The 56,130-nt window shown below is 59.1% G+C and carries 53 protein-coding genes, 1 tRNA gene and 4 pseudogenes (1 of these 58 only partly in view); 20 read left to right on the top strand and 38 right to left on the bottom strand.

What is annotated here, in order from left to right:
• From JFU11_RS24770 to JFU11_RS24740, 7 genes are all read left to right on the top strand, one after another.
• Positions 1-163: the final stretch of a carbon-nitrogen hydrolase family protein gene (locus tag JFU11_RS24770; RefSeq protein ID WP_201062402.1), read on the top strand. The gene continues 596 nt to the left of window position 1, outside the view; only the last 163 of its 759 coding nucleotides appear in the window; the start codon falls outside the window, past its left edge; the stop codon is at positions 161-163.
• Positions 164-607, top strand: coding sequence for a GNAT family N-acetyltransferase (locus JFU11_RS24765; protein ID WP_201062401.1), 444 nt, complete (start codon positions 164-166; stop codon positions 605-607).
• 127 nt (positions 608-734) lie between these two features.
• A complete protein-coding gene (gene uvrY, locus JFU11_RS24760) occupies positions 735-1,376 on the top strand; it encodes a UvrY/SirA/GacA family response regulator transcription factor (protein ID WP_008015884.1) in 642 nt (213 codons plus the stop codon).
• 2 nt (positions 1,377-1,378) lie between these two features.
• Complete coding sequence (gene uvrC, locus JFU11_RS24755; RefSeq protein WP_201062400.1) at positions 1,379-3,202, top strand: excinuclease ABC subunit UvrC; 1,824 nt, start codon at positions 1,379-1,381, stop codon at positions 3,200-3,202.
• Between the two features lie 33 nt (positions 3,203-3,235).
• Positions 3,236-3,796, top strand: a complete 561-nt coding sequence (pgsA, locus tag JFU11_RS24750) for a CDP-diacylglycerol--glycerol-3-phosphate 3-phosphatidyltransferase (RefSeq protein WP_052964322.1) — start codon at positions 3,236-3,238, stop codon at positions 3,794-3,796.
• A 62-nt stretch (positions 3,797-3,858) separates the two neighbouring features.
• Positions 3,859-3,934, top strand: a tRNA-Gly gene (locus JFU11_RS24745).
• A gap of 225 nt (positions 3,935-4,159) precedes the next feature.
• The gene (locus JFU11_RS24740) at positions 4,160-4,459 is read left to right on the top strand and encodes an Arm DNA-binding domain-containing protein (protein ID WP_092221613.1); all 300 of its coding nucleotides are present in this window, start codon (positions 4,160-4,162) and stop codon (positions 4,457-4,459) included.
• 209 nt (positions 4,460-4,668) lie between these two features.
• On the opposite strand, the gene JFU11_RS24735 is transcribed toward JFU11_RS24740, so the two are convergent.
• The 3 genes and pseudogenes from JFU11_RS24735 to JFU11_RS28230 form a co-directional block, all read right to left on the bottom strand.
• A complete protein-coding gene (locus JFU11_RS24735; protein WP_092412263.1) occupies positions 4,669-5,025 on the bottom strand; it encodes a type II toxin-antitoxin system RelE/ParE family toxin in 357 nt (118 codons plus the stop codon).
• Positions 5,026-5,027: 2 nt separating this feature from the next.
• Entirely contained in the window at positions 5,028-5,318 is a 291-nt protein-coding gene (locus JFU11_RS24730; protein ID WP_201062399.1) for a type II toxin-antitoxin system ParD family antitoxin, read from the bottom strand.
• A gap of 203 nt (positions 5,319-5,521) precedes the next feature.
• A pseudogene (locus JFU11_RS28230) lies at positions 5,522-5,709 on the bottom strand (hypothetical protein).
• A 93-nt stretch (positions 5,710-5,802) separates the two neighbouring features.
• On the opposite strand from JFU11_RS28230, the pseudogene JFU11_RS24725 reads away from it, so the two are divergent.
• Positions 5,803-6,033: pseudogene (locus tag JFU11_RS24725) on the top strand (LysR substrate-binding domain-containing protein); the annotation flags it as partial.
• Between the two features lie 89 nt (positions 6,034-6,122).
• Here JFU11_RS24725 and JFU11_RS24720 read toward each other — a convergent pair.
• From JFU11_RS24720 to JFU11_RS24690, 7 genes are all read right to left on the bottom strand, one after another.
• Positions 6,123-6,707: a sarcosine oxidase gene (locus JFU11_RS24720; protein ID WP_201062397.1), complete on the bottom strand. Its 585-nt coding sequence runs from the start codon at positions 6,705-6,707 to the stop codon at positions 6,123-6,125.
• A gap of 3 nt (positions 6,708-6,710) precedes the next feature.
• Entirely contained in the window at positions 6,711-9,608 is a 2,898-nt protein-coding gene (locus JFU11_RS24715; protein ID WP_201062396.1) for a 2Fe-2S iron-sulfur cluster-binding protein, read from the bottom strand.
• On the bottom strand, positions 9,605-9,904 hold the full coding sequence (locus JFU11_RS24710) for a sarcosine oxidase subunit delta (protein ID WP_201062395.1): 300 nt from the start codon (positions 9,902-9,904) through the stop codon (positions 9,605-9,607). Before JFU11_RS24710 ends, JFU11_RS24715 begins: the two co-directional genes overlap by 4 nt.
• 13 nt (positions 9,905-9,917) lie before the next feature.
• On the bottom strand, positions 9,918-11,159 hold the full coding sequence (locus JFU11_RS24705) for an FAD-dependent oxidoreductase (RefSeq protein WP_201062394.1): 1,242 nt from the start codon (positions 11,157-11,159) through the stop codon (positions 9,918-9,920).
• Complete coding sequence (folD, locus tag JFU11_RS24700) at positions 11,141-12,046, bottom strand: bifunctional methylenetetrahydrofolate dehydrogenase/methenyltetrahydrofolate cyclohydrolase FolD (protein ID WP_201062393.1); 906 nt, start codon at positions 12,044-12,046, stop codon at positions 11,141-11,143. The genes JFU11_RS24705 and folD (JFU11_RS24700) overlap by 19 nt, the downstream gene beginning before the upstream one ends.
• Positions 12,043-12,909, bottom strand: a complete 867-nt coding sequence (gene purU, locus JFU11_RS24695) for a formyltetrahydrofolate deformylase (RefSeq protein ID WP_123366043.1) — start codon at positions 12,907-12,909, stop codon at positions 12,043-12,045. The genes folD (JFU11_RS24700) and purU (JFU11_RS24695) overlap by 4 nt, the downstream gene beginning before the upstream one ends.
• A 240-nt stretch (positions 12,910-13,149) precedes the next feature.
• The gene (locus JFU11_RS24690) at positions 13,150-13,749 is read right to left on the bottom strand and encodes a helix-turn-helix domain-containing protein (RefSeq protein WP_003200568.1); all 600 of its coding nucleotides are present in this window, start codon (positions 13,747-13,749) and stop codon (positions 13,150-13,152) included.
• A gap of 283 nt (positions 13,750-14,032) precedes the next feature.
• On the opposite strand from JFU11_RS24690, the gene glnT reads away from it, so the two are divergent.
• The 5 genes from glnT to JFU11_RS24665 all read left to right on the top strand — a co-directional run bounded on the left by glnT (position 14,033) and on the right by JFU11_RS24665 (position 19,938).
• Complete coding sequence (gene glnT / locus JFU11_RS24685) at positions 14,033-15,367, top strand: type III glutamate--ammonia ligase (protein WP_201062392.1); 1,335 nt, start codon at positions 14,033-14,035, stop codon at positions 15,365-15,367.
• 72 nt (positions 15,368-15,439) lie between these two features.
• Positions 15,440-16,345 carry a glutamine amidotransferase family protein gene (locus tag JFU11_RS24680; protein WP_201062391.1) on the top strand — a complete coding sequence of 302 codons (906 nt, stop codon included), beginning with the start codon at positions 15,440-15,442 and terminating at the stop codon, positions 16,343-16,345.
• 11 nt (positions 16,346-16,356) lie between these two features.
• Positions 16,357-17,040 (top strand): protein glxC, encoded by a 684-nt coding sequence (locus tag JFU11_RS24675; protein ID WP_201062390.1) that lies wholly within the window; start codon positions 16,357-16,359, stop codon positions 17,038-17,040.
• 15 nt (positions 17,041-17,055) lie between these two features.
• Entirely contained in the window at positions 17,056-18,384 is a 1,329-nt protein-coding gene (locus JFU11_RS24670; protein ID WP_201062389.1) for an FMN-binding glutamate synthase family protein, read from the top strand.
• A gap of 228 nt (positions 18,385-18,612) precedes the next feature.
• Entirely contained in the window at positions 18,613-19,938 is a 1,326-nt protein-coding gene (locus JFU11_RS24665) for an ammonium transporter (RefSeq protein WP_201062388.1), read from the top strand.
• Positions 19,939-19,991: 53 nt separating this feature from the next.
• On the opposite strand, the gene folD (JFU11_RS24660) is transcribed toward JFU11_RS24665, so the two are convergent.
• The 9 genes from folD (JFU11_RS24660) to JFU11_RS24620 form a co-directional block, all read right to left on the bottom strand.
• Positions 19,992-20,915 carry a bifunctional methylenetetrahydrofolate dehydrogenase/methenyltetrahydrofolate cyclohydrolase FolD gene (gene folD, locus JFU11_RS24660; protein WP_201121393.1) on the bottom strand — a complete coding sequence of 308 codons (924 nt, stop codon included), beginning with the start codon at positions 20,913-20,915 and terminating at the stop codon, positions 19,992-19,994.
• Positions 20,916-21,009: 94 nt separating this feature from the next.
• A complete protein-coding gene (locus JFU11_RS24655; RefSeq protein WP_201062387.1) occupies positions 21,010-22,689 on the bottom strand; it encodes an APC family permease in 1,680 nt (559 codons plus the stop codon).
• A gap of 75 nt (positions 22,690-22,764) precedes the next feature.
• Positions 22,765-25,107: an aminomethyltransferase family protein gene (locus JFU11_RS24650; RefSeq protein WP_201062386.1), complete on the bottom strand. Its 2,343-nt coding sequence runs from the start codon at positions 25,105-25,107 to the stop codon at positions 22,765-22,767.
• 15 nt (positions 25,108-25,122) lie between these two features.
• Positions 25,123-26,490, bottom strand: coding sequence for an NAD(P)/FAD-dependent oxidoreductase (locus JFU11_RS24645; protein ID WP_201062385.1), 1,368 nt, complete (start codon positions 26,488-26,490; stop codon positions 25,123-25,125).
• A gap of 39 nt (positions 26,491-26,529) precedes the next feature.
• Positions 26,530-27,396, bottom strand: a complete 867-nt coding sequence (purU, locus tag JFU11_RS24640; RefSeq protein ID WP_201062384.1) for a formyltetrahydrofolate deformylase — start codon at positions 27,394-27,396, stop codon at positions 26,530-26,532.
• 31 nt (positions 27,397-27,427) lie between these two features.
• On the bottom strand, positions 27,428-28,558 hold the full coding sequence (locus tag JFU11_RS24635; RefSeq protein ID WP_201062383.1) for an aminomethyltransferase family protein: 1,131 nt from the start codon (positions 28,556-28,558) through the stop codon (positions 27,428-27,430).
• 34 nt (positions 28,559-28,592) lie between these two features.
• Positions 28,593-29,609, bottom strand: coding sequence for a DUF3445 domain-containing protein (locus JFU11_RS24630; protein WP_201062382.1), 1,017 nt, complete (start codon positions 29,607-29,609; stop codon positions 28,593-28,595).
• A 9-nt stretch (positions 29,610-29,618) separates the two neighbouring features.
• Positions 29,619-30,548 carry a PDR/VanB family oxidoreductase gene (locus tag JFU11_RS24625; protein ID WP_201062381.1) on the bottom strand — a complete coding sequence of 310 codons (930 nt, stop codon included), beginning with the start codon at positions 30,546-30,548 and terminating at the stop codon, positions 29,619-29,621.
• Entirely contained in the window at positions 30,545-31,057 is a 513-nt protein-coding gene (locus JFU11_RS24620; protein ID WP_201062380.1) for a dimethylamine monooxygenase subunit DmmA family protein, read from the bottom strand. The genes JFU11_RS24625 and JFU11_RS24620 overlap by 4 nt, the downstream gene beginning before the upstream one ends.
• A gap of 289 nt (positions 31,058-31,346) precedes the next feature.
• Here JFU11_RS24620 and JFU11_RS24615 point away from each other — a divergent pair, with 289 nt between their 5' ends.
• The 3 genes from JFU11_RS24615 to JFU11_RS24605 are packed head-to-tail and all read left to right on the top strand — an operon-like array spanning position 31,347 to position 33,819.
• Positions 31,347-32,426: an ATP-binding protein gene (locus tag JFU11_RS24615; RefSeq protein WP_201121398.1), complete on the top strand. Its 1,080-nt coding sequence runs from the start codon at positions 31,347-31,349 to the stop codon at positions 32,424-32,426.
• The gene (locus JFU11_RS24610) at positions 32,395-33,066 is read left to right on the top strand and encodes a response regulator (protein ID WP_201062378.1); all 672 of its coding nucleotides are present in this window, start codon (positions 32,395-32,397) and stop codon (positions 33,064-33,066) included. The genes JFU11_RS24615 and JFU11_RS24610 overlap by 32 nt, the downstream gene beginning before the upstream one ends.
• On the top strand, positions 33,067-33,819 hold the full coding sequence (locus JFU11_RS24605) for a PAS domain-containing protein (RefSeq protein WP_201062376.1): 753 nt from the start codon (positions 33,067-33,069) through the stop codon (positions 33,817-33,819).
• Between the two features lie 137 nt (positions 33,820-33,956).
• On the opposite strand, the gene JFU11_RS24600 is transcribed toward JFU11_RS24605, so the two are convergent.
• The gene (locus JFU11_RS24600) at positions 33,957-35,000 is read right to left on the bottom strand and encodes an LLM class flavin-dependent oxidoreductase (protein WP_076030855.1); all 1,044 of its coding nucleotides are present in this window, start codon (positions 34,998-35,000) and stop codon (positions 33,957-33,959) included.
• 36 nt (positions 35,001-35,036) lie between these two features.
• Entirely contained in the window at positions 35,037-35,522 is a 486-nt protein-coding gene (locus tag JFU11_RS24595; RefSeq protein ID WP_201062375.1) for a flavin reductase family protein, read from the bottom strand.
• A gap of 326 nt (positions 35,523-35,848) precedes the next feature.
• Here JFU11_RS24595 and JFU11_RS28225 point away from each other — a divergent pair.
• Positions 35,849-35,987 (top strand): annotated as a pseudogene (locus tag JFU11_RS28225) (cytosine permease); the annotation flags it as partial.
• Positions 35,988-36,126: 139 nt separating this feature from the next.
• Here the strand turns inward: JFU11_RS28225 and JFU11_RS24590 are convergent.
• The 5 genes from JFU11_RS24590 to ribBA form a co-directional block, all read right to left on the bottom strand.
• A complete protein-coding gene (locus JFU11_RS24590) occupies positions 36,127-37,281 on the bottom strand; it encodes an ABC transporter ATP-binding protein (RefSeq protein WP_201062373.1) in 1,155 nt (384 codons plus the stop codon).
• 17 nt (positions 37,282-37,298) lie between these two features.
• On the bottom strand, positions 37,299-38,108 hold the full coding sequence (locus JFU11_RS24585) for an ABC transporter permease (protein WP_201062372.1): 810 nt from the start codon (positions 38,106-38,108) through the stop codon (positions 37,299-37,301).
• A 6-nt stretch (positions 38,109-38,114) separates the two neighbouring features.
• Positions 38,115-39,059, bottom strand: coding sequence for an ABC transporter permease (locus JFU11_RS24580; protein ID WP_201121397.1), 945 nt, complete (start codon positions 39,057-39,059; stop codon positions 38,115-38,117).
• Positions 39,056-40,081: an ABC transporter substrate-binding protein gene (locus tag JFU11_RS24575; protein WP_123722589.1), complete on the bottom strand. Its 1,026-nt coding sequence runs from the start codon at positions 40,079-40,081 to the stop codon at positions 39,056-39,058. Before JFU11_RS24575 ends, JFU11_RS24580 begins: the two co-directional genes overlap by 4 nt.
• A gap of 282 nt (positions 40,082-40,363) precedes the next feature.
• Complete coding sequence (ribBA, locus tag JFU11_RS24570; RefSeq protein WP_201062369.1) at positions 40,364-41,473, bottom strand: bifunctional 3,4-dihydroxy-2-butanone-4-phosphate synthase/GTP cyclohydrolase II; 1,110 nt, start codon at positions 41,471-41,473, stop codon at positions 40,364-40,366.
• A 71-nt stretch (positions 41,474-41,544) separates the two neighbouring features.
• On the opposite strand from ribBA, the gene JFU11_RS24565 reads away from it, so the two are divergent.
• The gene (locus JFU11_RS24565) at positions 41,545-41,838 is read left to right on the top strand and encodes a DUF1330 domain-containing protein (RefSeq protein WP_201062367.1); all 294 of its coding nucleotides are present in this window, start codon (positions 41,545-41,547) and stop codon (positions 41,836-41,838) included.
• Between the two features lie 6 nt (positions 41,839-41,844).
• Here JFU11_RS24565 and JFU11_RS24560 read toward each other — a convergent pair whose 3' ends face one another.
• The 8 genes from JFU11_RS24560 to JFU11_RS24525 form a co-directional block, all read right to left on the bottom strand.
• Positions 41,845-42,408, bottom strand: coding sequence for an NUDIX hydrolase (locus JFU11_RS24560; RefSeq protein WP_095129269.1), 564 nt, complete (start codon positions 42,406-42,408; stop codon positions 41,845-41,847).
• Positions 42,409-42,410: 2 nt separating this feature from the next.
• Positions 42,411-43,163 (bottom strand): GntR family transcriptional regulator, encoded by a 753-nt coding sequence (locus tag JFU11_RS24555; protein ID WP_095129270.1) that lies wholly within the window; start codon positions 43,161-43,163, stop codon positions 42,411-42,413.
• Positions 43,164-43,249: 86 nt separating this feature from the next.
• Positions 43,250-43,639 (bottom strand): carboxymuconolactone decarboxylase family protein, encoded by a 390-nt coding sequence (locus JFU11_RS24550; protein ID WP_008059553.1) that lies wholly within the window; start codon positions 43,637-43,639, stop codon positions 43,250-43,252.
• A complete protein-coding gene (locus JFU11_RS24545; RefSeq protein WP_201062364.1) occupies positions 43,636-45,111 on the bottom strand; it encodes an NAD-dependent succinate-semialdehyde dehydrogenase in 1,476 nt (491 codons plus the stop codon). The genes JFU11_RS24550 and JFU11_RS24545 overlap by 4 nt, the downstream gene beginning before the upstream one ends.
• Before the next feature lie 70 nt (positions 45,112-45,181).
• Complete coding sequence (locus tag JFU11_RS24540; RefSeq protein WP_074877285.1) at positions 45,182-45,667, bottom strand: flavin reductase family protein; 486 nt, start codon at positions 45,665-45,667, stop codon at positions 45,182-45,184.
• Between the two features lie 12 nt (positions 45,668-45,679).
• A complete protein-coding gene (locus JFU11_RS24535; protein WP_095129274.1) occupies positions 45,680-47,161 on the bottom strand; it encodes an aldehyde dehydrogenase in 1,482 nt (493 codons plus the stop codon).
• Positions 47,158-47,991 carry an alpha/beta fold hydrolase gene (locus JFU11_RS24530; protein WP_018927717.1) on the bottom strand — a complete coding sequence of 278 codons (834 nt, stop codon included), beginning with the start codon at positions 47,989-47,991 and terminating at the stop codon, positions 47,158-47,160. The genes JFU11_RS24535 and JFU11_RS24530 overlap by 4 nt, the downstream gene beginning before the upstream one ends.
• 43 nt (positions 47,992-48,034) lie before the next feature.
• Entirely contained in the window at positions 48,035-48,625 is a 591-nt protein-coding gene (locus tag JFU11_RS24525) for an amino acid synthesis family protein (RefSeq protein WP_018927718.1), read from the bottom strand.
• Between the two features lie 773 nt (positions 48,626-49,398).
• Between JFU11_RS24525 and JFU11_RS24520 the strand changes: the two genes are divergently transcribed.
• Positions 49,399-49,698, top strand: coding sequence for an Arm DNA-binding domain-containing protein (locus JFU11_RS24520; RefSeq protein ID WP_201062362.1), 300 nt, complete (start codon positions 49,399-49,401; stop codon positions 49,696-49,698).
• 333 nt (positions 49,699-50,031) lie between these two features.
• Here the strand turns inward: JFU11_RS24520 and JFU11_RS24515 are convergent.
• A pseudogene (locus JFU11_RS24515) lies at positions 50,032-50,148 on the bottom strand (type II toxin-antitoxin system RelE/ParE family toxin); the annotation flags it as partial.
• An 883-nt stretch (positions 50,149-51,031) separates the two neighbouring features.
• Here JFU11_RS24515 and JFU11_RS24510 point away from each other — a divergent pair.
• Positions 51,032-51,532: a signal peptidase II gene (locus tag JFU11_RS24510; RefSeq protein WP_201062360.1), complete on the top strand. Its 501-nt coding sequence runs from the start codon at positions 51,032-51,034 to the stop codon at positions 51,530-51,532.
• 167 nt (positions 51,533-51,699) lie between these two features.
• Here JFU11_RS24510 and JFU11_RS24505 read toward each other — a convergent pair whose 3' ends face one another.
• The 3 genes from JFU11_RS24505 to JFU11_RS24495 all read right to left on the bottom strand — a co-directional run.
• Positions 51,700-52,512, bottom strand: a complete 813-nt coding sequence (locus tag JFU11_RS24505; RefSeq protein WP_201062359.1) for a thioesterase — start codon at positions 52,510-52,512, stop codon at positions 51,700-51,702.
• A gap of 101 nt (positions 52,513-52,613) precedes the next feature.
• Positions 52,614-53,918 carry an MFS transporter gene (locus JFU11_RS24500; RefSeq protein ID WP_201062358.1) on the bottom strand — a complete coding sequence of 435 codons (1,305 nt, stop codon included), beginning with the start codon at positions 53,916-53,918 and terminating at the stop codon, positions 52,614-52,616.
• A 145-nt stretch (positions 53,919-54,063) separates the two neighbouring features.
• The coding region (locus JFU11_RS24495) for a beta-ketoacyl reductase (RefSeq protein ID WP_201062357.1) at positions 54,064-56,130 on the bottom strand (2,067 nt) is incomplete at its 5' end.

Genomic DNA, 56,130 nt, shown 5'->3' with positions numbered 1-56,130 from the left:
TGGTGGCGCAACGGGTGGCTGGGAGTCGGCAGGGCGCAGTGCAATCTGGGCGGCGGACGGGACGTTGATTGTGGCGGCGCCGGGTACGGGGAATCTTATGGTCGTTGCTCGTCGCAATGCTGATGGCTGGAAAGGGCAAATCGTCGCTGTGGCGGAGGCTTGAATGGGTTTCGAATTGCGTCCGGCAACGTCTCGGGATCTGGACTTTGCTCGTAACCTGACTTGTCGAAATATGCTTCGCTACTACATTCAACATGAGCTGTTGTGGCTGGACGAGGCCTTTGATGTCGCCTGGGAGGGACGCGAAAACTGGCTGATTGTGCGTGATGACACGTTGATGGGGTATGTCAGTCTGAGCCGCGACGCTAGTGCCTTGTATATCCGCGAATTGCATTTATTAACAGCGTACCAGGGGCAGGGCGCCGGCTCCTGGACGATCGATCAGGTATTCGCGATGGCGTGCAAGGAACGACGTCCGGCATTGCGTCTGACCGTCTTTGAAAATAATCCGGCAAAAATGCTTTACGAGAGAAAGGGTCTCAAGGTGGTCGGTCAAGACCAGTGTTTCCTGAGAATGCAGCGTGATATCAATGAACTGCATCGCTGAAACACACTGGCGGCAAGCCTCGCAAGAAGAATTGACACTTTTTATATGCGGCTTGCCGCTAGGTCTGCCAGTTGCTTTTTGCTAAGGTGTCCGACAACCCAATAAGACCAAATCGCGAGGTGTCTGCTTGATTAGGGTGCTAGTAGTCGATGACCATGATCTCGTTCGTACAGGCATTACACGAATGCTGGCTGACATCGATGGCCTGCAAGTAGTCGGCCAGGCTGAGTCAGGGGAGGAATCCCTGCTGAAAGCGCGTGAGTTGAAACCCGATGTGGTGCTGATGGACGTCAAGATGCCCGGGATCGGCGGTCTTGAAGCCACGCGCAAATTATTGCGCAGTCATCCAGACATCAAAGTCGTCGCGGTCACCGTGTGCGAAGAAGATCCGTTTCCTACCCGGCTGTTACAGGCAGGTGCCGCGGGTTACCTGACCAAGGGCGCCGGATTGCCGGAAATGGTCCAGGCCATTCGCCTGGTGTTTGCCGGGCAACGCTACATCAGCCCGCAAATTGCCCAGCAACTGGCGATCAAGTCGTTCCAGCCAACCAATGATTCGCCCTTCGACGCCTTGTCGGAGCGGGAAATCCAGATTGCGTTGATGATTGTCGGCTGTCAAAAGGTGCAGATCATTTCCGACAAACTGTGCCTGTCGCCAAAAACAGTGAATACCTACCGTTACCGTATTTTCGAGAAGCTTTCGATCAGCAGCGATGTCGAGTTGACGCTGTTGGCGGTTCGTCACGGCATGGTTGATGCCAGCCTCTGAAAATGACTGAAATCTTCGATCCAAGTGCTTTTCTGTCGACGGTCAGTGGGCGGCCGGGCGTCTATCGCATGTTCGACAGCGATGCGCGGCTGCTTTATGTCGGCAAAGCCAAAAATCTCAAGAAGCGCTTGGCGAGTTACTTCCGCAAAGCCGGTCTTGCCCCCAAGACCGCCGCGCTGGTGGGCCGTATCGCCCAGGTCGAAACCACCATCACGGCCAACGAAACCGAAGCCTTGCTGCTTGAGCAGACGCTGATCAAGGAATGGCGTCCGCCGTACAACATCCTGCTGCGCGACGACAAATCCTACCCTTACGTCTTTCTCTCGGATGGCCAGTTCCCACGCTTGAGCATTCATCGGGGCGCGAAAAAGGCCAAGGGCAAATATTTCGGCCCTTATCCCAGCGCAGGGGCGATTCGTGAAAGCCTGAGTCTGCTGCAAAAGGCTTTTTTTGTTCGTCAGTGTGAAGACAGCTTCTACAAGAACCGCGCTCGACCTTGTCTGCAATACCAGATCAAGCGCTGCAAGGCGCCGTGTGTGGGGCTGGTGGAGCCCGAGGTGTATGCCGAAGATGTACGCCACTCGGTAATGTTTCTTGAAGGTCGCAGCAATGCCCTGGCGGACGAGTTGTCTGCGGCCATGGAGGAGGCGGCGGTTAACCTCGAGTTCGAGCGCGCCGCCGAACTGCGTGACCAGATCTCATTGCTGCGTCGGGTCCAGGACCAACAGAGCATGGAAGGCGGGACGGGCGATATCGATGTGATTGCGGCGTTCGTCAATCCAGGTGGCGCCTGCGTGCACTTGATCAGCGTGCGCGGTGGCCGGGTGTTGGGGAGCAAGAACTTCTTTCCGCAGGTGGGTATCGAGGAAGACGTTTCCGAAGTCATGGCCGCGTTTCTCGGCCAATACTTCATCAGCAGTCCCGAGCGCGACTTGCCGAGCGAGCTGATCGTCAATGTGGTTCACGAAGACTTTCCGACCCTGATCGCAGCCATCGAAGAGCTGCGCGGTCGCGAACTGACCATCAGCCATCGAGTGCGCGGTACCCGAGCACGCTGGCAGCAATTGGCGGTCACCAATGCCGAGCAAGCGCTGGGCGCACGTCTGGCTAACCGACAACACGTTGCGGCACGTTTCGATGCCTTGGCCGAGGTGCTGAAACTGGACGAGCCGCCGCAACGTCTTGAGTGCTACGACATCAGCCATTCCAGCGGCGAGGCCACCGTGGCCTCCTGTGTGGTGTTCGGCCCGGAAGGCCCGATCAAGTCCGACTACCGCCGCTACAACATTGAAGGCGTTACCCCGGGCGATGACTATGCCGCGATGCACCAGGCCCTGACCCGACGCTTCAGCAAATTGAAGGACGGCGAGGGCAAGTTGCCGGACATCCTGCTGGTCGACGGCGGTAAAGGTCAGCTGTCCATGGCCCGTGACGTGCTTAACGAACTGGCTGTGCCAGACCTGATTCTTTTGGGTGTGGCCAAGGGCGCGACGCGCAAGGCCGGTTTCGAAACCCTGTACCTCAACGATGCGGCCCATGAATTCACCTTGCGCGGAGATTCTCCCGCGCTGCATTTGATCCAGCAGATCCGCGATGAAGCCCACCGTTTCGCGATTACCGGGCACCGCGCACGTCGTGGAAAAACTCGCCGCACGTCTACACTTGAGGGCGTTGCCGGCGTGGGACCTACACGTCGACGCGATTTGTTGAAACATTTTGGTGGATTGCAGGAGCTGTCTCGTGCCAGCATCGAAGAGATCGCCAAAGCACCCGGAATCAGCAAAAAGCTCGCAGAGTTGATTTATGCAAATCTGCACAGCGAGTAGAATGCCCAACTCACCTCGTAGCCAGTTGTGCCGATGAATATCCCTAATCTGATTACCGTTCTACGCGTCCTGCTCATCCCGATCTTTATTTTGCTGTTTTATTTGCCTTACCACTGGAGCTATTTGGCGTCCGCCTCGGTCTTCGCATTTGCCGCCGCGACCGACTGGCTCGACGGGTATCTGGCCCGTCGTCTGGAACAAAGCACACCGTTCGGGGCCTTCCTCGATCCTGTTGCAGACAAGCTGATGGTCGCCGTTGCCCTGGTACTGCTGGTGCAAGAGCATGGCAACCTGTGGCTCACGCTACCGGCCGCCGTTATCATCGGTCGCGAAATTGTCGTCTCGGCACTGCGCGAGTGGATGGCCGAACTCGGTGCCCGTGCCCATGTAGCGGTGTCGAACCTGGGCAAATGGAAAACCGCCGCGCAAATGCTGGCGCTGGTGATCCTGCTGGCCAACCCTTCGGACTTCACCTTCTGGGTCCTGATGGGTTACGCCTTGCTGCTGGTGTCTGCTGGCCTGACGTTGTGGTCCATGGTCCAATACTTGCGGGCTGCCTGGCCACATCTGAAGACGGACGTGGAAAAGAAATAAACTTTTTTGAATCAAGGGGTTGACGGGGGATGTGGATTCTATAGAATGCGCATCACCAAGACGCGGGAATAGCTCAGTTGGTAGAGCACGACCTTGCCAAGGTCGGGGTCGCGAGTTCGAGTCTCGTTTCCCGCTCCAATTATTGTTCTACAGGCTTCTATTGAAGTCTGCAGAAACTGAAAAAAGAGGCTTCGGCCTCTTTCTTCGTTCCAGTAAATTCCACTCGAAAACACTAGCAGCCACGTTTTCTTAGTACATTTTTTAGTACATTAATCCGGCGCTTGGTAGATCACTTTTTCGTGGGACTCGCCTCTCTGGAAACCGTACAAATTTCCTCTATTCAAACGAGACGGAGATTGTACGATGGCTCTCACCAATACGGCAGTCCGGCACGCCAAACCCCGTGCCAAGGACTACACCCTCCCTGACTACAACGGCCTCGCCCTTTTCGTGAATACAAAAGGCGCCAAGTGCTGGCACTTCCGCTTTTCCTGGGCGGATAAGCAACCCCGTATTTCTCTCGGTACCTATCCTGAAATTAGCCTACGAGATGCTCGCGCTCTACGTGATGTAGCGAGGGCACTGGTCGCCAGGGGCATCGATCCGCGTGTCCATCGGCAGCTGGAGCGTAATGCCAGGCGCCTGGCCGCGGAAAACGCCTAAGAAGCGGTTGTTCAGCGTTGAAAGTGGTACGCAAAGTTGAGCATCGTGTTTCTGGTCGTGGGTCTCGATTAGTCCGGTCGGACCCAGAACCTCGCGCTTCCATTGGCCGCCGAGTCGGCTGGCAGCGAGGGTGCTCAGGTTGCGAGGTAGAGGGGGGCGCCTTACCTTCGCTGTTCATGGCCAGTTAAGCCTTTGGGTCAGGTCGGTGATCAGTCATTAGGCAAGTGCAACTGCACTTCCATGGCGTCATGAAGGAGCCGGACGACCTCGATCACGTCGTCGTTTGCCACACGATAGAACACGATATGACGCGGGCTTTTCACCGTTCCATGGGGTTGTTTTGCCTGCTGGCGTGAATAGATGAGGTGATAGCTGCGAAGGCCCGGTGCAAGCTCATCACGGTCGTGGCTGCCAATGCGATAAGGCGTGTCGGCAATCGCTTGCAGCGCCGCGAGGATCAGCGCCTGGTAGCGCTGGCGTGCTTGATCGCCGAATTGCGTCTGGGAGAGCCTGAGGATGTCGACAATGTCGGCGCGCGCCGCGTTGGAAATCCGATACTGCGGCATGCTCAGTGTTTTTCCCTCGCGGGGAGGGTGGCCTCCAGGCTCAACCCCTCGAGGTAGTGCTCCAGATCCCCTTCGTTCAACTGCGTGAAGCGCCCGTGCTCAAGGTCCATGATGCCGATCGAGGTCGCCTGACGCAGGGCCTCAATTTTGGCGGTGTCTTCGGCGACGCGTTGCTCCAATAGCCGCAAACCTTCTCGCATCACTTCGCTGGCATTCTGATAACGGCCGGACTGAACCAGGTCATGGATAACCTGTTCCTGGTGAGGGGTGAGCACAACGTTTCGCGTCGCCATAATTAACTCCAGCTCTGGGCAAGCAGGTTCTTTCGATCATTGGCATATTATGCCATTTTGCCCGCGAACACATCGTTCGAGAGCTGTATCTGACGACTGGGTTGTACGGGCTTATCCGCCGCGCTGAACAGCACGTGCTGGCTCTGGAGTGCATTTGCAAATGCCCAAAAGGGTGTTGCAGTCGGGTATCGGAGTCGCGTTGATCAGTGGGGGACTTGGGCCCTCAGCTTGGCCAGGTCCTGTTTGATGTGCCGGTGTTCTCATCGATCGTGTGAAGCGCGCCGCGGATATTGTCGCCAGTATCCGTCGCGCCTTGGCTCTCAACTCTTAAAGTCAGCTCCATCACGGCCGCCTCTAAGGCGAGCTGGTTTTGGTACCGAATTGCGATCAATGGATTCCTTTCCTTCGATGGTCGAGAACTCTACAGAATCTCAAAGTCCGAGAAGCGGCTTAATCTGCGAGTTTAATTTCAGCGCAGTCGTGGCGCTTCATACTCAACAGTGTCGGCTTGATTCGGCGTTTGGCAACCCTTGACCAGGGCATTGTCCTGATACCAAAGGAAATCGTTGCAGATGAGCTGGCCAGTGGCCGACTTTGTCCCATCATGCCCCAATGGCATGGGGTACCGATGAGCGCCTATGCCATCACTGAAACACGTCTGCTGCCCGCGAAGACACAACGCTTCATTGAGTTCTTGCAGAAGCGGTTGCGGTAAAGGCGACTCGGTCAGCGGGGTGGTATGTGGCGCGGGCTCCCCTATCACGGTGTGGGAGCCCGGCCCCAAGGTACAAGCCGATGTTGCGTTCAGTCTGGTTGAGCCTCCCCGAATTCCTCCAGGGCATCGAGCATGGCGCAATGGAAGTAGGCCCGTGATGCTCGGTCGCAGAGAATGTGGAATGCAGGGGTGTCAACGATTCCAGAGTAGATGATGATCACGTTGATCCGCGCCGCCGACGTTTGCGCCACCGCACCCGGGCTGAAGGCTTGCCGGCTCAGGTCGACGCCGCACAGCTTGGCCATGACCTGAGCAACGGAGCTACCGCTCAGCAAGAAGCAGGCATGGCTGTCCTGACGTGGCAGCAGGTAGTTGGCTCGGTGGTCGAGTTCCCAGCGTGCTTCTTCATCGGCGATCCGTTCGCCTTGATCGTCGGGGCTCCCCAGCAGCAGGTATTCGGTTTGCGACAGACGTGCCACCTGACTACCGTCAGTCTGGACGGTGGCCCGATTGGGGGCGTCCGGCAGTACGAAGCCGCGTGCCTTCAGGTAATCGGCGGTTTGTGTTCCGCGAAAACCGACCCGGGGCAGGTCGGTCAGATCCACCAGCGTGCAGGTTTGCGTGTGGGCAACCGGGCGTGGTCTGATCATCTCTTGTGGATTCAGACTGGACATGACTTAAAGCTCCTGCCGTTGGTTTTCAGGATCGAAGAAGGGTAATTGCACGACTGTGGCCTGAACCACGATCCCGCCCTCGACGCGGATCGGAATCTGTTGGCCCGGCGCACTCTGGTCGATGCCGGCGTAGGCCAGGCCGATGATCTTGCCCAGGGAGGCGGAATACTCGCAGGAGGTGACGTTGCCGCTGATGTCCGGGCCGTTAAGCACCAGATGGCCTTCCAGCGGTTGCAGGCTGCCTTTGGGCAGGCTGAAACCCACCAGTTTGCGTTTCAGTGGCTGGGCTTCGAGGATGTCCACCGAGCGGCGGCCGACGAAGAACGGCTTGGTGCGACTGACCGCCCAACCCATGTCGATTTCTGCCGGGTGGGTCATGCCGTCGGTGTCCTGGCTGATGATCACGTGGCCTTTTTCCAGGCGCAGCAGGCGCTGGGTTTCGACGCCAAAGGGACGGATGTCGTGTACTTTGCCAGCCTCAATCAGCGCATCCCAAAGCTTGAGTCCATGACGTGCCGAGACGTGGATTTCATAACCCAGCTCGCCGACAAAACCGACTCGCAACAGCCGTGCCTTGATGCCGGCCACGGTGCCTTGACGGACGCCCAGATAAGGGAAGGCTTCGGCGCTCAGATCGAGATCACTGCAGACTTTCTCAAGCACTTTGCGCGAGTCTGGCCCGGCGACGTTGACCGCGCAGATGGCTGCGGTGACGTTGGCGACGTCCACGTCCAGGCGCCATTGTGCATTCCACTTGAGCATCTGCTGATAGATCCGGTCGACGCCGCTGGTGGTGGCGGTGACGTAGAAATGGTTCTCGGCAAACCTCGCACAGACACCGTCGTCGATCACCACACCATGCTCATTGGTCATCAGCGCATAGCGAGAACGGCCGATCGGCTGTTTGAGGAAGGCAAAGGTGTACATCCGGTTAAGCAGCTCGGCGGCGTCCGGGCCGCGCAGGTCCAGGCCGCCGAGGGTCGAGACGTCGATGAGGCCGACCTTGTTGCGCACGTGCAAGGCTTCGGCTTGCATGCAGCGTTCGCGATCCTTGGCGTTGCCGTAGTAGGCCGGGCGTTGCCAGATTCCGGCGGGCATCATCTTCGCCCCGGCTTGCAGGTGTCGGGCATGCATCGGCGTTTGCCGGTACGGGTCGAACGCGCGCCCGGCAACATGCGCCAGCTTCTCCGCAACAAACGGCGGTCGCGCGGTGGTCACGCCGGTTTCACTGATATTGCGTTGTGTGGCCCAGGCCACCAACCGCGCGGTCGGCAGCGCCGAGTGACGACCCTGAGACGGGCCCATGCCGACGGTGGAGTAGCGCTTGACCAGTTGCACGTCGCGATAACCGATGCGGGTGGCGTTGACGATGTCGGCTACTTGCAAATCCTCGTCGAAGTCGACGAAGTCCTTGCCTTTGGGGTGCGGGAAGATTGGCCAATTAAAGTTGACCCGAGCCTCACCGCTGAATGGCGCGCGTTGCGTGCCGACTGTCAGACCCAGCGCGAGGGCGGCTTCGGCACCGGCATTCACACCATCGGCAATCACGTTATCCAGCTGGTGACGACCGTTGACCGAGCCGGCGACATTTAGATTCTTTGGCAGGCCGCTGAGAGTGAACTCGGCACGCTGATCGTCGTAGGCCAGTTTGCCGCCGGCCTGGCACAGCAGTTGATAGACGGGCATGTAACCGGCGGACATGCACAGTAAATCGCACTCCAGGTGTTGCCCGCTCTTGGCGACCTGGCCTTGTGCGGTGATCTTGCGCACGTCGACGCCGTTGATATGGCGCATGCCTTTCTCGTGCAGGGCTTCATAGACGGTGCTGTTGCTCTGATGGTAGATCTTGCGTTGCGCCAGTGCGCGCAGCAAGGATTCGTCCGAAGGACCATGGCGCAGGTCCACCACAGCGACGACCTCCACGCCCTGGTCATGCAGATCCAGCGCGGCGAGGTAACCGTCATCGTTGCCTGTCAGCACCACGGCGCGTTTACCGGGTTTGACCGCATACAGTTTCATCAGTCGTTGCGCGGCGCTGGTCAGCATCACGCCCGGCAGGTCGTTGTTGCGAAAGATCACCGGTTGATCGAAGGCCCCGCTGCACACCAGGCACTGGCGGGCGCGGACCTTGTACATTCGTTTGCCCTGAATCACCGGCAGGTAGTTGTCGGTGAACCAGGCGTTGCAAGTGGCTTCGGTCAGGATCTGGATATTGGCGTGTTGCTCTACCGCCGCGAGCAGTTCGCGGCGTAGGTTTTCAGCCCTGTTGCCTTCGATATCGAAGCGGGCATAGGTTAGCGAACCGCCGAGAACCGGTTGTTGCTCGATGAGCAACACCTTCGCCCCCGCGTTGCCTGCCGTCAGCGCCGCATGGAGCCCGGCGGGACCCGCGCCGATGACTGCCAGGTCGGTGAAAAGGTAGGCCTTGTCGTAGTACTCAGGCTGGAACTTCAGGTCGAGCACACCGAGGCCGGCCTTCTTGCGAATGATCGGTTCCCAGACTTTCCACATGCCTTTGGGCTTGTAGAAAGAACGGTAGTAGAAACCCACCGGCATGAATTTGGAGAACTTGCCCAGGTAGGCGTCACGATCATTGTCCAATGAGCCGTTGACGTTCTGCGCCGTCACCTGCAACCCGGCGGACAAGGTGTGGGCATCGGCCAGTACGTTCGGTTCTTCGGGCAGTTGCACCAGGCTGTTGGCGTCCTGGCCGGCCATGGTCAGCGGGCCACGCGGGCGATGGTATTTGAACGAACGGGAGATCAGGTAACGCCCGTTGGCCAGCAGGGCGCTGGCGATACTGTCGCCTTGCAAGCCTTGGTAGCGCTGGCCGTCGAAGCTGAAATCCAGTGGTTGATCACGGTTGATCAGCAAGCCCATGGGGGCGGGTAGGCGATTCATCCTGCGATCTCCTTGGCGGCGCTAAAGTCGACACGGACGGTGAACAGCTCTTTGGGATCGAAGGTCCGCAGGATTTCGTCGGTTACGGTGTGCCGCTCCGCCAGAAACCAGTAGCTGGATGGAGTGTGCATCCACCACTCGCGCACCACGCCGGCGAGGTTGTCGGTGTTGAACACGTAGTCGGCCCATTCGGCATCGCTGCAACTGACCGGGTCAGGCATTGGCTTGAATTCGCCGCCATAAGTGAACTCGCTGATATTGCGCGGCCCGTTGAGCGGGCAATTCATGATTTTCATAGTCCGCTCTCCGTCAGTGACTGGCCGCCGTGGCGCCCATTTCGTTGACTTGTTGGAAGGTCGAGAAACGTTCGAGGCCGAAAGGTTTGATCAGATCCGGCACCTTGCCGCCGCTGGCGACCAACTCGGCCATGGTCTTGCCGCAGATCGGCGTGGCCTTGAAACCCCAAGTGCCCCAGCCGGCGTCGAGGTAGTAATTCTTCACCGGCGACAGGCCCATGATCGGGCTGTAGTCCGGGGTCATGTCGGTGATGCCGGCCCATTGGCGCATCAGCTTGGCGTTGGCCAGGAACGGGAACATCTCGATGGCGTGGGCCAGCAAGCTTTCCTTCAAATCGAGCGTGGAACGAGTATTGAACAATGGGTAAGGATCGGAGCCGCCGCCAAACACCACCTCGCCACGACTGGTTTGCTGCACGTAACAGTGCAGGGCGGAGGAACTCACCAGCGGATCGAGAAACGGTTTGAACGGCTGGGTGACCATCGCTTGCAACGGGAAGGTCTGGATCGGCGAACGAATTCCGGCCTTGGCCATCAGCAACGAACTGTGCCCGGCAATCGCCTGCACCGCGCAACCGCACTTGATGGTGCCGCGGTTGGTCTTGACCGCGGTGATGGCGCCGTTCTCGACGATCAAGTCCTGGACTTCGGTGAGCTGATGGATTTCCACACCACGCTTGGCCGCCTGTTTGGCGTAGCCCCAGGCCACGGCGTCGTGGCGCGCGGTGGCGCCGTCGATGTGCCAGAGCCCGGCGATCACCGGCAAGTGGCCGGGATCGAGGTTGAGGCTGGGCACCAGTTCGCGGATCTGCTGGCGGTCGATCATCTCGGTACGACCACCAAAGTGTTTGTTGACCTCGGCTCGCTGCCGGAACGAACGCACCGTGGCGTCGGTGTGGGCCAGGGTCAACTGGCCACGCTCGGAGTACATGATGTTGAAATCGAATTCGTTGGACAGCGACTGGAACATCTGCACCGACTCGGCATAAAAACGTACGCCTTCACTGGTCAGGTAGTTGGAACGGATCACCGCGGTGTTGCGCGCGGTATTGCCGCCACCCAGGTAAGACTTTTCCAGCACCGCGATGTTGGTGATGCCGTGGTACTTGGCCAGGTAGTAAGCGGTGGCCAGGCCATGGCCGCCGGCACCGATGATCACTACGTCATAGCTCGATTTGAGTTCCTTCGGTGGCGGCAAATCCACTTCCACCGGGTACTCCGAACTCAGCCCGTATTTCAATAGATTGAATGGCATAGGGCCTCCGATTGGCTGCGTTGAGCCTGGTGTTGCGCAAGGGCTGCGGTCACGGTGTTCTTCATCAGAAAGGCGATGGTCATCGGCCCGACACCACCCGGTACCGGGGTGATCGCCGCGACGTGGGGCAGGGCGCTGTCGAAGTTGACGTCGCCCACCAGCCGGCTGCGGCCATCGTCTTCGATGCGGTTGATGCCGACGTCTATCACCACTGCGCCAGGCTTGAGCCAACTGGCGTCGATCAGTCTTGGGCGACCCACGGCGGCGATGACGATGTCTGCCTGCCGGCACAGGGCCTGCGGATCCGGGCTGCGCGAATGCAGGACGGTCACCGAGCAGTCGGCCTGCAGCAACAACGCTGCCATGGGTTTGCCGACGATATTCGAGCGGCCGATCACCACCGCATGCTTGCCGCGCAGATCGCCGCAGGTTTGTTCCAGCAAATACAAACAACCACTGGGGGTGCAGGGCGCGAGTACCGTGCGACCCTGGCTGAGGCCGCCGACGTTCTGACTGTGGAACCCATCTACGTCCTTGTCCGGTGCGATAGCCTCCAGTGCCCGTAATTCATCGATATGCGAAGGCAGCGGCAGCTGCAGAAGAATGCCGTGGATCGAGCGATCGGCATTCAGTCGGGCGATCAAGATGAGTAACTGTTCAGTGCTGGTGTCCGTGGACAGCCGATGTTCCAGCGAGCGGATACCCACCTCTTCGGCGCGCAGGATCTTGTTGCGCACGTAGACCTGGCTGGCCGGGTCGCTCCCCACCAGGATCACCGCCAGTGCCGGTTGAATGTCTTGCTCGCGCAGGTGCTCCACGTCCTCTCGGACCTGCACCAGGACGCGGGCGGCGGTGGCTTTGCCGTCGATCAGTTTGTGCGCGTTCACCGGAAGATCACCGTTCTGTCCTGGTTGAGGAAAACCCGGTGCTCCAGGTGGTATTTGACCGCCTTGGACAGGGCCACGGTTTCGGTGTCACGGCCGGTGGCGACCAGGTCGTCGGGCAGATAGACGTGATCGACACGCTGCACTTCCTGCTCAATGATCGGTCCCTCGTCGAGGTCGCTGGTGACGTAATGGGCGGTGGCGCCGATCAGTTTCACGCCACGCTGGTAGGCCTGGTGATAAGGCTTGGCGCCTTTGAAGCCGGGCAAGAACGAATGGTGAATGTTGATCGCCCGCCCCGAGAGTTGCTTGCACAGGTCATCGGAGAGGATTTGCATGTAGCGCGCCAACACCACCAGTTCGGTGCCGGTGTCGTCGACGATCTTCATCAGCTCGGCTTCCTGCCGGGCCTTCGTTTCCTTAGTCACCGGCAAGTAGATGAAGCGAATGCCCTCGCGTTCGGCCATGGGCCGCAGGTCGAGGTGGTTGGAGACGATGGCGGTGATGGTCATGTCCATCTCGCCCTTGTGGTAGCGGTAGAGCAGGTCGGTCAGGCAGTGGTCGAACTTGCTGACCATCAGCAGCACACGCATCGGCTCGCGGGTGTCGTGCAATTCCCAGGTCATCTCGAACGCCTTGGCGACGTCGGCGAAGCCGTCCTTGATCTGTTGAATGTCGCCCTGATGGCCGTCGTTGAAGCGGAACACCGCACGCATGAAAAAACGGCCGCTGAAGTCGTCGTCGAATTGCGCCATCTCCCCGATGTAGCAACTGTTGTCCGCCAGGTAGGTGGTGACGGCAGCGACGATGCCGGACACTGCGGGACAGGTGATCTTGATGATGAAATGGTTTTTTTCGTGTTGCATGACACGTCCTCGGGATGATGGCGGCAGCTCATCGCATAGCGAAAAAAGTGTCAGCGGACAGCAGGCTCATCCATGAGCGCGTTTTCTTGTGGGGAATAAATTATTCCTGTTGCTGGCTTTATAGGGGAATGGTCGCGCCGCGTCCAGATTTTTTGTGAAAGTTTTTTAACTGGCAGGAAACATCTAAGGCCGACGTCGGTCGGCCTCAGGCTAAGGGCATAAGGGGGAGTGGAGAGGGCGTTACTCTTTGTCGTTACCGTAATTCATTATCGACAGCAGGCGGATCGGCACTTGCACCAGTTGCTCGGGGCCGTGGGGAATTTCGCCTTCGAACGTCAGGCTGTCACCCGCTTCCATGCGGTACAGCTGATTGCCGTGACGATAAATCAGCTCGCCTTCCAGCAGGTGCAGGAATTCGGTGCCAGGGTGGGAGAAGGTCGGAAACTCCTCACTCGCGTCATCCATGCTGACCATGTAGGCCTCGAAGCTCTTCTTCGGCCCGCGGGTGTGGTTGAGCAGATGGTACGTATGACCTTTCTCGGTGCCGCGGCGCACCACTTCCATGCCCTGATCGGCCTTGACCAGCAGCGCGCTGCCATCTTGCTGGTCGTATTCGCTGAACAACTTCGACAGTGGCAGGCCGAGCACGTCGCACAGACGGCTCAGGGTATCTAGGCTGGTGGACACCTGGGCGTTTTCGATCTTGCTCAACATGCCTTGACTGATATCGGCAATCTTGGCCACGTCAGACAATTTCAGATCCTGAGCCTGGCGCTGGCGCTTGATCTGCAATCCCAGATATTGCTCAAGCTTGAGGCGCGGGGCGGTTTCGGTCGACATAGTCATCAGATCCTGCACAATTTCCGTTCAGTAATATTAGTTTCGCACTAGGAAAGTGCAAGTTTGCAGCGCTCGGTGCGCGTCCACCGGGCAGTATTCCCACAGGGAAAAGAATTTTCCCATATATACAGCACAAAAGCGCTTTTCTCGGCGCATCACTGTTGCACTCGCGAATCTGGCAAGGCACTTGCATTCCTATAGGGAAACTAACTTTCTTTTTAGGAATAAAAAGATGGTCAAGGCCAATCCAGAATGTTTTGCCTTTCGCGAGGAGTGACGAGCAATGTTGCCAGCAGAAACCCAGCGCATCATCGACAAGCACGGGATCAAGTACGTGCTTGCGCAGTTTGTGGATATTCACGGTGCGGCCAAGACCAAGTCGGTGCCGATCTGTGGGCTCAAGACCGTCGCTGAAGAAGGAGCGGGTTTTGCCGGGTTCGCGATCAGCGGCATGGGCATGGAGCCCCACGGACCGGACTTCATGGCTCGCGGCGACTTGTCCACCCTGACCCCGGTGCCCTGGCAGCCGGGTTACGGACGGGTGGTGTGCGTCGGCCACGTCGACGGCAAGCCGCATCCGTATGACAGCCGTTATGTGCTGCAGCAACAAGTGCAACGCCTGGAAGAAAAGGGCTGGACCCTCAACACCGGCTTGGAACCCGAGTTCAACCTGATGCGGCGCGACGAGCAGGGCAAGCTGCAATTGGTCGACCCCAGCGACAACCTCGATAAGCCTTGCTACGACTATAAAGGCTTGTCGCGCTCCCGCGTTTTCCTTGAGCGGCTGACCGAAGCCCTGCAGGCAGTGGATTTCGAGGTCTATCAAATCGACCACGAGGACGCCAACGGCCAGTTCGAGATCAACTACACCTACAGCGACGTCATGACCTCGGCGGATCGCTTCACCTTCTTCCGCATGGCTGCCGGCGAGATCGCGAACGACCTGGGCATGATCTGTTCGTTCATGCCCAAGCCTGACCCGAAACGCGCCGGCAACGGCATGCACTTTCACCTGTCGATCAGCAGCGCCGAGAACAAAAACCTGTTCCATGACGCTAGCGACCCAAGCGGCATGGGCCTGTCGAAACTGGCCTATCACTTCGCCGCGGGCCTGCTTGCCCATGGCCCGGCGCTGTGTGCCTTCGCCGCGCCGACGGTCAATTCCTACAAGCGTCTGGTGGTGGGCAATTCGTTGTCCGGTGCGACCTGGGCGCCAGCCTTCATTGCGTTCGGCGCCAACAACCGTTCGGCCATGGTGCGGGTGCCTTACGGGCGCCTCGAATTCCGTCTGCCGGACGCCGGTTGCAACCCCTATCTGGTCAGCGCCGCGATCATCGCTGCCGGCCTGGATGGCATCGATCGCCAGCTGGAAATCGACCACGTCTGTAATGAAAACCTCTACAGCCTGAGCCTCGAACAGATCGCCGCGCGGGGCATCAAGACCCTGCCGCAATCGCTCAAGGAAGCCTGTGACGCCCTGGAAGCCGACCCGCTGTTCGCCGAGGTGCTGGGCCCGCAGATCGTAGGCGAGTTCATCAAGCTCAAGCGTATGGAATGGGTGGAATACAGCCGCCACGTCTCCGACTGGGAGATCCAGCGCTACACCGAATTTTTCTGACTGTGTGCTTTGACAACCATTCGGGCACCCGGCACGGCGTCGGGTGTTCACTGCCTCCGAAGGAGACTTGATATGTGTGGAATCGTAGGTCTTTACCTGAAAAACCCGCAGCTGGAATCCCAGCTCGGCAAGCTCTTTGAACCGATGTTGCAGGCCATGACCGATCGTGGCCCGGACAGTGCCGGTTTCGCCATTTACGGCGATGAAGTGGCGGACGGCTGGGTCAAGCTGACCTTGCAGGCGACCACCGAAGGCTTCGACTGGAAAACCCTGATGGGCGAACTGGAAGGGCGCCTCGGCTGCTCGCTGGACTGGTTCCAGAACGCCAGCGCCGCCGTGCTCAAGATCCATGCCGCAGAGGCGCCGGTGCGTCTGGCCCTCGCGGAACTGGCACCGAGCCTGCGCATTATGAGCGCCGGGCAAAGCATCGAAATCCTCAAGGGCATGGGCTTGCCCCAGGAGATTTCCCAACGCTTCGGCCTGGCCGGCATGAAGGGCAGCCACATCATTGGTCACACCCGCATGGCCACTGAAAGCGCGGTGACCATGGAAGGCAGCCACCCGTTCTCCACTGGTGCCGACCTGTGCCTGGTGCACAACGGCTCGCTGTCCAACCACTTCCGCCTGCGCCAGGAACTCAAACGTGAAGGCATCCACTTCGAAACCGACAACGACACCGAAGTGGCCGCCGGCTACCTGACCTGGCGCCTGCAGCAAGGCGACTCGCTGAAAGAAGCGCTGGATCATTCGCTGGAGGATCTCGACGGTTTCTTCACCTTCGCCATCGGCACCCGCAACGGCTTTGCGGTGATCCGTGATCCGATCGCCTGCAAGCCGGCGATCCTCGCCGAGACCGACGACTACGTCGCCATGGCTTCCGAATATCAGGCGCTGTCGAGCCTGCCGGGGATCGAACACGCGAGGGTCTGGGAGCCGGCACCGGCGACGATGTACATCTGGGAACGCGAGTCAGCTTAAGGAGCGCACACATGAAAACCATCGATCTTTCCATTGCCACCGTGCGTGACCTCAATCAGGCGCTGCACGACCAGGTCAACAACGTTGAGGACCGCGAGTGGGTAGTCACTCACTCCAACGGCAAGCACAACCTCGCCGTTGGCGTGAATGAAGCCGTGTCCATCGATATCCAGGGTCACGCCGGTTACTACTGCGCGGGGATGAATCAAAAGGCCTCGATCACCGTCCACGGCAACGTCGGTGTCGGTTGCGCCGAGAACATGATGTCCGGCTACGTCCGGGTCAAAGGCAGCGCCTCTCAGGCGGCCGGTGCTACGGCCCATGGCGGGTTGCTGGTGATTGAAGGCGACGCTGGGGCGCGTTGCGGGATTTCCATGAAGGGCATCGACATCGTTGTCGGTGGCAGCATCGGCCACATGAGCTGCTTCATGGGGCAGGCCGGTCGCCTGGTGGTCTGCGGCGACGCCGGCGATGCGCTGGGCGATTCGTTGTATGAAACCCACATCTACGTGAAAGGGACCGTTGAGTCCCTGGGCTCGGATTGCATCGAGAAAGAGATGCGCGCCGAGCACCTGGAAGAGCTGCAAGGGCTGCTCGACCGCGCCGGTTTCGAGCACAAGGCGGCTGACTTCAAACGCTACGGTTCGGCCCGTCAGTTGTACAACTTCAAAGTCGATAACGCGTCCGCGTACTGATCCAGGAGCCATAACATGAGTGAGAAAACCCCTCCAGTGCTGCGCGAGTCAGCCACCTTCGACCGCCTGACCATCCAGGAAATCCAGCGTGCCGCGGAAACCGGCATCTACGATATTCGCGGTGGTGGCACCAAACGCAAACTGCCGCATTTCGATGACCTGCTGCTGCTCGGCGCCAGCGTTTCGCGCTACCCGCTGGAAGGTTATCGGGAGAAGTGCGGCACCGATGTAATCCTCGGCAACCGCTTCGCCAAGAAGCCGATTCACCTGAAGATTCCGGTGACCATCGCCGGCATGAGCTTCGGTGCTTTGTCGGCCAATGCCAAGGAAGCCCTGGGCCGTGGCGCGACCATCGCCGGCACCAGCACCACCACCGGTGACGGCGGCATGACCCCGGAAGAACGCGGCCAGTCGCAGCATTTGGTGTATCAGTATTTGCCGTCCCGCTATGGCATGAACCCGGACGATCTGCGCAAGGCCGACGCCATTGAAATCGTCCTGGGGCAGGGCGCCAAACCCGGTGGCGGCGGTATGTTGCTGGGCATGAAAGTCACCGAACGCGTGGCTGGTATGCGCACCTTGCCGATCGGTGTCGACCAGCGCAGCGCCTGCCGTCACCCTGACTGGACTGGCCCGGATGACCTGGCGATCAAGATTGCCGAGTTGCGGGAAATCACCGATTGGGAAAAACCGATCTACGTGAAGATCGGCGCCAGCCGGCCTTACTACGACGTCAAGTTGGCGGTAAAAGCCGGGGCTGACGTGATTGTGCTCGACGGCATGCAAGGCGGCACCGCAGCGACTCAGGAAGTGTTCATCGAACACGTCGGGATCCCGATTTTGTCGGCCATTCCGCAAGCGGTACAAGCTTTGCAGGAGATGGGCATGCATCGCAAGGTTCAGCTGATTGTTTCTGGAGGGATTCGCAACGGTGCCGACGTCGCCAAGGCGATGGCGCTGGGTGCGGATGCGGTGGCCATCGGGACTGCCGCGCTGATTGCCTTGGGCGATAACCATCCACGCCTGGACGAGGAACTGAAGAAAATCGGCTCGGCCGCCGGTTTCTACGATGACTGGCAGAACGGCCGCGACCCGGCCGGGATCACCACGCAGGACCCGGAGCTGTCCAAGCGCCTGGACCCGGTGGAAGGTGGTCGGCGTCTGGCCAACTACTTGCGCGTGTTGGTGCTGGAAGCCCAGACCATGGCCCGGGCTTGCGGCAAGTCGCACCTGCACAACCTCGATCCCGAGGATTTGGTGGCGCTGACGGTGGAGTCGGCTGCCATGGCGCGAGTGCCGCTGGCGGGAACCAGTTGGATTCCCGGTTCCGGTACCGGTTACTGACAAGCCCTGTGGCGAGCGAGCTTGCTCGCGCTGGGCTGCGAAGCGGCCCCAAGAATCTTTGCGAGTGCTACGCACTCGAGCGCGAGCAAGCTCGCTCGCCACAGTTATAAGCGGGTCTGAAAGACCGCGGCATGTACATTCAACGACCAAGAGGTCTCTCAAGAGGCCCGTGCACATTCACTTTGCTCGCTGCCAGACATCTACCATTCCTTTGCAGGAGCTTTGAACATGGTCAATCGTCTTCTCGGCAAATCCCTTCTGGTCTTATTGGCGGCCGGCGCACTCGCGCCGCTCGCCCAGGCGGCCGACGCCCCCACCTTGAACACCGGCAGCACCGCCTGGATGGTCACCGCCGCGGTGCTGGTACTGTTCATGTGTTTGCCGGGCCTCGCCTTGTTCTACGGCGGCCTGGTCCGCGCAAAAAACATGCTTTCGCTGTTCACCCAGTGCTTCGGCATCGCCGGCCTGGTCGGCGTGCTGTGGGTGATCTATGGCTACAGCATGGTGGTCGACAGCACCGGCATGGTCGAGGGGCAGGTGACGTTCAACAGTTTCGTCGGTGGTTTGAGCCGGGCCTTTCTGGCCGGCATGACCCCGGAGAGCCTGGTCGGAGACATCCCGGAAGGCGTGTTCGTGACCTTCCAGATGACCTTCGCGATCATTACCCCGGCGCTGATTGCCGGCGCATTCGCCGAGCGCATGAAGTTCTCGGCGGCGCTGTGGTTCATGGCGCTGTGGTTTACCTTGGTGTACGCCCCGGTGGCGCATATGGTTTGGGGTGGTTCGGGCGCTTTGATGCATAACTGGGGTGTACTCGATTTCGCGGGTGGCACCGCCGTGCACATCAATGCCGGCGTCGCCGCTTTGGCCGCGTGCCTGATTCTCGGCAAGCGCAAGGGCTATCAGAATACGCCTATGCCAGCCCACAACCTGAGCCTGACCATGGCCGGTGCGGCGATGCTCTGGGTTGGCTGGTTCGGCTTCAATATCGGTTCCGGCGGCGGTCTCAATGGCACCTCGGGCATTGTCATGCTCAACACCCAACTGGGGGCTTGCGCGGGGATTCTCGGCTGGATGTTCACCGAGTGGTTCAAGGTCGGCAAGCCGAGTGCTTTGGGCCTGGCCAGCGGTGCTTTGGCCGGTTTGGTTGGCATTACTCCGGCGTGTGCGTATGTGGGCGTCGGCGGCGCGTTGGCTATCGGTCTGCTGTGCGGGGTGTTCTGCTACTTGAGCGTCACGGTGCTGAAACGCCGCTTCGGGTATGACGACAGCCTCGACGTGTTTGGCTTGCACGGCATCGGCGGAATGATCGGCGCGGTGTTGACCGGCGTGTTCTGCGTGCCGTCCCTGGGTGGGTTGGTGGAAGGCGTGAGCATGGGCGCTCAGGTCGTGGCGCAGATCAAGGGCGTGTTGCTGACGACGGTGTACTGCTTCGTCATCAGCTGGATTATTCTCAAGGTGATCAATGCGGTGATCGGCTTGCGTGCCGACGAGTCGGTGGAGGAGATGGGGCTGGATCTGGCTGAACACAACGAGAGTGCCTACAATCACTGACCGTTACTATTGAACGACACGGCCCACCTTCGAGTGGGCCGTTTTCGTGGTGCTCAGCTCAACGCTGCTTCACTGATCGACTTTCGCTCGCGCGCCTCGGCGGCACGCTGCAATTGACTGGCGATCAGGGTGTTCTTCAGCAGATACGCAATGGTCATCGGCCCCACGCCTCCCGGTACCGGCGTGATCGCACGGGCAACGGTGCGCGCACTGGCGTAATCGACATCGCCTACCAGCCGATTGCCGGACTCACTGGCAATGCGATTGATGCCGACATCGATCACCACCGCCCCGGATTTGAGCCAGCTGGCGTCGATCATCTCAGGACGACCCACTGCCGCGACCACGATGTCCGCCAACCGGCACAACGCCGGTGCATCGACGCTGCGCGAGTGCACCACGCTGACCGAGCAGTTGGCCTGCAACAACAAGGTCGCCATGGGTTTGCCGACAATGTTCGAGCGGCCGATGACCACCGCGTGCAAGCCGCTCAAGTCACCGCAGGTTTCGTGCAGCAGACGCATGCAGCCACTGGGTGTGCAGGGTGTCAGGACTTCGCTACCGTGCACCAGACCGCCGACGTTTTCCCGATGAAAGCCGTCCACGTCCTTGATCGGATCAATGGCATGAATCACCGCTCCTTCGTCGATATGGGCCGGCAATGGCAGCTGCACCAGGATGCCGTTCACCGTGGAATCGGCATTCAGCTGCGCAATCAGTTCCAGCACTTGCGCCTGGCTGGCGGTTTCCGGCAGACGGTATTCAAGGGAGCGGATCTCGACTTCCTTGGCCCGCAGCAGCTTGTTGCGCACATAGACCTCGCTGGCCGGGTCTTCACCGACGAGCAGCACGGCCAGGGCGGGGTAAATCTGCTGTCCGGCCAGGACCAGAACCTCTTCTCGAACTTCGTCGAGAACCCGGGCAGAGATGGCTTTGCCGTCGATAACGCGGGCAAGTGCAGGGGTGGTGCTGATCAAAAGAGTCACCGTCGTCTTGATTGATAGGGTGGCGAAGTGATCATCGAGGCGTCGTCGCCCCGATGATCCTTCAGAGACCTGCAGGCAAGGGTATTCAGGCTACCAATTGATGGCAGCCGTACACCACAAGAACACCCGCGATCAGCGTGACGTAAGGCAACCAGCCAGCGCGTTTCTGACCGGCATCGGCCTGAACGTAGAGATCGTTAAGCATTGCTTCAGGGAAGCGCCCCTTGTCCTGCACGTAGTGGCGGTAGCAGAACACCGGAAGAATCAACAACGCCAGCAACAGGCCGGTCACCAGCGTACCGGCGCCCCAGATATCGGCGCCCAGCCCCATGCAGGCCAGGTTGACGAAACTCAGCACGCCACCGGCTGCCAGGAGCACGGTAGGGGCTTTGTACGGGCGTATCCAGCCGGGACGGTCCAGGCGATGGATCCAGCCGGCATTGAGATTGAGGAAGTTGAAGATGATGTAGCTGACGTTGGACGCGGCGAGCACGAAGACATAGTCGGACATCAGCAACAGCAGCAGGTTGAAAGACAGGTCGGTCCACATCGCGGCGGTGGGAGCGCCATGTTCATTGGTGCGGCCCAGGTACTTCGGCAGCCAGCCATCCACCGACGCCTGGTACAAGGTGCGCGACGAGCCGGACATCGAAGTCATGATCGCCAGCAGGGTGGCCAGGACCAGCATGATCAGCACGATGTTGGCGACCAGTTTGCCGCCGCCGATACTGTCCGCCATCACCTGGCCGACGCCCATGCCGCTGTAAATCGCGGGTGACAACAGACCGTTGTAGACCGCCGGTGTGACCAACGCGCCGCTGGCATCGAGCACCGCCGGAGTCACCAGCTGCCCGAGACCGAGGCTGCCCTGGAACGCCAGGGGCACCAGGGTGAACACCAGAATGCATAGCAGGCCGGCGTAGAAGATCGCCTTGAAAGTGTCACGCTTGGGGTCCTTGAATTCCCGGGTGTAGCACACGGCGGTTTCAAAGCCGTAAGTGGACCACGCGGCCATGAACAGGCCGCCGGCCATCAACGACCAGCCGGACATGTCCCAAGGCCCGTCGATCACTTGCCCGGCCGCATCATGGGCCAGCGGGTACAGGGGCAGGAAGTTGGCCTGGGCCGCTTCCCCGGTGAACAACGGCACCACGCCCACCAGCAACAAAGGAATCAGCGAGGTCACGCCGAGCACCAGAGTCAGACGCGCCGAGCGCAGAATGCCGCCATGCTGCACGGCGAACACCGTCAGCAGGATCAACAGACCGATGGCGAATGTCGCATTGATCCGTAGCGAAAGGCCGCTCTTGACCCAGCCCAGGTCAAGCAGGGTCAGTTGCCAGGTATTGATCAGCGCATCAGCGGGGAACAATGCGGTGAGAATGTAACCGGCCGCAAGCCCCGAGCCAATGGACAACACCGGGGACCAGGCCAGCCAGTTGCACCACACCGAAACCGGTGCGATCAGCTTGCTGTAGCGCACCCAGGCGACTGCACCGTAGACCGAGGCGCCACCGGATTTGTGTGGGAACAGCCCGGCGATTTCGGCATAGGTGAAGGCCTGGATGAAGCCGAACAGGATCGACACGATCCAGACGATCCAGGCCGGTTTGCCTACCGTGGCGGCAATCGCGCCGATAGAGAACAGCACCAGGGCGGGCACGCCACTGGCGACCCAGAAAGCCCCGCGCCAATCGATCTTGCGGTGCAGGCTGCCCACTGAGCTGGCGGCCTGTGGTACGGCCTCGAACGTAGTCGCTTCCATCTTCGTATTCCCATGTCTGAGTAGAGTGGTAGTGGGGCAGTCAAAGTCGGGTGGCGCACAGGCTCGTGTGATCGATCAACTGCGTACCCGGCTCTTGTCCGGGTCGTAGAAAATCGCTGCGGTGACCGTGGCGCTGATGCGCTTCTGCAGGCCATCGACTTTGCCGATCTCCAACGCTGTGCCGACGTCGGCGCAGGCCACGTCGACCCGGCACAGCGCGATATTGCTGGCCAGCAGCGGCGAACGGCAGGCACTGGTGATGACCCCGACCTGGGCCCGGCCGCGGTACACCGGGTCACCGTGGTGGGCGCCTTCGTTGCCACTCAGTTGCAGGCCCACCAGCTTGTGAGCGGGGTGGGCGCTGCGCCGCAACAGTGCATCGCGACCGATGAAATCGTCGGTTTTGCTTTTCATCGGCACAGAAAAGCCGATACCCGCCTCGAACGGATCGGTCTGGTCGCTGAACTCGTAACCGGCAAAAATCAGCCCGGCTTCGATGCGCAGCATGTCCAGCGCTTCCAGGCCCAACGGCACCAGGCCCAAGGGTTGGCCCAGCGCCCAGATTCGGTCCCAGACCCGCTCGGCATCCTCAGGCTGGCACCAGACTTCGTAGCCCAGCTCGCCGGTGTAGCCGGTGCGCGAGATCATCAGCGGGCAGCCGTCGTAGCCGTCCAGGCGGCCCACCAGGAACCGGAACCAGCCCAGGGTTTCGAGGTTCGGTTGGGTCGGTGGGGTCCAGACCATCTGTTTGAGCAGTTCACGACTCATTGGACCCTGGACGGCCAGGTTGTGAATCTGCTCGCTGGCGGACTTGACCCAGACCTTCATGCCGAGCTTTTGCGCCTGTTCGCGCAACCAGACTCCGGCGTAGTCTTCGCCGCAGATCCAGCGGAAATTGTCGGGGCCCAGGCGCAGCAAGGTGCCGTCGTCGAGCATGCCGCCGTGCTCGTGGCACATCGCCGAGTACACCACTTGACCGACCGCCAGGCGCCGCACATCCCGGGTCAGGCAGTACTGCAACAAGGCTTCCGCGTCGGGGCCGATGATTTCGAATTTACGCAAGGCGGTCAGGTCCATCACCGCGACGCGCTCGCGGCAACCGAAGTATTCCTCGACTGCGCCATAGCCGTCGTAGCGCAGCGGCAACCACCAATTGCGGTAATCGGTAAAGCTGCCGGTCAAGGCGCTGGTGCGTGAGTGGAACGCGGACTCACGGGTAAGAGTCGGGTCGGCATCGGCCGTGGTTCGAGTGCTCATGGCGATGGAAAAACGCTCCTTTTCGCTGTAGATGCGGACATGGATATCGGTCGGGTTCCAGCCGTTGGCCGGGTCGATGTCGTCCGGGCATGAGGTGCTGCCACACAGCAGATCGGTCATGGCCCGCAGCAGCACGTAATCGCCGGGACGCGACCAGGGCTCGTCCAGCGTCATCTGCTGGTGGGCGTCGATCCCGGTATTGAAAAATAAATTGATCGCCGGCCAGCCATTGCGGGCATTGACCCCATGAGGCACGAGCACTCGGCTGAGGTTGTCGCTGCAGTTGTCGTGCCCGAAGTAGCCATGGCTCTCGTAGTAGCGCGCGGCGCAGGCCAGGGCGAAGGAGTCGTGGCGGCCGACGGTGTCACGCACCACCTCCAGCATCGGTTGCATCTGCCGGTCGAAAAACTTTGAGAACAGTCCCGGTGCCGGGTAGGCGCTGCCGTTCAGGGTGCGGGTCACGGTCTGGTCCAGGTCCAGCTCCAGACCGCGATCCAGTGCCCGTCGATCGAAGGCGACGAAATCCGAGCATTGGCGGCCGGCGACGTCCAGCACCTGCACGTACTGCCCTTTGCCGACGGTGTAACTGTGGGCGGTGCCGGCGCTAATGGTGAATTCGTCAATTAACTCGCCCAACGGTTCGGGCAACACCGGGAGCAGCAGCGGCGAAGGATTGGCCCGTGTCATCCACAACCTCAGTTCGCTGGGCCGATACTGGCGGTCGACGGCCGTTGGCCCGGCGGGTGCAGCGACGATCACCAGCAGTTCATCGCTGGCGACAAAGTGGCGACTGAAGTCGGCAGGGCTGTCCTCGTCCCAGAGTGAAGCCGCGTTGGGCAGGTGGTACGGATCAATGCCGCGTCGGCTCAAAGCCTGGTTGATACGCCGAGCCTGCAAAGTCGGTTCGGCGAGCCGTGCGCCGATAAACCCGCAGGCCGTCGAACCGCTCAGTGCCCAGGCTGCCAGGGCGCTGCGACCGAGCATATCCACGGCCAGCAATTCGCAAGGTTGCCGGCCTTCAAGGTCGATCACTTGCAGGCTGTCGCCGGGCTGCAGCGCGACAAGGGTCAGGCCGCCGGCGGCCACCCGATAGCGCTCCAGGGCCGGGGCCCGGGCAAAGAGACTGGGCTCCCGCGGGCGGGAAACACGAGGTGCGTTCATGGTGAGGCTCCCGGGTCAACCGATCGACTTGACGGACATCGGCGGTTCAGCGAGGTACGCCGCCATGGAGTCGTCAAGGGCATGCAGCCAAGGTGTGTGGTGGGGGGGCGACTGGGTGCCGGTCATCAGCGATCGGTAGGACTTGTCGCGGTACCCCATGATGTTGTGGGCCTTGTCGTGCTTCCAGTGCAGGAAGGTGTCGTTGACCGCGGCGATATCGAAGTTCGGGTAGTCGGTGGCGTCCACCAGTTGCTGGATATAGGCACCCTGGTATTCGAACATCTGCTGGTTGGTTTCAAGTTGCTGTTCACGGGCATGCCATTCCTGACTATCGGCGGCCCTTTGTGCCTGGTCGGGTAGGGCGATGCGTTGCAGGATCACGTCGCGGGCGTACCAGGCCTGGGCGTCGAACATGTTGAACGAGTACCACTGGTCTTGCATGCCGAGGTAGATCAGTTGTGGGTTTGGCTCCCAGAAAATGCCCTTGTACAGGTTCATCGGCCATAGCCGGTTGTCGGTCTTGAGGCACAGTTCGTCCGGCAGGAAGGGGAAGTGATGTTTGTAGCCGGTGCACAGGATCACCGCATCAATGTGCTTGTGGGTGCCGTCGATAAAGTACGCGCGGTTTTTTTCCAGGCGCTGCAACAGCGGTTTTTCTTCCCAGTTGGCGGGCCAGTCATAGCCCATGGGCGCGGTGCGGTAGCAGCTGGTGATGCTGCGAGCGCCGTACTTGTAGCACTGTGAACCGATGTCTTCGGCGGAATAGCTGCTGCCGACGATCAGCAGATCCTTGCCCTTGAACTCCAGCGCCTCGCGGAAATCATGGGCGTGCAGGATGCGCCCGCCGAACTGCTCGAATCCGGGGAAGTACGGCATCTTCGGCGTCGAAAAGTGCCCGCAGGCGTTGATCACATAGTCGAATTCTTCCGAGGTCTGGGTATCGCTGCCGTGGTTGTGGGCGACCACCGTGAAGCGGCGAGTCTCTTCGTCAAAGGTGACCTGGCGCACCACGTTGTTGAAACGGATGTAGTCGCGAACCCCGGCTTTTTCGACGCGGCCCTTGATGTAGTCCCAGAGCACTTCCCGTGGTGGGTAGGAGCCGATGGGGCGGCCAAAATGTTCTTCGAAGGTGTAGTCGGCGAACTCCAGGCATTCCTTCGGGCCGTTCGACCACAAATAGCGGTACATGCTGCCATGCACCGGTTCGCCGTTTTCATCCAGGCCGGTGCGCCAGGTGTAATTCCACATGCCACCCCAGTCTTGCTGTTTTTCATAGCAGACCAGTTCCGGGATGGGCGTTCCCTGGTCCCTGGCCGATTGAAATGCCCGCAGTTGAGCCATGCCGCAAGGGCCGGCGCCGATGATTGCAACGCGTGTGGTCATGGTCGTTTCTCGTGGCTGTGAATCGGAAAAAGGGCTCGCTCAGCGAAAAATCACCGTCTTGTCCTGGTTGATGAACACCCGGTGTTCCAGGTGGTATTTCAGGGCTTTGGAAAGCGCTACGGTTTCGGTGTCGCGGCCGATGGCAACCAGCGAGTCGGGCAGGTGGGTATGGTCGACCCGCTGGATTTCCTGCTCGATGATTGGCCCCTCGTCGAGATCGCTGGTGACGTAGTGGGCAGTGGCGCCGATCAGCTTCACGCCACGGTCGTAGGCCTGGTGATAGGGCTTGGCGCCCTTGAAACCGGGCAGGAACGAGTGATGGATGTTGATGGCCCGGCCGGACAGCTGCTGGCACAGGCCATCGGACAGAATCTGCATGTAGCGGGCGAGCACCACCAGATCGGTCTGAGTGTCCTCGACGATGCGCATCAACTCGGCTTCCTGGCTGGCCTTGCTGTCCTTGGTGATCGGCAGGTAGATGAAGCGAATGCCTTCGCGTTCGGCCATGGCTCGCAGGTCCAGGTGGTTGGAGACCACTGCGGTGATGTGCATGTCCATCTCGCCTTTGCGGTGGCGGTACAGCAGGTCAGTCAGGCAATGGTCGAACTTGCTGACCATCAGCAGCACCCGGGTCGGCTGACTGCTGCAGAACAGCTGCCACCGCATGTCGAAGCCGCCGGCCAGGTCGCCCAAGTCCTCGCGCAGGGCACCGATATCGCCGGTCACGCCGGTGTTGAAACGAAAGACCGCGCGCATGAAAAACTGCCCGGTGAACTCGTCGTCGAATTGCGCCAGCTCGCTGATGTAACACTGCTGTCCGGCCAGGCAGGTGGTGATCGCGGCCACGATGCCGGACGCTGCGGGGCAATTGATCTTGAGAATGTAATGTTCGTTGGAAGTATCCATCGAAGGTCCCTTGGATAAAGTGGTTGGAGGCTCAGCCCTTGGCCGTGCGCTTGGTTTTTTCCGGGTCGTCGAAGGGCAGGGCATGGGTCACAGCGGCGCTTTCCTGGCTGCCGCGCACCTGCAGGGCAATGCCTGGATTCGAGCAGGCGACGCTCATCCGGGCGATGGCCATGGAGCGCTTGCTCAGGCGCGAATACATGCCGCAGGTGATCACTCCGACTTGCTGGTTGCCTTGCCACAGGGTGTCGCCGGCCTCCGCGACGCGGACGCCTTCGAGCAATACGCCGGTGATCTTGAAGCGCTCCTGACCGCGCAACCGAAAGTGCTCTTCGGCGCCACGGAATTCGCGTTTGTCCGGGGACACGGTGAAATCCAGGCCCATTTCCCACAGGGTGTCGCCAGCCTTCTGATCGGCGAAGGGGTACATCTGCGAGTTGTCGTAGGGGAAAAACATCAGCGAGCTTTCCACCCGCAACCAGTCCAGCGCGGTGAAGGCGCAAGGGATGATGCCCAGGCCCGCGCCTTGTTCAAGGATGCTGTCCCACAGCGCCGGGGCATCGGCGGCCTTGCAGAAGATCTCGTAGCCGCGCTCGCCGGTGTAACCGGTGCGAGAGATCATCACCGGGCGGTCGAACAGGCGGGTTTGCAGGTGATGGAAGTAAGGCAGTTGACGGATTCCGGGCACATGCTCGGCGAGAAAGTCCACCGCCAGCGGTCCTTGTAGCGAGAGGTCGTGCAGGTCGTCATCGAACAGCACCGCCACTTGCCGGCCCTGGGATGAGCGCACCAGCATTTCGTGGCCGCTGCCGGCACCGTGCACCACCATGAAGGCGTTGGGTCCGGTGCGGTAGACGATGCAGTCATCGACGAATTTGCCTTCCTCGTCGAGCATCGAGGCGTACACCGACTTGCCGGGGTAGAGCTTGGCGATGTCGCGGGTGGTCGCCCATTGCAGCAGGCTCTCGGCGTGGGGGCCGACGTAGTGGACTTTTTTCAGCCCGGACACGTCCATCAGCCCGGCCCGTGTGCGGATCGCCTGATGGTGATCGGCCAGGTCGCTGTCGTAGGTCCAGGCAGTGCCCATGCCGTTCCAGTCTTCGAGGTTCGAGCCGAGTGCGCGGTGCCGTTCGGCCAGCGCAGAAATACGCCATGAATGCGTCATGTGAAGATCCTTGTCGGGGGAAAGTGGGTAGGGGTCAGGCTTGCGGATCGAAGCGGCTCAGCCACTCGACCAGGGTCTGTCGGTAACGGCTCATACCCTTGTAGTCGGCGATCGGCTCGGGCAGGTCGCGCAGCACACGGTGCAGGCGGCAGCCCCAGCCGGGCTGGGTGATCAGTTCCTGCATGCTGATCAGGTAGGTGCGGATGCTGAACATCACCGCGTTGCTGCGCGGCAGACGGGCCATCACTTGCAACTCGACCCGCAGGTGAACCTGTTGCCCGACGTTCTCGGCGGTGATGCGGCCGCGGTCGGCGCCCCATTCATGGAAAGTCTCGGGGGAGGAGTTCAGGCGTGGATTGATCGTCAGTGTCCAGTTCAGACGCCGCACCGGCTGGCCCGTTTGCAAGTTGAGCAGGTACTTCAGCGCGCGGTCGAAGATGCCCATCTGATGGGCCATGGGTACCGGCGAATGCCACTGCTTGAAACTCATGCCGGCGTCAAAGGCCAGGGACCAGTCGGCTGGGCTGGTGACCAGGCCTGCATCCATGTACAGATCGCCGTCGCGTTGATCGAGCAGGGCGAAATCCCCCTGCACCTGTCGGCCAATGAACTCCAGCGGTTCGCAAGGCAGGGTCGCGGCATCACCGAACACAAAGTGCTGATCGATATTCAGCAGCGTGTTGCGCCAATGCCAGCGATCACCGTCACGCGCAAGTGAGAACCACTGCGGATAATCAGTGGCGAGGTGTTCCATGATCATCTGCAGCGCATCCCAGGCCGCCACTTGCATGTGCGGCATCACCAGGTAGCGGCGCGGATCCTTGTCCAGCACCAAGGCGCGTTCGGCCATTTCCGAGCGGTAGTGTTCGTCGATGTCGAACCCGTGCTGGTAAATCGAGCCGGGATCCCGGGAGGTCGCCGGTTCGATGTTCACCGAATACAGGTAGCTGTCCTCGGTGAAGGGGAAGGGAAAACGACGGATGGCGGCGGGGCTGTTGCGAAAGCTGAAATCGTCTCGATAGCTCTGCACAGGGCTTGATTGAATGGTCATGGTCGACTCCTAAAGATCCAGCGAAACGCAAGGGCCGCAGCCGCGGGAAACACAGGGCATGAGAAAGTCAGCCTGCTCGGCGGGGCTCAGAAAACTGTCGCGGTGTTCGATGTCGCCGCCCACGTGGCGGGTCATGCATCGGCCACAGACTCCGCCACGGCACAGGTTGGGGATCTGCAGTCCGGCGGATTCCAGAGCTTCGAGCAGGCTTTGTTCGGCGCCGACCCGCAAGCGCTGGCCGCTGCGCAGCAGTTCCAGGTCGAAGGGTTGGCCCGGTTGTGCGGCATTAAAGGCCTCCCAGTGCACCCGGCCGGGCGGCCAGCCGAGTGCCTTGGCCTGTTGCCGAACCGCGTCGAGCAACGGTTGCGGGCCGCAGGTGTAAACGTGGCTGCCCAGCGGTCGATCACGCAGGATCCGGCTCAGGTCCGGGCGGCTGGCGTAGGTGTGCAGGCGTGATCCCAGCCGCTGTTGCAACGCCTCGACATAGGCATCGCTCAGGCCCGGACGACAGAGGTAGTGCAATTCGAAGTGAGCCTGGCTTTGTTCAAGGGCCGCGATATAGGCCATGAACGGCGTGATGCCGATGCCTCCGGCGATCAGGATGTGCAGGCTGGCGGTTGAGTGCAGGGCGAACAGATTGGCCGGCGGCGAAATCTGCAGCGTGTCCCCGACCTGGACCTGCCGATGCAGGTAGAGCGAGCCGCCGCGGGAGGCCTCCTGCAGGCGTACGGCGATGCGGTAATGCTGGCTCTCCGCCGGGTCGCTGGTGAGTGAATAGGCATTGCGCAGCTTGCCCTCGGCCAGTGGCAGGTGAACCTGCACATGACTGCCGGGGGAGAAAGCCGGCAGGGGCCCGGCGCACGCCTGCAGGGTGAATTCGCGCACCACTGGGGTAAGCATTCTCGCCGCGCTGACCCGCACTTCGATTGCGGCGCTCATGACCGGACTCCGGCGTAAGGCTGATCGGGGTTGGTGCAGACGCCGAGGTACGCCCCCAGGCGGCGGGAAAAGTGTTTGCGGACTTCCAGCCCGACGTCGCAACCGATGCAGGTCAGCAGCGGCTCCGGCCCGGCGGCCTGAGTCAGGCCGCAGTGCACGCAATACACCAGGCGCGCACCGGCAATCGTGCGGGTGATGTCGATCTCATCATCTTCCAGTCCGGCGCTGCGGGCCTCGCCGTGGATGCGCCAGATAAAGGCCTCGTCGCCCATGATGTAGAGATGGCTGCCGACGGTGGCGCTGACCAGCGCCTGATGCAGGCGCAGGGAAAAGTCGGCGCTCTCGCCATTCAGTACCAAGGGCTGTTCCAGTTCCCCGACAAAGGGCGAGCAGGCGGCCGCCGATTGCATGACCACGATGTGCCGGGTGACGCTTTCACGAGGCAGCGGCTGGCGATAGCGCGGGAGACTGTGAAGTCGGTCCGGGGCGGCGCTGTGTCTATCCGTCATGTGGGCTTTCCTGGCTGATCCGCGCCTGTCGAAGGGCGAGAAAGGTGGCGTTGGACTGGGGATTTGTTTCCTGTTGGGGAAGATACTTTCCTATGGGGAAAATCTTCTCAATCCGGAAAAAGGGCTATGTCTTTGGAGATAAGTCCTGCGCAACGCCTGTCCGGGGCATGGAAGTTGCTGGTCTTTGCTTATGGCTGAGCAACCGGACGGGGAGTTATCGAGGGTGCGAACACGACCGCAGTGGTGGCCGCTCTGGTTGGGGCGTATCCGCCCCGACCAGGCGCGCAGCGTGCGCAAACTGCTGGCCGGATTGCCTTTGTGTCAGGTGCACGCTGACGGTGCCTTGTCGGGTTTTCTGGATCGTTTCGAAGCATTGTTGCCGACCTGCAAACTGAATCTGATCCTGGACGGCGAAGACCTGGGGCCGGCACGGCGTGGATTGCTCGAGGGCTGTCAGGACGTTGCGCGTTGCCCTTGGCGTGACTCGGCACTGCCTGATGCGGCTCAGGCCTGTGGCCCTTGCCGGCAACGGGGCGTACATCGCCTGCTGTGTGCCTTGCCGCACAGCGACGATTCGAGCAAAGGGGTGTTGTTGCTCGATACCCCACAACCAGTCCACTCAAGCTGGCGCCAGTTGCTGGAAGAGGCGGCGCAGGCGGTCGGCGTCACCGTGCGCTTGCGCTGCTACACCCGTGAACAACAGCGCAAACAGGCCACGTTCCGGCACGGCGCCCTGGCCCGTGAGCTGCACGATTCGGTGGCTCAGCAGTTGGGTTACCTGTCGTTCCAGGCGCGTTTGCTGCAGTCGCAGTTGGGCGAGCCTGCACAGGCCAGCACCGCGTTGCAGGAACTGTGCGGCGGCTTGAGCCAGTTGCAGCGCCAGGTGCGCGAGCTGATCACCAGCGCTCGTCTGACCATGGACGGGCGCTCACTGCGCCAGGCCCTGGCCGACTCTGTCGCCGAGTTCTCGCGGCGCTGCATCATCGTTTTTGAACTGGACAATCGCCTGGCTGATGACGCTTTGAGCCCGGAAACCGAATTGCAGATTCTGCAGATCATTCGCGAGGCACTGGCCAACGCGGTACGCCATTCCCATGCACGGCATGTGCGCATCGAGTTGCGGCAAAACCAGGACGGTGATGCTTCTGTTTCGGTGGAGGATGACGGCATCGGACTGAGCCCGGCGTCAGGGGAGGAAAACCATTTCGGCCTGGCGATTATCCGCGAGCGCGCCGCGAGCATTGGCGCCCGACTGACCATTGAGGCGATCCGCCCGCACGGGGTCCGTGTACACCTTGGCCTTCGCCGTCACCAAGACCTGCCACAGGGGAGTTTCGATGGACTGCACGACCTTATTACTGATCGATGATCACCCGTTGTTTCGCAAAGGACTGGCACAGCTGTTCGGCGCCAGCGACGACTTCGAAGTGGTGGGGCAGGCCGCCAGTGGCCGCGAAGGTATCAACCTGGCCGTGAGCCTGGCGCCGCAGCAGGTTTTGCTTGATCTGCACATGCCCGGCTTGAGCGGTTTGCAGGTGCTCGACGAACTGCGTCAGTTGCGCCTCGACTGCCAGGTGGTGGTGCTCACCGCATCGATGGATCGCGCCGAGCTGTTGACCGCCCTGCGCCTGGGGGCCAGTGGTTATGTGCTCAAGGAAACCGAGCCTGATGCGTTGTTGGACTACATGCGCAATTGCCACAAGGGCGCGATCGTTCTGGATTCAACCCTGATTGCGCTGCTGGCCGATCAGGGCGAATCGGTGACCCGGCCTGCACACGATTCGGATCTGCTCGACACCGGCAACCTGACCGAGCGCGAGGGGCAGACCCTGGCCCTGATCGCTGCTGGCATGAGCAATAAACAGATCGGCCGGGAACTGGGGATCAGCGATGGCACGGTCAAAATCTATGTGAGGAATCTGTTGCAGAAACTCAGCCTGCACTCGCGCCTGGAGCTGGCGGCGTGGGTGCACAACGCCGCGTCGGTGAGACACGAGGAGCGTCACTAGATGATGGAACGGCCAGAGGCATTTGTGCAGGCACTGCCCTTGCACCTGATGGATCGCTTTCCGGCGGCGTTGCTCGAACTGCGCGATAACGGTCAGATCGCCCACTTCAACCTGGCCTGGGTCGAGCTGATGGATCTGCCGGGCACGGAACGCAACCTCATCGACTATGTGCACCACGAAGACCGTTCGTTGTGGCGTCAGGCCCTGCATGAACTGCGTCGGCGCCCCGAAACTTCCTTCAACCAGCGGCTGCGTTTTGTTCACCCTTCGGGGGAACTGCGCTGGTTCGACGTCAGCCTGAAGCGCGGGCCGCAGGGTTTCTATCTGGTGGCAGGCGACATCACTGCGCACAAGCGGCGCGAAATTGCCTTGCAGGCTAGTCAGCGCAGCAGCATGAGCTTGCTCGACAGCATGCCGGGCCTGATCTATCGCGGTCGCAACAACCGCGACTGGACTATGGAATTCGTCAGTGCCGGTTGCCTGCAACTGACCGGGTATCCACCGGAGCGGCTGGTGGACAACCATGAATTCACCTACAACAGCCTGATCCTGGCGCAGGATGCCGATTACGTCTGGCGCGAGGTGCAATATGCCCTGTCACGGCAGGAGCCGTTCGAACTCAATTACCGGATACGCTGCGCAGATCAGTCGATCAAGCATGTTTGGGAAAAGGGTGTGGGGATTTATGCCGACACCCGGGAGGTGCTGGGTATCGAGGGGGCGATTTTCGAGCGACGGGCGGGTCAGCCCTGAAGGGCGATGAGGTTTGTAATGCACAGCAAATCAGGTGTGTACGGGCTTTCTCGCGAGAGGGAGTGTCAGTCGAAATCAATGTTGACTGATACACCGCCTTCGCAAGCAAGCCCGCTCCCTATATAGAACTCTGGGTGTTATCGAAACGCGGGAACGACCTGCTTGATAAACAGCTCCAGAGATTTTTTCTTCTCTGCATGGGGCAAGCTGTTGTCGCACCAGAAGCTGAACTCATCGACCCCGAGTTCCTGGTAATACTTGATGCGCGGGATGATTTCTTCCGCGGTGCCGATCATGGCAGTCTTGTGCAGGCTCTCCAGTTCGAACTCCGGACGAGCGGCGAATTTTTCCTCCGGGCTCGGCGCCAGGAAGCCGTTGACCGGCACTTCCTTGTTGCCGAACCAGGCATCGAACGTGCGATAGAACTTTGAGATCGCCTTGGCCCCGACTTTCCAGCCTTCCGGGTCATCGGCCGCGTGGACGTGGGTGTGACGCAACACCATCAGTTGCGGGCGTGGTACGTCCGGGTTGTTATCCAGGGCAGCCTGGAATTTGTTCTTCAGGTCGAGGACTTCTTCGTCGCCTTTCATCAGCGGCGTGACCATGACGTTGCAACCGTTGGCCACGGCGAAATTGTGCGAGTCCGGATCGCGGGCGGCGATCCACATCGGCGGGTTGGGCTTCTGGATCGGCTTCGGCACGCTGGTGGACGTCGGGAATTTCCAGATATCGCCATCGTGGGCGTAGTCGCCTTGCCACAGGGCGCGCACCACCGGAACCATCTCGCGCAGCGCTTGACCGCCGGAGGAGGCGGGCATGCCGCCGGCCATGCGATCGAACTCCACCTGATAGGCGCCACGGGCAAGACCGACTTCCATGCGACCGTTACTGATCACGTCCAGCAGCGCGCATTCGCCGGCGACCCGCAACGGGTGCCAGAACGGCGCAATGATGGTGCCGGCGCCGAGGTGAATGGTGGTGGTTTTGGCGGCCAGGTAGGCCAGCAGCGGCATCGGGCTCGGCGAGATGGTGTATTCCATGGCGTGGTGTTCGCCGATCCAGACGGTGCTGAAACCGCCGGCTTCGGCCATCAGGGTCAGTTCGGTCAAGTCTTCGAACAGCTGACGGTGGCTGACACTTTCGTCCCAACGTTCCATGTGCACGAACAGGGAAAACTTCATGACGCTTACCTCTAATCTTTGTTATTGGCTGTCGGTTCAGGCAAGGACGGGCAGGGCGCCCATCTTGCCGTGGCAGTACACCAGCGGACCGGCGGTGTGCTGCGGCACTATCAGATTCTTCACTGCACCGACCATGATCGCGTGGTCGCCGCCTTCATATTCGCGCCATAGTTCACATTCGATGACGGCTGTGGCGTTGGCCAGGATCGGGTTGCCCAGTTCGCTCAACGTCCATTCGATCCCTTGCGCCTTGTCCTTGCCTTTGCGGGCGAAGGCATAGGCTTCGCTTTGTTGACCGCCGGACAGTACGTGGATGGCAAAGCGTTTGTTCTTGATCAGTATCGGATAGGAATCGGAACTGTAGTTGGGGCAGAACAGCACCAGGGCTGGGTCCATGGACAGCGAACTGAACGCGCTGGCGGTGAGGCCGACGATTTGTCCGTCGTCGTCCAGCGTGGTGATGACCGTTACCCCAGACGGGAACGAGCCCATGACTTGTTTGTAGATGGCGGCATCGATCATTGGAGGGTCCTCGGGTGCTGCGGCGTGGTTTTTATGAATTTATAGGTCTGATGGTATACCGTAATACATAGTTTGCAAGGGCTTTTTATCTTTGCCGATAAACGCATGTTGCGAAGCTACGGCCTAATGTTTTCGGGGTTTGTAGCCCAAGATTGAGAGCGGTGAGCCCTTATAGAAGCAGATCAGTTTGCCTTTCAAACACAGGATCAGTCCTGTGAAAATATTGGAATACCATAATATGGTTCGCGTCTGAGGGGTTGCCGAAGAGCCCCCCCCCGGTTTGGCTTCATACAAATATAAGATCAGACAAACTCGAGTTCATGCACATGTCCCGGATGCCCCGGCAACCCGTTGATCGAGAATCACACGGTCGATTACGTCCCACTCGCGGAACGCCGTGGGAAGGCCCGCGATCTTTTCACTCTATGGTTCAGCACCAACATTGCGCCGTTGCCGGGCGTTTCAAAATCTGCCTGCCCCTTTCCCTGAGTCCGATGGGAAAGCCCCCCAATCAAAAAGCAAAAAAAGGTCGCCACAACCCGACGTTGCAGCGACCCGAGGGTGACCAATAACGTGCGGCCCACTGGCATGGGTCGCTTGAGGATCAATGAGCGCCAGCAGCCTTATTCAGATCGCTCTCAGCCCATTCGGTATAAACGCATGCATCCGCAGTCGCCCAACGCACACGCACCGGATCGCCCGTCTTGAGCGGCATGCCCGCGGCAGACAGCGCCTTGACGGTCATGGACGTACCGCCCGAGGTCACCACACTGCAAGTCTGGCTTTCACCAAGAAACAGTACCTCCACGACCTTGGCCGAAACCTCATTCCAGCCTGCCGCCAACGGTTCCTGCGCAGCTTGCTCAATACTCAAGGCCAAGGCTTTCTCCGGTCGCACCATCAGCAAAACATCCTGATCAGTCTGCAATCCTGCGGTCAGTCGAATCGACAGAGACTGACCTTCAAACGAAGCCACCGCATTGCCCTGAGCCTTGAGCTTGAGGAAGTTGGAGTTGCCAAGGAAGGAGGCAACGAAGGCATTTGGCGGGTTCTGATACAGGTCAAAGCCGCTGCCCAATCCAACGATTTTGCCGTGACTGAAAATCGCGATGCGCTGAGACAAACGCATGGCTTCTTCCTGGTCGTGGGTCACGTAAATGATGGTGATGCCAAGACGCCGATGCAGCTGGCGCAGTTCATCCTGCAAGTCTTCACGCAGCTTTTTGTCCAAAGCGCCGAGAGGTTCGTCCATCAACAAAATGCGTGGTTCATAAACCAGCGCCCGAGCGATCGCCACCCGTTGCTGCTGCCCACCGGAAAGTTGTGAAGGGCGGCGATGGGCGAATTGTTCCAGTTGCACCAGTTTGAGCATGGCGTCGACCCGGCGCTCGCGCTCGCTGGCGGCCAGCTTGCGGATGGCCAGGGGGAACGCGATGTTGTCGCGCACTGACAGGTGCGGAAACAGCGAATAACGCTGGAACACCATGCCGATGTCACGCTTGTGCGGCGGTACGTTGACCAGCGACTGGCCATTGACCTGGATCTCGCCGCTGCTCGGGGTTTCGAAGCCGGCAAGCATCGACAGGGTGGTGCTTTTGCCGGAGCCGCTGGAGCCGAGGAAGGTCAGGAATTCACCGTCCTTGATGTCCAGCGAGATGTCGTCCACGGCGGCAAAGTCGCCGTAGTACTTGTTCAGGTTGCGCAGACTGACCAGCGGTTTGTCGTTCTGCTGCGCGGAATCTTTGATGACGGCACTCATGTCGTACTCCTGTGCGCTCAGGCGCTGATTTGATTGCGCCGGCGAACGGCGGCGGCGATGACCATGACCAATACCGAGAGGCCGATCAGCAGCGTCGAAGCGACGGCGATCACGGGCGTCAGGTCCTGGCGCAGGGTGGTCCACATTTTCACGGGAAGGGTTTGCAGGGTAGGGCTGGCCATCATCACGCTCAGCACCACTTCATCCCACGACACCAGGAACGCGAACAGCGCACCGGCGACCATGCCCGGGCGGATTGCCGGAAAAGTCACCTTGTACACCGCTTGCAGTCGCGAGGCGCCGCAGATCACCGCGGCATCCTCAATGGACTGATCGAACAGCTTCAGCGAGTTGATGATCGAGATGATGGTGAACGGCAGCGCTACGATGACGTGGCTGACCACGAAAGCGAACATCGTCCCGGTATAGCCGAGTTTGAGAAACAGCGCGTACACCGCTACCGCGATGATCACCAGCGGCACGATCATCGGCAGGGTGAACAGGCCGTAGAGCAATTCTCGTCCCGGAAAGCGCCCGCGTACCAGGGCAAAAGCGGTCGGCAAACCCAGGGCTACAGCGCAGATCGTGGTCAGCACGGCGACTTTGAGGCTGGCCATGGCTGCGTTCATCCAATCGGGATTGGAGAAGAACTGGCCGTACCATTTCAGCGTCCAGCCCGGCGGCGGAAACACCAGCCACTGGGAGGAGCCGAAGGACAGCAGCACGATGAACACGATCGGCAACAGCAGGAACAGCGAGATTAAACCGGTCGTGAAATACAGGCCGAAACGCATGCGCCGGCTCATGGCATTGGGGGTCAGGAGCATGACGGCTTACCTCGAGTTGCTGGCGCCAACCGGGGATTCCGGCTGGAGCTTCAGGTAGAAGTAGAACAACACCAGCGTGATCACGATCAGCAACGCTGCACCGGCGCTGGCCAGTCCCCAATTGAGGAACGACTGCACCTGCTGAATGATGAATTCGGGCAGCATCATGTTCTGCGCGCCGCCCAGCAGTGCCGGGGTCACGTAGTAACCGAGGGACATCACAAATACCATCAGGCCACCGGAGAACAGCCCCGGCCGGCACAGCGGCAGGAACACCCGGAAGAAGTTGGTCCAGGGGCTGGCGCCGCAAATCGAACCGGCCTGCAGAATCATCGGGTCGATGGCCTGCATGGTCGCCTGCAACGGCAGCACGATGAACGGGATCATGATGTAACTCATGCCGATCACCACGCCGGTCAGGTTGTGCACCATTTCCAGTGGCTGATCAATGATGCCCATTGCCATCAGCGCTTTGTTGATTACACCGGACGCCTGCAACAGCACCAGCCAGGAATAGGTCCTCGCCAGCAGGCTGGTCCACATCGACAGCAGCACAATGTTGAGGACCCAGCGGCCCCAGCCACGAGGCACCAGCGTGATCGCCCAGGCCAGAGGAAAGCCCAGTAGCAGGCTGAACAGGGTCACCAGCCCGGCCACCGAGAAGGTGTTGAGCAAGACTCGGGCGTAAGCCGAGTTGGCGAACAGTTGTTCGTAGTTACCCAGGCCCGGTACCGGTTCCAGTACGCCCCGCAGTAGCAGACCAATCAACGGCGCCAGAAAGAACAGGCCGAGAAACAGCAGGGCGGGGATCAGGTTGCTTGAACCGCGCCAGCGCTGTGCCAGGGAAGGGGATTGGTTCATCACAGCCGCCTTGCCGGAAACCGCCCCGGCAGCGCCAGCGGCGCTCCCGGTCTGCGTAGGTTGACGGGACGCTGTTGCCGTCATTTTCATTTGACCAGCCATTCGTTCCACCGTGTCGCGATGGCCGGACCGTTCTTGGCCCAGTACGCGAAATCAAGAGTGATCTGATCCTTGGCGTAGGCAGTCGGCAGGTTAGGGGCGAGCACCGAATCCAGGCGCGCCACGCTGTCGACGTTGACCGGCGCATAGGCGGTCAGGTTGGAGAAGTCAGCTTGTCCTTTGGCGCTGCTGGCGTTGGCCAAAAACTTCATGGCGGCGGCCTTGTTTTTCGAGCCTTTAGGGATGACCAGAATGTCGGCCATGACCAGGTTCTGTTTCCAGCTCACGCCCACCGGCGCGCCATCTTGTTGCAGGGCATAGATGCGGCCGTTCCAGAACTGCCCGAGGCTCGCTTCACCCGAGGCCAGCAACTGTTGCGACTGCGCTCCGCCGCCCCACCAGACGATGTCTTTCTTGATGGTGTCGAGTTTCTTGAAGGCGCGATCCAGGTCCAGCGGATACAGCTTGTCGGCGGGTACACCGTCGGCCAGCAGCGCCAGTTCGAGCACGCCGGGGCTTGGCCATTTGTAGAGGGCGCGTTTGCCAGGGTAGGTCTTGGTGTCGAACAGCGCGGACCAATCTTGAGGTTTGCCGGCACCGAGCTTGCCTTCGTTGTAACCGAGGACGAAGGAGAAGTAGAACGAGCCGACGCCATGGTCAGAGACGAAGCGCGGGTCGATTTTGTCGCGCTGGATCACCGAGAAATCGAGGGGTTCGAGCAAGCCTTCAGCCGCCGCGCGCAAGGCGAAATCAGCCTCGACGTCGACCACGTCCCATTGCACGTTGCCGCTTTCGACCATGGCTTTGAGTTTGCCGTAGTCGGTAGGACCATCCTGGACCACGGTGATGCCGCTGGCCTTGCTGAACGGATCGGCCCAGGCCTGCTTCTGTGCATCCTGGGTGCTGCCGCCCCAGCTGACGAAGTTGACGCTTTCAGCCGCCATCAGCGCCTGGCTGGTCATGCTCAACAAACCCGCAAAAAGCATTGCGGTTACACCTTTGTTCAACACCATTTTTACGCCCTCATTTTGTTGTGTTTGTGAGCGGGTTGTTGATGCCCGCCTATCGGGAGCAGTAGGTCCATCTGGCCTCTAAAGGCGACCGTGCCAAGGGCTGTTGTTGGTGCTTTCCCTGTCGGGGGCCCATGGTTGGAATGTCCGGTCTATGGAATATCATATTATGGTATTCCAAACTTTGTGCAAGCACTTTGCCTTACCGGCTATCAGCCAAAAGCGGTTTTTTTGCCGTCAGGCCATCCAATAGTGGCCTGCGTGGGTAAAGGGCCAGCCCCGGACTTATTCGGTGAAAGGGATGCTCTCGACCACTTCCAGGTCGTAACCGGTCAAGCCTGCGTATTTCAGCGGTGGGCCGAGATGACGCAACTTGCCCACGCCGAGATCCTGCAGAATCTGCGCCCCGGTCCCTACTTCAGAATAGATGCGCGATTGCGAACGGCTGAATTGTCGTGGCGGCTGAGTGAGTTGGGGCACGCGTTCCAGCAGCGCTTGCGACGACTCATGATTGGCCAGCACGACCACCACGCCGCGACCTTCTTCAGCCACCCGTTGCAGCGCGGCCCACAACGTCCAGTTGGACGGGCCGCTGTACTGCGCACCGACCAGATCGCGCAGTGGATCGATCACATGTACCCGCACCAGGGTGGGTTCTTCCCGACGAATGTCACCCATGACCATCGCCATGTGCACGCCACCTTCGATACGGTCCTCGAAGGTGATCAACCGGAAAGTCCCATGCACCGTCGGCAATTCGCGTTCGCCGATGCGCACCACGGTGTGTTCGGTGTTGAGCCGGTAATGGATCAGATCGGCGATGGTGCCGATCTTGATTCCATGTTTGCGGGCGAACACTTCCAGATCCGGGCGGCGGGCCATGGTGCCGTCGTCGTTCATCACTTCGACGATTACCGAGGCGGGAGTGAAACCCGCCAGGCGAGCGAGGTCGCAACCGGCTTCGGTGTGGCCGGCACGGGTCAGCACGCCGCCTTCCTTGGCGCGTAGCGGGAAGATATGGCCGGGCTGCACAATGTCCGTGGGACCTGCATTGGCGGCTACGGCGGCGGCAACGGTACACGCCCGATCGGCGGCGGAAATACCGGTGGTCACGCCCACAGCGGCCTCGATGGATACGGTGAACGCGGTGCTGAACACACTGCCATTGCTCGGCACCATCTGCTCCAGACCCAGGCGCTGGCAGTGCTCGTCGGTCAGGGTCAGGCAAATCAATCCGCGCGCTTCACGAGCCATGAAGCTGATGGCCTCGGCGGTGCAGTGGTCGGCGGCGATCAGCAGGTCGCCTTCGTTTTCCCGGTCCTCGTCATCGACCAGCAGCACCATCTTGCCTTGCCGGTAATCTTCGATGATTTCTTCGATGCTGTTGAAGGCCATGCTGGAACTCTCAGTGTTTGGTGGGTATATTTATTGGTATACCATAATACAAAATAAACCAAGAGGTCACTATGAAGGCGTACTGGATTGCTCACGTGGATGTCACCGACCCCGATCAATACAGCCAATACACCCAACGCGCCCCGGCGGCGTTCGCTTTATATGGCGGGCGGATGCTGGCCCGGGGCGGGCGCAGCGAAGCGATGGAAGGTCGGCCCACGCCGCAACGCAGTGTGGTCATCGAGTTCGATTCTTACGAGCAGGCGCTGGCCTGTTATCACAGCGATCAATATCAAGAGGCAAAACGGCACCGCGCGGGCGTAGCCCGGGCCGAGGTGATCATTGTCGAGGGCGTGGCGCCCTAGGAGATGTCAACGGATGAAATGGATCTTGCCGGTATCGTCGTTGCCGATGTAGATGCCGTAGACCCCGGCTTGGCGTTCCTCGATATAGCGTTCGAGGATCTGCCGGATTGCCGGGTAATAGATGCTGTCCCAAGGAATGTCCTCGGGTGCGAAGAATTTGTAGTCCAGGGTTTCCGGGCCGTATTGGCCGGTGATCTCCAGCGCGATGGCGCGGAAGATGATGTACACCTCGCTGATCTTCGGCACGCTGAAGATCGAGTAGGGCGAGAGAATTTCCGCGCGCACGCCGCTCTCTTCCCAGACTTCGCGCAGCGCTGCCTGCTCGGTGGTCTCGCCGCCTTCCATGAAGCCCGCCGGCAGCGTCCAGGTGCCCGGACGCGGCGGGATCGCGCGTTGGCACAGCAGGTACTTGCCGTCCTGCTCGATGATGCAGCCGGCGATGATTTTCGGATTGATGTAATGGATGTAGCCGCAGCCACGGCACATCAGACGCTCGTGCGTATCGCCCGGTGGCAGTTGGTGACCGAGGTCACCGCCGCCGCACTTTGGACAAAAGCTCGGGCTGAACATGGTTAGCGACCTATGCGAGGTTCTTTGAGCGCGATGGGCAGGGTGATCTCGGGGATTTTTCCGGTCTCTTCCTGTTTGCGCTTGAGGTAATCGAGTGCGACGGTTGCGGCGGCGCGCACGTGGTCGACACAAGCCTGGTGGGCGGCCAGAGGATCGCCGCTCTTGATCGCTTCGACCATGCGTTCCATTTCCTGGTTGCTCACGCCACGGCGATTCTCCTGGGACACCGAAGTCGCCCGCAAGTAACTGATCCGTGCCTGCAACTGACGCAGTTGAGTGGCCGCCACATGATTGCCCGAGCCTTCGAGCAGGACGTCGTAGAAACCTTGAACCGAATCGATCACCTGTTGCAGTTCGCCTTCCTTGAGGGCCTTGCGGTTTTCCTCGAGGGCTTTTTCCAGGGCCTTGATGTCCTTGGCCTTGGCACGCAGGGTGAACAGCTGGACGATCAGGCCTTCGAGCACACAACGCAGCTCATAGATATCCACGGCATCGGCCAAGGTGATGATCGCGACCCGTGGGCCCTTGGCGTCGGCGAATTCCACCAGGCCTTCGGATTCCAGGTGGCGCAAGGCTTCGCGTACGGATGTGCGGCTGACGCCCAGGCGATCGCACAGATCGCGTTCGACCAGACGATCTCCCGGCAAGAGCTGGAAGTTCATGATGGCGCTTCGCAGCTTATCCAGCACGATTTCGCGCAGGGTAACGGGGTTGCGATTGACCTTGAAGCTGTCGTCGAGTGGCAGGCGTTTCATGGGGTCCGCTCTGAGTGTGGCTGTCCATGCAAAAAGAGCACTTCGATCCAGGATCATCGTGCTCAGGTCATCAAAACAGCCAAGGGTTAACTGGAGGCCTCGGCATCGGCTTCGGCGAAGGCTTCACGGGCGAGCCGGAAACTGTCTACGGCCGCGGGGACACCGCAATAAATACCGACCTGAAGCAGAATTTCGCGTATTTGTTCACGACTCAGCCCGTTACGCAAGGCGCCGCGTACATGTAGCTTGAGTTCGTGCGGCCGATTGAGGGCCGAAATCATCGCCAAGTTTATCATGCTGCGCTCTTTAAGCGACAAACCCTCACGGCCCCAGACGTGGCCCCAGCAGTACTCGGTGACCATCTCCTGCAATGGCCGGGTGAAGTCGTCGGCGTTCTCGATGGACCGGTTTACGTAGGCTTCGCCCAACACCTGGGTGCGGATTTTCAGGCCTTTTTCATATTTTTCATTGCTCATCGCTGTGTGCTCCCAAAATCGTCGAGCCCGCCCATCAAGGTGTATTTGAGTTCCAGGTAATCTTCGATGCCGTACTTGGACCCTTCGCGGCCAAGTCCCGAGGATTTGATCCCGCCAAAGGGCGCGACTTCGGTGGAAATCAGCCCTTCGTTGATCCCGACCATGCCGTATTCCAGCGCTTCGCTCATGCGCCAGGCCCGGCCCAGGTCGCGGGTGTAGCAGTAAGCTGCGAGGCCGAATTCGGTGTCGTTGGCCAAGTGCACAGCCTCGGCTTCGGTGTCGAAGCGGAACACTGCGGCCAACGGGCCGAAGGTTTCTTCTTGAGCGACTTTCATGTCACCGGTCACGTCGGCCAGCACGGTTGGCTGGAAGAAGCCGTGTCCCAGTGCATGGCGTTCGCCGCCGCAAAGCAATCGGGCGCCTTGGGCGAGGGCGTCCTGAACATGGTCTTCGACTTTGGCCACGGCGCGTTCGTTGATCAGCGGGCCTTGGGTGACGCCTGCCTCGAAACCACTGCCAACATTCAGTTGAGCCACTCGCTCGGCCAGCCGCGCAACAAAGGCTTCATGGATGCCGCTCTGTACCAGGAAGCGATTGGCACACACACAGGTTTGCCCGGCATTGCGAAACTTGGCGATCAGCGCACCTTCTACGGCACGCTCCAGATCAGCATCGTCGAACACGATGAAGGGCGCATTGCCCCCGAGCTCCAGCGAGACTTTTTTCAACGTTGGCGCGCATTGCGCCATGAGCAACTTTCCAATGGCGGTGGAGCCGGTGAACGACAGTTTGCGCACCAGAGGGCTGGCGGTCAGCTCACCGCCGATGGCCACGGCGTCGCCGGTGATCACGTTGAAAATGCCCGGTGGAATCCCTGCCTGTTCCGCCAACGCGGCCATGGCCAGCGCCGAGAACGGCGTCTCCGGTGCCGGTTTGACGATGCATGGGCAACCGGCCGCGAGCGCCGGGCCGGCCTTGCGGGTGATCATCGCCGCCGGGAAGTTCCATGGGGTGATGGCCGCGACCACGCCGATCGGTTCCTTACTGACCACGATGCGCGCATCGCCTTTGTGGCTGGGAATGGTGTCTCCGTAGATGCGCTTGGCTTCTTCGGCGAACCACTCGATGAAACTCGCGGCGTAAAGGATTTCACCCTCGGCCTCGGCCAGTGGCTTGCCTTGTTCCAGAGTGAGGATTTCTGCCAGGGCGTCGGCGTGCTCTAGCATCAGCGCGTGCCAGCGTTTGAGCGTCTGGCTGCGCTCTTTGGCGGTCAGTGCGCGCCAGGCCGGCCAGGCTTTGTTGGCGGCGGCGATGACCTGACGAGCTTCTGCGGCGCCAAGGTTCGGCACCTGGCCGATCAGTTCACCGGTGGCCGGGTTGAAAATGTCCTGACAGACGCCATCGGGCGCATCCAGCCACTGGCCGTCGATGTAGGCCTGCTGGCGGAACAGTTGCAAGGCTGCTGGGCTCATGCCGGCTCCCATAGTAGAAGTAAAAAAGGGCCGCACCGGGGGGTGGTTAGACGCAGCCCAAATGTAGACGTCAGGCCAGGGTGGGCAGCGGGCCCAGCTTGCCTTTGTGATAGATCATTGGTGTGACCGGTTGCTCGGGCAGAATCAGGTTCTTCACCGCGCCGACGATGATCGCGTGATCGCCGCCGTCGTATTCACGCCACAGTTCGCACTCGATGATCGCCGTGGCTTTGCGCAGCAACGGGTTGCCCAACTCACTGAGGTGCCAGTCGATGCCTTTGGCCTTGTCCTTGCCTTTCCCTGCAAACGCATAGGCTTCGGCAGTCTGGTCGGCGGACAGCAGATGAATCGCGAATTGCTTGCTGTCACGCAGAATCGGGTACGTGTCCGAGGCATAGTTGGGGCAGAACAGTACCAGTGCCGGATCAATCGACAGCGCACTGAAGGCGCTGGCGGTGATGCCGACGATGCCACCGTCCGGGTCCAGGGTGGTGACTACCGTGACCCCGGAAGGGAACGAGCTCATGACGTCTTTGTAAATGCCGGGTTCGATCATGTCGGCGGTCTCCTAGCGCATCACGAAGGGATCAGGCATGGGTGCCTGAGAGAGGTTGATCCACACCGTTTTCAGCTCGGTGTAGGCCAGCACCGAATCGATGCCGCTCTCGCGTCCATAGCCGCTGTTCTTGAAACCGCCGATCGGCGCCATGGCCGAGACAGCACGGTAGGTGTTGACCCAGATAATCCCCGAGCGAACGTCCCGGGCCAGGCGATGGGCTCGCCCCAGGTCGCGGGTCCAGATGCCGGCGGCGAGGCCGAACTGCGAGTCGTTGGCAATCGCCAGCGCTTCGGCTTCATCTTTGAAACGGATGACCGAGGCCACCGGACCGAACACCTCTTCCTGCATGATCTTCATCGAGTTGCGGTCGCATTCGAACAGGGTTGGCTCATAGAACCAGCCATCCCCCAGATTCTCTGGACGCTTGCCGCCCAGACGCAGGCGCGCACCCTCGGCCACGGCATCGGCTACCAAGCCTTCGACCACGGCCAGTTGTTGCGCAGTGGCCATCGGGCCCATTTCGCTACTGTCTTCCTGCGGGTTGCCGATGCGGATGCGCTTGGCGCGTTCGACCAGACGATCGACGAACTCATCGTAGATTTCGTCCTGCACCAACAACCGCGAGCCGGAAACGCAGCTCTGGCCTGATGCCGCATAGATCCCGGCAATCGCACCATTGATAGCGCTGTCGAGGTCAGCGTCGGCAAAGATAATGTTCGGTGATTTGCCGCCCAGTTCCAGCGACAGCTTGGCGAAGTTCTCGGCGCTGCTGCGCACCACATGCCGGGCCGTGGCAGCGCCGCCGGTGAAGGCGATCTTGCGCACCAGCGGATGGCGGGTGAGGGCGGCGCCGGTGCTTGGGCCGTAACCGGTGACCACGTTGACCACGCCCGGCGGGATGCCGGCTTCCAGCGCCAGGCGAGCCAGCTCAAGAATGGTTGCCGAGGCGTGCTCGGACGGTTTGATCACAATGGTGTTGCCTGCCGCGAGGGCCGGCGCCAGTTTGATCGCCGTCAGGTACAGCGGGCTGTTCCAGGGAATGATCGCCGCGACCACGCCCATGGCTTCATGCACCGTGTAGGCAAACAGGTCCGGCTTGTCGAGGGGCAGGGTGCCGCCTTCGAGCTTGTCGGCCAGGCCCGCGGTGTAGTGGAAGAACTCCGGCAGGTAGCCGACCTGACCGCGGGTTTCGCGAATCAGCTTGCCGTTGTCACGGCTTTCCAGCTGCGCCAGTTGTTCCTTGTTTTCAGCGATCAGGTCGCCCAGCCGCCGCAGCAGTTTGCCCCGAGCGGTGGCGGTCAGGCCGCGCCAGGCCGGGCTGTCGAAAGCCGTCTGCGCAGCCTGCACGGCGCGCTCGACATCGGCTTCGTCGGCATCGGGCAATTCAGCCCAGGCTTGAGCCAGGGCTGGGTTCAAACTTTCAAAGGTCTTGCCGGAGAGGGCATCGACCCATTCACCGCCGATGCACATCTGGAAGCGTGCGAGTGTCATGCAACGATCCCCTTTATTTGGTTTTGTCGGGCGTTTGCCGTGTCGAGAAATTCCAGCAACAGCTGATTGACCAGGCGCGGCGATTCTACGGGCATCATATGCCGCTGCTCGGCGAGCACGGCAACGGTCGCGCCGGGAATTCGCTCGGCCAGTTGCTGGGCCATTTCCGGTGTCGAGCCTGGATCCAGTTCGCCGGTGGCGACCAGTGTCGGCACCTGAATGCTCCCCAGATCCTCCGCGCGGTACATGTCCTGGGTCGCGAACAACTCATAAGTGGTCAGGTAACCCTGTGGATCGTTACCCGCCAAGGTCTGGCGCAGCGCGGCGATCTGTGCCGGGTTGGCCGCCTGGTATTCGCGGCTGAACCAGCGCGACAGCGCCGCTTCGGCGTTGGCGTCAGGGCCATGTTCGGCCGCCTGAGCGGTGCGGGCGATGACGCCGGCGCGTTGCTCGGGGCTGCGGTTGAAGACGCTGTTGAGCACCACCAGGCCTTGCAAGCGTTGCGGGTAATGCAAGGCAAACGCCCGCGCCACCAGCCCGCCCATGGAAAAGCCGATCACGGTTGCCTGAGGCAGTTGCAGGTGGTCGAGCAGTTCCAGCAACTGGTCGGCATAGCCCAGCAGAGGCGTGCCGCTTTCCGGGCGCGGGCTGGCGCCGTGGCCGAGCATGTCGTAGGCAATCACACGGTACTTCGTGGCCAAGCCAACGACCTGGCCGCCCCACATTTCTTTGTTCAGGCCCACGCCGTGGATCAAAACCACGGGCTGGCCTTGGCCGGTCGCCAGGTAACTGGTGCCAGCCGGGGTGCGTTCAGCGGTGAGCCGAATCATGGAGCGCTCCTGCATGCCTTTTTGTTGTTCTTATCGACCTTGATTACTGGGCGTTTTCAGCGGCCAGCTCTTCGAGATCGATGTAACGGTTGCCGATGCGTGGGTGCAGGCGGCCGCCATCGGCGCAACCCAGAACCACCACGATTTCGTCGGCACGCGGTGCATCTTCGATCTGCATTTCCAGGGTGATGTAGTGCGAACGCAGGCCTTCGTCGTCCTTGTGCATCATCGGGATCTGGATCGAGGTGCCTGGGCCGCCGCGCTTGTTGGTGAAGCTGAGGTAGCTCTTGGCTTTCACCGCTTCGCGGTAATGGTTGCCGAAGCGCAGGGTATGGATGACGGCGGAGGCGTGTTCGATTTCACCGTCGGCACCCACTACGGCGGCCTTGCCATAAGCCTCGATCTTCTCGGCGCCGCCGATGATGCCCACCAGACGCTCGACCATCAGCGCACCGAGGTCGGAGCAGTTGGCGCGAATTTCCGGCTTCAGGTCTTCGACAAAGCCGCGACCCAGCCAAGGGTTTTTCATCACGACGGCCAGCCCGACCATGGTCACGGGCTTGTCGGCAGCCTTGCCGCCTTCGATAAAGGTTTCTTCGACGTAGCTGACGATCTTGCGGATTTCGAAACTCATGAGCTGCTCCGTGTAGGGTAAGAGTGTCTGTGCGTCTGATGGTATACCATAATACCTGAAGCACAAGTCCCTGAAACGGGTTTCTGGTCGGAAGGCGATAAAAGGGGGGGATGGCTACTGCGATGGTTGCTCGGAGTTCATCGCTTGCAGCAGGATTGGTTCTATTCGTGGCAAGGTAGGCGTTGATCACGCTGGACGCGCCACTCTGACCTTCGTATGGGGTTGGTTGTCGGGCGCAACTGGAGGAGGGGAATCTAGCTACGTCGAGCTTGCCGCATAGCGGCTATTTAGATTACAGGTCGAAGAACTTGCGAGCCATGCAGCCAATCTCGATGACGCCGAGTGAAAGCTGGCTTTGTAGCCGCCAAAATCGTCAATTGTCTATAGGTAGAATCCAGTAGCGTTGCTTGGAATTACTCCATTTTTTTTGCTCTTGATACGGTCTGAAAACAAGTCCAGAATCAAGTCCATTCCTGCCTCAGGAATAAAAGAAACCTCTTAGATTTCAATGGGTCGGACGCTAGATGCGAGTCTCGTTTCCCGCTCCAATTATTTTTCTATAGGCTTCCATTGAAGTATGTAGAAACCCAAAAAAGAGGCTTAGGCCTCTTTTTTCGTTCCAGTAAGTTCTTCTTTAAACCACTAGCAGCCACGATTTTTTAGTACATTTTTTAGTACATTAATCCGGCGCTTGGTAGATCACTTTTTCGTGGGACTCGCCTCTCTGGAAACCGTACAAATTTCCTCTATTTAAACGAGGCGGAGATTGTACGATGGCTCTCACCGATACCTCGGTCCGACACGCCAAACCCCGTGCCAAGGACTACACCCTCCCTGACTACAACGGCCTCGCCCTTTTCGTGAATACGAAAGGCGCCAAGTGCTGGCACTTCCGCTTTTCCTGGGCGGATAAGCAACCCCGTATTTCTCTCGGTACCTATCCTGAAATTAGCTTACGAGATGCTCGTGCTCTGCGTGATGTTGCGAGGGCGCTGGTCGCCAGGGGCATCGATCCGCGTGTCCATCGGCAGCTGGAGCGTAATGCTAGGCGCCTGGCCTCGGAAAACGCCTAAGAAGCGGTCTTTCAGCGTTGACGTGATTTAAAGGCGTTGAGTCTGAGGATGGATGTACTGGAGGTGGTGCGCAAGATTGAACGTCGTGGAGCGTTCACAACGGCGGAGAAGTGACGAGCCTGGTTAAATCAACTTTTCCGGTACTCCATCATGGAAGTGAACCTCGAGAGCAATCTGGTCGCTGACCTCGATATCGTGACGGTGCCACAGTCTCCCGTTTCAATTGGTCGGCGAACCGGGTGACAGCGCTGGGCGCTCAGGTTGAGATGTCGGGTGGGGGGTACCTCCCGTTCGCTTTTCCTGGCCAGTTAACCCGTTGGGCTATTCCTGTGATCAGTCTTCGGGCAGGTGCAGCTGGACCTTCATGGCATCATGAAAGAGCCAGACGACCTCGATCACGTCATCGTTTGCCGCACGATAAAACACAATATGGCGCGGGCTTTTGACCGTTATTTTCTTTTCGTCCAGCACCATCCATAGCTCGTCTTTATATCCTTCAAGCCTCCTCATACGATGCGCTGATACAACTCCAAGTATTCTGACGACGCCCAGCGATCATCCCGGGTGCTGTCCGAAGCCGGAAATAAAGCAGTTTTAGAGAAGCCTTTCGCACCATCAGCAATACCCAATTCCACGGTACCCATCGGCTGTCTTTACTATTTTGCGTTGTAAGCAGGACATTACTGTTGGGGATACTCAGTTAGCACCAGAATACTTACCATTGCCTTAATGTCCTAGCCCATAAGAAAAAGTCTGACTTGTCCCGGAAGTGCATATAAAATCCGTGGGATTAATAGATATTTACAGTGCTTTTAATCGCCAGTCAGGTAGTTTTTAATCATAAGTACCGTGATAGATCGGTAGTATTTCGCCTAGACTAATAAGTGTTAGTGAGCCCGTGACAAGAATAATTTTCTTCATTTTCTAATGCCGAAAAGTCTCATCTATTTCAATGCTCCCGATCTCGGCATCATCTAGTAGGAAGAGTGAGGGGCGTTGTGAGCGAGCGGGATGGTTTTTTGGTATGCCTCATCTTAGAATTTAACAGTATGGCGGGTTTGCTTGTGCTTGCCGGTGTATTTGAAATCGGGAAGGCTCATCTGACTACTTGCTAAAGGTGGCAGGAAAGGACTATTTCAGCGCAGCTTCTAGGGACTGCGCTAACTTGCTCGGAGAGTCATTATTGCTTGTTTTGATGGCCAGAAACGGAGAGATTGTGATAAGGTATTTTTGTGGGGTAATCAGGCACTTTGGTGCGCTTTTTTTGTAAGTAGGGATGAGACTCGGTCTCCGTTCTTGGGCAAAGGCATTTTTGAGGCAGGGAGTTAAGGGCATGAAGCAAGGGGTTTTAAGGGGGCGAGCATTTGCTGTTGTGGCAGGTCTTGCTTTCATTGCACTGGATCAATGGGTGAAGGTGCTGGCACTTATTGCTCTACACGCCAGTTATTTTAAAGTTGGCGGTGAATCGCTAGGGTTGGCATTTGAGCTCAGTTTGAATCCTGGCGCGTTTCTGAGTTTGGGGGCTAGACTGCCCACTCAGGTAAAACAGGCAGTTTTTATTATCGGTGTTCTTGTTTTTGTGGCTTGGGCAATATATTGGGCGCTTTTACGTTGGACTTCCTCGATAAAAAGTGCAATCCCCATATACGCTATTGCGCTAGGTGGGGCGTCAAATCTAATTGACAGGGTTTTCCGAGAAGGGCATGTGGTCGATTATCTGATTCTGAATCTGGGGTCAATCCATACTGGAGTTTTCAATCTTGCAGATGTTGCAATTACAGGGGGAGCCATTTTATTACTGTTGGATGCATTTGCAAAAACTCGGGTGAGCTAAGTTGGTCTGGGCGAGATCGGTCTAAATCGGTAACTTGAAATGCATGTGTTTCAAGTTTTACGTTTTAGATTCCGGATTGCCGACCGCCTGCTGATTATTCAAGAGTCAACTGCCAGTCAGATACCAGGCTAACATTTTATTAGTATTCTGGTGCTGACTGGTGTTGTTTAAACCTTGCTAGACATCTTGTCCATGGTTGTGTCAGATTTTCCTATCATCTTTGATGTAAGGTGATCGATCAGTTTTCCGCGCTCCTCAGTGTTCAGGTAAAAGTGATCCCCCTCGAAATTTTTGAACTCGATCGAGTGCGTGGTGCACCGCCTCCAGTCGCTGAGTGATTCTGACCGGACAAGCTCGTCTTTTTCTCCAAAGTAGATTGTAATGGGGACTTCGACAGCGGGCGACGAGGGCGACTGATAGCACTCGCAAATTTTCAGGTCGGCTCTTAAGGCAGGAAGGAAGAGATCAATGATTTCTTCGTTTCTTAATATTGAGGCATCAGTTCCATTATAAGACTGGAGCTTTTCGATAAGCTCATGGCGTGGAAGGTCGTGAGAGTGTGGTTTATTGGCGGGCAGTTGCGGAGCCCGAAAGGATGAGAGGAATAGTTGGTTCGGCGTTGGCTGATTGTTACGCTTAAGCCAGAGTGCCAGTTCAAAGGCAATCAAGGAGCCAAAGCTGTGGCCAAAAAAGGCAAAGGGTTTAGTCAAATGAGATGTGATGGCATGCCCCAAGTCACTTATGAGCCGCTGAAGGTCTTCGTATGCAGGCTCTGAAAAGCGAGTTTCTCTGCCAGGTAGTTGAATGGCGGCAAGTCCTATATTGTCAGACAGGCTATCTCGCCAGCTTTTGTAAGCTAGTGCCCCGGCGCCTGAGTACGGGAAACAGAAGAGTACGACATCTCCCTCGGCATTATTGGAGTATTTGATCCAATTGTCGCTTGTTGAACGTGTCGTTGTCATGATTTTCGGAATGTCCACGTCTATTAATATCTTGGGTGTTTTGCTGTTTAAGATCGACTAAATGCTCTTGTGCAGATGATGAATCACCATAAGAAAATGCTATCTACTGATAGGAGTGCCTAATGGGTGTCCGGAATGTTGTTTTCAATTCGTCTGAAATCAGCTTTGCTATAAGATGCTAGGATGAAAACAGCAAATAGCAGGCCGGCAACAACGAGCATGAGTCCCAATCCATGACCTTTGCCGACGCCTGTCAAGGTACCTATGGAGTTTGCCAGGTAACCGCCGGGCTGCATTGCCGGTTCAAATAATGTATCTGCTACATATCCTCCTATAAATGTAGCCACAGCAGCTGAACTCACCAAGAGTGCCTGGCGAGTGGCGAAGACTGAGCCCTGGATTTGAGCTTCGGTTTTGCGTTGCCATATGGTCAGGTTGCAATTGGCGCTTATTATCGAGAAGAACATGAACGAGAAGCCGCATGCATATAATGTAGTTATCTCCGTAAATAGACCTGCTACTACGAGGGCGGTAGTAATCAAGAGGTCAGACAGTATTATTATGGGTAGCAATTTCTTTGGAAGAGGTAGGGCAATCATTATTGTCGCCGCTGAAATCATCCCTAGTGCACAAAAAAATAGCACACTGCCAAGGGTGTCTACAGGGTAGCGTGTAAGGGTTAGCGGTGTGACTAGCATTATTGCAAGGCCCAGCACGAAACTCTCGATCAATGAGTAGGTCATTAGCGCGCGGAGTGCAGGATTTGCGCTTATAAAGGAAAGCTTTTTTTTATGTGTGAACTCTTTGTTGGGGTTTGTTTCTTCTTTGGGTGAGGAGAGTTTGTCCTGAGGCGGGATGTTAATTGTCAGCATCAAGCAGACTCCAACAGACGCTGCGCTCAGAACTAGTAGCAATATAGTATGTATCCCATTTTGGCTTAATAAAAAACCTGCAAGCCAGGGGGCGACCAAGCGTGAAAAACCGAAGGCCATTTGCATCAAACCGTTTGCTCTTCCCCACGCCGCTCTGGGTACCATGATGCTGATTGAGGCGTGCGTGGGAATGAGTTGGAATACCTGGCAAATAGAAAGTACAGCATTCACAGCGTAAAGGGTTTCTACCTGTAAATTCCTTGTATTGAGCAGGATAAATAGGGAGCACATTGCCAGCAGCGATATCAGGTCAGCAATGAGTGTCAGTGCTCTACGGTTGTATCGATCAATCAGCTTTCCTGCCCAAGGGGTGATAATGACCCCCGGTAGTATTGCCAATGCAATGAGTGTGGAGTATTGCCACACGGATCCTGTTTCTTGAGAAATCCAAACTGCAAATGTAAATTCAGTCATGACCGAAGCAAATATGCCCAATAGCCGGCTTATCCATAGCAGAAGAAAAGTTCGCCCAATCCCGAACATGAGTTCCATGCATCACCTTGTTTTCTGGCTGGCGTGAAGCACCCAGCTGAACGGTACGTGTTCCATATATGCGCATTATGGATAGTCAATAACTTAAGCGTCTCCTAGAGTGCTGTTTTTATGACAGCACTCTAGGAGGGCATTGATTGAAAATTTATTGCAAATTGCGCAGGCTTGCTTGTAGTAAGCCCAATGCCTCCTGTTCTGACATTTGCTCGATGTCCGTTCTCGAGTGCTGCACCCTTTGGTTGGTATTGACGGCGCATGGCTCGGTGAGCGTGGTAGCTGGCTGTTTCGCGGGTGTTGGCAAGCAAGAAACGATGTGGTCGGTTAATGCTTGAATAGTTGGATTTTCAAAGATGGCCGTCGATGGCAAGTCAATGTTGAAAGCACGCTTGATTCTCGTCAGCAATTCTGCGGCGAGGACAGAGTCCATGCCTAGATCGAAAAAGCCTGTACGCCGATTTATTGTGTTGCGATTGGGCAGGTCAAGCAGCTTTCCGACCTCATCTTTGAGGTATTGCTCAATATCCGCTGGTGCTATGGTCCCTGCAGGGTGGATACGGGGGGGGCTGGAGGCTTCCACTGAGACTGCCGTTGGCGCCGCAGGTTGAAGGTGCTCAAACATCCGACCAATGCCGAATACATCGATGACTTTCCTGAACTGTGACCAGGATGTGTCGGTCACTGTGATCGGCCGGTGCTTTGACGCCAAGAGTGAGCTCAGCATGTTCAGGCACGTATCGGGGGCGAGAGGCTTGATCCCGGAGGTTTCAAGGGATGCGCTCAGGCCCGGTGCGTTGGCCATTCCTGTCCGGCTCCAAGGCCCCCAGTTCACCGCAGTAGCCGGTATCACTCTGTTGCGGGTGAAGATGGAAAACGCCTCCAGGAACATATTTGCAGAAGCATACGCGCCGAGTCCCGCGGCGCCCCATACGGCTGAGATGGAGGAGAAAGAGACGAAGAAATCCAAAGGCAACGCTTTCGATGCTTTGTAGAGTGACCAAGTGGCATCGACCTTGGGCTCCATCGTACGCTTGAGATCTGCCCAATGCAGATCACTGATTTTTGTCATGGCGCCTGATGTGCCCGCGCAATGGAAGATCCCTTTTAGTGGGAGCCCGCCCTGCAAGGTATTTTCCATAATGCAGGCAACTTCCTCATCAGAGCTGATATCGGCACGGTGAAGTGTCAGCGTTGCGCCGAGGCTTCTCAAGTGCGCAACGGTCGAGTGCTGGTGTGCTGTCGTGACGCCGGACCTATTCACCAAGACCAAGTGCCTGGCCCCTTGCGCAATCAACCATTCGCAGAGCCTCAGGCCAATATCGCCAAGCCCGCCCGTTACCAGGTAAGCGGCGTCAGGCACGATCTGTATTGTTGTGCCTGTGGCAAGCGCCTTGTGGTTCAAGCGCGGCACATAACGTTTGTTTTCTCTGAATGCGATCTGGAACTCACCTGAACTATCAGAGATGATTTCGTCTAGCAAGTTACGGGCGTCTGCGCGGGCATCTGCTGTGCTCTTGTCCTGATGCCAAGGCAGGTCGATTAGCCTTGGATGCAAGCCTGGGGCTTCATGACTCAGCGTTTTCATCAGGCCCGAGAGGGGAGCTTGCGTCAGTTCTGTGGTATTGGGCTCAGCGTCAATGGATGAAGTTATCGAGAAGGCGCCCCGTGTGATCATATTGAAGCCATCTGTTAACACAGGCTGCAGATGGAGTACTAGCTGCATGGAAAACAATGCGTCTTGTGTCAGTTTGCTGGTTTGCTCGATGACCTCATGCTCGGAATCTTGACGGGTGCGGTCCTCATTCCATAAGTAAATGACGCCATTGATGGCTCTGCCATCCTTGGAGATCCGATCCTTCAGCATGGCGCGAGTCTGCACCAGATCACTGGTATCAACGTACAGCGTGTGGGAGTCATCGTTGTGCCGCTGATTGTCACGGCTCAGCAGAAGAGGGGCAGGGTCAAGTTCTTTGATTTTGCCAAGCACGGCTTCACTCAGCGGGTTGTCATCCAAGAACACTGCCCAATGTGACTGAGCGCTGTGAGGGCGGGTTGATGAATCAGCTGCTGCTTTGTCCTGGGCTATCCAATCAACCTGATACGTCAGATCGCTGATCTCAGGTTGAGTGATAAATGGTTCGGTACCTTGGTTCTTTTGAACTGCGCTTACGGCATCTACCTGTGCCGAACGGTGATAGTTAAAGTATTTTTTGCT

The organism is Pseudomonas sp. TH37 (assembly GCF_016650735.1).
GTDB classification, from domain to species: Bacteria; Pseudomonadota; Gammaproteobacteria; order Pseudomonadales; family Pseudomonadaceae; genus Aquipseudomonas; species Aquipseudomonas farris.
This window is presented reverse-complemented; position numbering and strand designations above follow the sequence as displayed.

Excerpts from the sequence above, each read along its gene's own strand:
- JFU11_RS24665 (WP_201062388.1), top strand. The coding sequence starts at position 18,613 with ATGGTCAATCGTCTTCTCGGCAAATCCCTTCTGGTCTTATTGGCGGCC.
- JFU11_RS24680 (WP_201062391.1), top strand. The coding sequence starts at position 15,440 with ATGTGTGGAATCGTAGGTCTTTACCTGAAAAACCCGCAGCTGGAATCC.
- JFU11_RS24525 (WP_018927718.1), bottom strand. The coding sequence starts at position 48,625 with ATGAGTTTCGAAATCCGCAAGATCGTCAGCTACGTCGAAGAAACCTTT.
- JFU11_RS24765 (WP_201062401.1), top strand. The coding sequence starts at position 164 with ATGGGTTTCGAATTGCGTCCGGCAACGTCTCGGGATCTGGACTTTGCT.
- JFU11_RS24535 (WP_095129274.1), bottom strand. The coding sequence starts at position 47,161 with ATGACACTCGCACGCTTCCAGATGTGCATCGGCGGTGAATGGGTCGAT.
- JFU11_RS24600 (WP_076030855.1), bottom strand. The coding sequence starts at position 35,000 with ATGAAGTTTTCCCTGTTCGTGCACATGGAACGTTGGGACGAAAGTGTC.
- JFU11_RS24595 (WP_201062375.1), bottom strand. The coding sequence starts at position 35,522 with ATGATCGATGCCGCCATCTACAAACAAGTCATGGGCTCGTTCCCGTCT.
- JFU11_RS24675 (WP_201062390.1), top strand. The coding sequence starts at position 16,357 with ATGAAAACCATCGATCTTTCCATTGCCACCGTGCGTGACCTCAATCAG.
- JFU11_RS24555 (WP_095129270.1), bottom strand. The coding sequence starts at position 43,163 with ATGAAACGCCTGCCACTCGACGACAGCTTCAAGGTCAATCGCAACCCC.
- JFU11_RS24540 (WP_074877285.1), bottom strand. The coding sequence starts at position 45,667 with ATGATCGAACCCGGCATTTACAAAGACGTCATGAGCTCGTTCCCTTCC.
- JFU11_RS24545 (WP_201062364.1), bottom strand. The coding sequence starts at position 45,111 with ATGAGCCCAGCAGCCTTGCAACTGTTCCGCCAGCAGGCCTACATCGAC.
- JFU11_RS24530 (WP_018927717.1), bottom strand. The coding sequence starts at position 47,991 with ATGATTCGGCTCACCGCTGAACGCACCCCGGCTGGCACCAGTTACCTG.
- JFU11_RS24520 (WP_201062362.1), top strand. The coding sequence starts at position 49,399 with ATGGCTCTCACCGATACCTCGGTCCGACACGCCAAACCCCGTGCCAAG.
- JFU11_RS24645 (WP_201062385.1), bottom strand. The coding sequence starts at position 26,490 with ATGACCACACGCGTTGCAATCATCGGCGCCGGCCCTTGCGGCATGGCT.
- JFU11_RS24610 (WP_201062378.1), top strand. The coding sequence starts at position 32,395 with ATGGACTGCACGACCTTATTACTGATCGATGATCACCCGTTGTTTCGC.
- JFU11_RS24560 (WP_095129269.1), bottom strand. The coding sequence starts at position 42,408 with ATGTTCAGCCCGAGCTTTTGTCCAAAGTGCGGCGGCGGTGACCTCGGT.
- JFU11_RS24625 (WP_201062381.1), bottom strand. The coding sequence starts at position 30,548 with ATGAGCGCCGCAATCGAAGTGCGGGTCAGCGCGGCGAGAATGCTTACC.
- JFU11_RS24735 (WP_092412263.1), bottom strand. The coding sequence starts at position 5,025 with ATGCCGCAGTATCGGATTTCCAACGCGGCGCGCGCCGACATTGTCGAC.
- purU (WP_123366043.1), bottom strand. The coding sequence starts at position 12,909 with ATGCAACACGAAAAAAACCATTTCATCATCAAGATCACCTGTCCCGCA.
- JFU11_RS24630 (WP_201062382.1), bottom strand. The coding sequence starts at position 29,609 with ATGACCATTCAATCAAGCCCTGTGCAGAGCTATCGAGACGATTTCAGC.
- purU (WP_201062384.1), bottom strand. The coding sequence starts at position 27,396 with ATGGATACTTCCAACGAACATTACATTCTCAAGATCAATTGCCCCGCA.
- JFU11_RS24575 (WP_123722589.1), bottom strand. The coding sequence starts at position 40,081 with ATGGTGTTGAACAAAGGTGTAACCGCAATGCTTTTTGCGGGTTTGTTG.
- JFU11_RS24580 (WP_201121397.1), bottom strand. The coding sequence starts at position 39,059 with ATGAAAATGACGGCAACAGCGTCCCGTCAACCTACGCAGACCGGGAGC.
- JFU11_RS24715 (WP_201062396.1), bottom strand. The coding sequence starts at position 9,608 with ATGAATCGCCTACCCGCCCCCATGGGCTTGCTGATCAACCGTGATCAA.
- JFU11_RS24550 (WP_008059553.1), bottom strand. The coding sequence starts at position 43,639 with ATGAGCAATGAAAAATATGAAAAAGGCCTGAAAATCCGCACCCAGGTG.
- JFU11_RS24635 (WP_201062383.1), bottom strand. The coding sequence starts at position 28,558 with ATGACGCATTCATGGCGTATTTCTGCGCTGGCCGAACGGCACCGCGCA.
- JFU11_RS24710 (WP_201062395.1), bottom strand. The coding sequence starts at position 9,904 with ATGAAAATCATGAATTGCCCGCTCAACGGGCCGCGCAATATCAGCGAG.
- JFU11_RS24670 (WP_201062389.1), top strand. The coding sequence starts at position 17,056 with ATGAGTGAGAAAACCCCTCCAGTGCTGCGCGAGTCAGCCACCTTCGAC.
- JFU11_RS24590 (WP_201062373.1), bottom strand. The coding sequence starts at position 37,281 with ATGAGTGCCGTCATCAAAGATTCCGCGCAGCAGAACGACAAACCGCTG.
- JFU11_RS24585 (WP_201062372.1), bottom strand. The coding sequence starts at position 38,108 with ATGCTCCTGACCCCCAATGCCATGAGCCGGCGCATGCGTTTCGGCCTG.
- pgsA (WP_052964322.1), top strand. The coding sequence starts at position 3,236 with ATGAATATCCCTAATCTGATTACCGTTCTACGCGTCCTGCTCATCCCG.
- JFU11_RS24740 (WP_092221613.1), top strand. The coding sequence starts at position 4,160 with ATGGCTCTCACCAATACGGCAGTCCGGCACGCCAAACCCCGTGCCAAG.
- uvrC (WP_201062400.1), top strand. The coding sequence starts at position 1,379 with ATGACTGAAATCTTCGATCCAAGTGCTTTTCTGTCGACGGTCAGTGGG.
- JFU11_RS24650 (WP_201062386.1), bottom strand. The coding sequence starts at position 25,107 with ATGAACGCACCTCGTGTTTCCCGCCCGCGGGAGCCCAGTCTCTTTGCC.
- JFU11_RS24720 (WP_201062397.1), bottom strand. The coding sequence starts at position 6,707 with ATGTCCAGTCTGAATCCACAAGAGATGATCAGACCACGCCCGGTTGCC.
- JFU11_RS24605 (WP_201062376.1), top strand. The coding sequence starts at position 33,067 with ATGATGGAACGGCCAGAGGCATTTGTGCAGGCACTGCCCTTGCACCTG.
- ribBA (WP_201062369.1), bottom strand. The coding sequence starts at position 41,473 with ATGGCCTTCAACAGCATCGAAGAAATCATCGAAGATTACCGGCAAGGC.
- JFU11_RS24565 (WP_201062367.1), top strand. The coding sequence starts at position 41,545 with ATGAAGGCGTACTGGATTGCTCACGTGGATGTCACCGACCCCGATCAA.
- JFU11_RS24655 (WP_201062387.1), bottom strand. The coding sequence starts at position 22,689 with ATGGAAGCGACTACGTTCGAGGCCGTACCACAGGCCGCCAGCTCAGTG.
- JFU11_RS24500 (WP_201062358.1), bottom strand. The coding sequence starts at position 53,918 with ATGGAACTCATGTTCGGGATTGGGCGAACTTTTCTTCTGCTATGGATA.
- JFU11_RS24510 (WP_201062360.1), top strand. The coding sequence starts at position 51,032 with ATGAAGCAAGGGGTTTTAAGGGGGCGAGCATTTGCTGTTGTGGCAGGT.
- JFU11_RS24730 (WP_201062399.1), bottom strand. The coding sequence starts at position 5,318 with ATGGCGACGCGAAACGTTGTGCTCACCCCTCACCAGGAACAGGTTATC.
- glnT (WP_201062392.1), top strand. The coding sequence starts at position 14,033 with ATGTTGCCAGCAGAAACCCAGCGCATCATCGACAAGCACGGGATCAAG.
- JFU11_RS24620 (WP_201062380.1), bottom strand. The coding sequence starts at position 31,057 with ATGACGGATAGACACAGCGCCGCCCCGGACCGACTTCACAGTCTCCCG.
- JFU11_RS24690 (WP_003200568.1), bottom strand. The coding sequence starts at position 13,749 with ATGTCGACCGAAACCGCCCCGCGCCTCAAGCTTGAGCAATATCTGGGA.
- JFU11_RS24705 (WP_201062394.1), bottom strand. The coding sequence starts at position 11,159 with ATGCCATTCAATCTATTGAAATACGGGCTGAGTTCGGAGTACCCGGTG.